Origin of the sequence: Citrobacter sp. RHBSTW-00524 (assembly GCF_013747755.1) — a bacterium.
GTDB lineage: Bacteria > Pseudomonadota > Gammaproteobacteria > Enterobacterales > Enterobacteriaceae > Citrobacter > Citrobacter braakii.
The window spans coordinates 2,129,592-2,187,262 of record NZ_CP056421.1 but is presented as its reverse complement, the minus strand read 5'-3'; the positions used below and the strand labels follow the sequence as shown (position 1 = coordinate 2,187,262).

The window sequence follows — 57,671 nt, the reverse complement described above, 5'->3', positions numbered from 1 at the left end:
AAAGCGATGAGCCGCTCAGCGACGGTCAGCTCAAACGTATCGACACCCTGATGCGTAACCTGATGCCATGGCGTAAAGGGCCGTACTCGTTGTACGGCGTAAATATAGATACCGAGTGGCGCTCGGACTGGAAATGGGATCGCGTTCTGCCGCACTTGTCTGACCTCACCGGGCGCACCATTCTTGATGTCGGCTGCGGGAGTGGATATCACATGTGGCGCATGATTGGCGCGGGGGCGCATCTGGCAGTTGGTATCGATCCTACCCAACTGTTTCTGTGCCAGTTTGAGGCAGTACGTAAACTGCTGGGCAATGACCAGCGCGCTCACCTGCTGCCGCTGGGTATTGAGCAGCTTCCGGCGCTCAACGCCTTTGATACCGTATTCTCCATGGGAGTGCTTTATCACCGCCGTTCACCGCTGGAACACCTGTGGCAGTTGAAGGATCAGTTGGTGAAAGATGGCGAACTGGTACTGGAAACGCTGGTCGTCGAAGGTGATGAAAATACCGTACTGGTACCGGGCGATCGCTACGCGCAGATGCGTAACGTTTACTTTATTCCTTCTGCGCTGGCGTTAAAAAACTGGCTGGAAAAATGTGGGTTTGTTGATGTGCGCATCGCTGATGTCTGCGTCACCACCACCGAAGAGCAGCGCCGCACCGAGTGGATGATAACCGAATCACTGGCCGACTTCCTCGACCCGAACGATCACAGCAAAACGGTGGAAGGCTACCCGGCCCCATTACGCGCGGTATTGATTGCACGTAAGCCGTAATCATTTTTGCCTGATAGCACTCTTTCTGCAAAATAGTTCAACTTGCAGCAAGGCAGACAGCTCCGTTGCGGCTTGAAATATGCAGGATAAAAAAAGGCCCCTGTTGAAATTGCAGGGGCCTGGTACGAGCAAGCATCATATTGGGCGACATGATGCAACGGTAAAAATCAGCTGGCCTGGTGGTGTGCAATGATTGCTTTCATTTCCGCAACCGCCGCCCCGTCTACCGCATAGCGTGAATACTCATCCGCCTGTGGATCCGAAGACATCGACAACCCCGAATTGCGATAACGCATGGGGGAAGCCAACCATACTCCGGCAGAACTGTGGACTTCCTGCACTCCAGCATCAAGGAACAGGGACAAATTCGAGGCGCGAACCCCCGCTCCGGCCATAATGATTGGAGCATCCCCCTGCGCAATAAGTTCCATAATTTTTGTTAAACCTTGCGCCGCATCTGATTTTTGCCCGGAAGTCAGCACTCTGGCGATGCCCAAATCAGCTAATTTTTTTAGCGCATTGAGTGGGTTAGCGCACATGTCAAAGGCCCGATGAAAAGTGACGTGCAGCGGTCCCGCCGCGATCATTATTTTCTCCATGCGCGGCATATCGACATCACCCTCTGCATCTAAAATGCCGGTTACCAACCCTGAGAACCCCAGATCTCTTACCATCGCAATATCATCCAGCATTGCAGCGAATTCACCGTCGGTGTAACAAAAGTCGCCCCCGCGCGGGCGAATAATGGGATTGACCGGAATCGAGATATGCTGGCGAACCAAACGCAAGACCCCCAGGGACGGCGTTAAGCCCCCCTCTTTGGGCGCCGAGCAAAGCTCAATGCGATCCGCGCCGTTTTGCTGCGCCATGCGCGCGCACTCCATGCTGTAACAGCAGATTTCCAGTAATGCCATACTCACTCCTGACGTTCGCTTGCCACAATGGCTTCAATCGACCATGGATGGAATTTTATCGTCACGCTGCCATCGCTGACCGCCAGCGTTGGATTCGGTAAACGCTCGCGCTCGCCTTTTGGCGAACTGGTTTTTACAAATATACCCGGCTGGCTCAGCCCGTGATCTGAAAGCAGCGCCAGCGCTCGTGCATTCAGCGTCTCCACCTCACCCGGCAGAACAATTTCAACATGCTCCCAGCCTTCATGCGGATAACGCTTTTCGCCCGGCCACGGCAGTTCTACGATAGTAAATTGCCAGTGTTGCACACAAACTGGCTCATCGAGCTTGAACAAGCAAATCGGTCGGCCATTGATGATATTTTCTGACAGCAATTCGCCGCACTGTTCAAACCCACGACGCCAGCGCTCTGCGGTGGTATTTTGATGACAACGCAGAGAAATGTGATCGGCTTCAAGCGATGAGACATCCAGCCCAAGGCGAGTGGAAAGATCCGTTAACGCCTGAATGAAATGCGGTAAATCTGCGGAAATATCATGCAGTTCTGCAACTGTTTGCCAGTTCGCCATAATGAAAGCTCATATCCATATTCAAAGCCGCTAATTTACCCTGTTGCGCAGCCCCAACCAACTGCTGATTTTCTTAAGCGCAATATGAATAATTATACATAATGACAATGTTTATATTTCAGGCTGCTGGCGATACTCGCAATGCTGACGGCAACGGGCATTTGCAGTATACTCCCGCCCTTAATTCTTAAACTGGTGCGGTGCATTTTAAGCCGCTTCATAAATGTAAGGTATTCCGGTGAATATTCAGGCTCTTCTCTCAGAAAAAGTCAGTCAGGCCATGATTGCTGCAGGCGCGCCTGCAGATTGCGAACCGCAGGTTCGTCAGTCAGCAAAAGTACAGTTCGGCGACTATCAGGCTAACGGCATGATGGCTGTCGCTAAAAAACTGGGTATGGCGCCGCGACAACTGGCTGAGCAGGTGCTGACTCATTTGGATCTCAACGGGATCGCCAGCAAAGTTGAAATTGCAGGCCCGGGCTTTATCAATATTTTTCTCGATCCGGCATTTCTGGCGCAGCACGTTCAGCAGGCGCTGGCTTCCGATCGTCTGGGCGTCACCCAACCTGCTAAACAAACCGTTGTGGTTGATTACTCCGCACCTAACGTAGCGAAAGAGATGCACGTTGGTCACCTGCGTTCCACCATCATCGGTGATGCTGCGGTGCGTACGCTGGAGTTCCTCGGTCACAATGTTATCCGCGCCAACCACGTCGGCGACTGGGGTACTCAGTTCGGTATGCTCATCGCATGGCTGGAAAAACAGCAGCAGGAAAATGCTGGCGAGATGGCGCTGGCTGACCTTGAAGGTTTCTACCGTGATGCGAAAAAACATTACGACGAAGATGAAGCCTTCGCGGAACGTGCCCGGAGTTATGTCGTGAAGCTGCAAGGTGGCGACGAGTACTTCCGTGAGATGTGGCGCAAACTGGTCGACATCACCATGTCGCAAAACCAGTTAACCTACGATCGCCTGAACGTCACCCTGACCCGTGACGACGTCATGGGTGAAAGCCTGTACAACCCGATGCTGCCTGGCATCGTGGCCGATCTCAAAGCTAAAGGCCTGGCTGTTGAAAGCGAAGGCGCTACCGTCGTATTCCTTGATGAGTATAAGAACAAGGAAGGTGAACCGATGGGCGTAATCATTCAGAAGAAAGATGGCGGCTATCTCTACACCACGACCGACATCGCCTGCGCCAAGTACCGTTATGAAACGCTGCATGCCGACCGCGTACTTTATTACATCGACTCCCGGCAGCATCAGCACTTAATGCAGGCCTGGACCATCGTGCGTAAAGCCGGTTATGTGCCGGACTCTGTGCCGCTGGAACACCACATGTTCGGTATGATGCTGGGTAAAGACGGCAAGCCGTTCAAAACCCGTGCGGGTGGCACGGTTAAACTGGCCGATCTGCTGGATGAAGCGCTGGAACGCGCACGCCGTCTGGTAGCGGAAAAGAACCCGGACATGCCTGCCGACGAGCTGGAAAAACTGGCTAATGCGGTCGGTATCGGCGCGGTGAAATATGCCGATCTGTCCAAAAACCGTACCACCGACTACATCTTCGACTGGGACAATATGCTGGCGTTCGAAGGGAACACTGCGCCGTATATGCAGTACGCCTACACCCGTGTACTGTCCGTGTTCCGTAAAGCCGATATCGACGAAAGCGCGCTGGCAAATGCGCAGGTGATTATCAGTGAAGATCGCGAGGCTCAGCTGGCTGCGCGTCTGCTGCAGTTTGAAGAAACGCTGACTGTTGTTGCACGTGAAGGTACGCCGCACGTGATGTGTGCTTACCTGTACGACGTTGCCGGTCTGTTCTCCGGCTTCTACGAGCACTGCCCAATCCTCAGCGCTGAAAACGAAGAGATTCGTAACAGCCGCCTGAAACTGGCACAGTTGACGGCGAAAACCCTGAAGCTGGGTCTGGATACTCTGGGTATCGAAACCGTAGAACGTATGTAAATCAGCTCACCTATCAGGCCTGACTCCGAAATTCGGACTCAGGCCTTTTTTATTTCTGTAACAGGCCATCTGTAACAACTCACAAGGAATGACACATTTCCGTAGAGATATGGAACATTTTTTGCCTGTCATCCCGTTTAAGCCTCCGTATCATGAGGCGGCGAATTAATCGGGTACGGGTCAATGACATTCAGAGATTTTGAGGCGGAGGAAAAACTCTTCCAGCGGCGTGTATTGGTGGCCTTTGGCCTGGTGGTCATCTGCTTTGGCATCCTGATTTACAATCTCTACAACTTACAAATCTGTCAGCACCAGTATTACACCACCCGCTCGAATGCAAACGACATCAAAATGCTGCCCGTGGCCCCGACGCGTGGCATGATTTACGATCGCAACGGCATCCCGCTGGTGCGCAACGTAACCTGGTACGACATTTCCGTTACGCCTTATAAAATCAGTGATATGAATGCCCTGATCAGGCAGCTCACGCCTATCATTGACCTCACTCCTGATGACATTGACCAGTTTCGCCATGCGCTGAAAGCCAGCAGCCGCTATCGCCCGGTCGTGCTAAAAAATGCGCTGACCGATGTGGAAATCGCCCGCTTCTCGGTTAACCAGTTTCATTTCAGCGGCGTCAATATCAATAGCTATGAAGACCGCCAGTACCCTTATGGCGCAGCGCTGGCGCATGTCCTTGGCTATGTGTCAAAAATCAATGACAACGACCTGAAAGCGCTGGATCAAAAAGGCCTGACAGAGAACTACGCCGCCGATCACAACATCGGTAAGCAGGGTATTGAGCACTACTATGAAAATGAACTGCATGGGAAAACCGGTTATCAGGAGGTCGAAGTTGATAACCACGGACGCATCGTACGCCTGATCAAAGATGTGCCGCCCGTTGCCGGAAAAGATATCCACCTGACGCTGGACCTCCATTTACAGCAATATATTGAGAGTCTGTTGGTGGGCCAGCGGGCCGCCGTTTTGGTTGAGGATCCGCATGACGGTTCCGTGCTGGCAATGGTTTCGAACCCCAGCTATGACCCCAATCCATTTGTTAAAGGTATCAGCTATCAGGACTATAACAAGCTGCTTCAGGATAAGGACCTGCCGTTAATCAACCGCGTCACGCAGGGGTTATATCCTCCCGCCTCCACGGTCAAACCGTATATGGCGATGTCAGCGTTACTGGACGGCGTGATCACGCCGCAGACCCGTTTCTTCGGCGCCCCCACCTGGACGCTCCCCGGCACGGAGCGACATTACCGTGACTGGAAAAAAACGGGCCACGGTATGCTGGATGTCACCAAAGCAATTGAAGAATCTGCCGACACATTCTTTTATCAGGTGGCATATATGATGGGGATTGACCGTATTAACAGCATGCTCAGCCAGTTTGGCTATGGCAAGCCGACCGGCATCGATCTTGGTGAGGAGTATAACGGCCTGCTCCCGAGCCGCGAATGGAAGCAGAAAGTGCATAAAAAAGCCTGGTATCAGGGAGATACCATTTCGGTTGGCATCGGTCAGGGATACTGGATTGCCACGCCGATCCAGATGGTTAAAGCCATGGTCGCGCTGATTAACAACGGCAAGGTTATCGCCCCTCACCTGCTACGTGATGAAGAGAGCGGAAAAGTCATCACGCCGTACCAGGCTCCCGAAGCACCGTCACAAATTGCCTCTGCTTCGTCCCCCTACTGGGGGCTGGTGCGTCAAGCGATGTTCGGCATGGCGAATGAGCCAAACGGTACCGGTTATAAGTTCTTTCACACCGCGCCTTACGGCATTGCAGCGAAAAGTGGCACATCACAGGTCTTTAGCCTGAAAGAAAATCAGACCTACGATGCGAAAATGATCCCCGTGCGTCTGCGCGACCACGTGTTCTATACCGCATTTGCGCCATATAAGAACCCGAAAGTCGCCATAGCGTTAATTCTGGAAAACGGCGGCAGCGATGGCGTCACCGCCGCACCAGTCATGCGTCAAATCATGGATCATCTGTTTGCTGCGCAGGGCGACGATGCTCAAGCGGGTCCGATAGCCGCAACGCCATCGGACACCGATATCAAAAATACTTACGCAAGTATTCGGTAAGGCACAGCATCGCCATCGCCTGACCGTAAGGCATGGAGGTCCGGGGGATGTTGCGGTAGAAATCGAGATTGTGGCCCATCCCGGTACCAAACGAGGTATGCAGCAATTCACCTTCCGGCGAAATATGTTGCACAATGCCTCTGATGGCTTTTTCGGCTACAGCCGCATAGTCTTGTCCGACATAGCGTTTACGTACCGCTTTGAGGATCCCATAGGCAAATCCGGCGGTTGCCGAGGCTTCAAGATACGACTGCGGGTCGTCCAGCAAGGTGTGCCACAGTCCGCTTTCATCCTGGCACTTCGCCAGCGCCGCGATTTGCGCGTTCAAAACCTGCACCAGATAGCGGTGCACTGCATTGTTTTCCGGCAAATCAAGTAATTCGAGGAAATCCGGGATAACTATAGTTAACCAGCTGTTGCCACGCGCCCAGCGAGCGTTGGCGAAGTTATGCTGTCCTTCATAGCTCCAGCCGTGGAACCACAGCCCCGTTTCTTTATCCATCAGGTTTTGCACGTGCAGCAGGAACTGATAGGTTGCCTCTTCAATATACTCGGGGCGGTTGAGCAACTTGCCAATCTTCGCCAGCGGTAAGACCGTCATCATCAACGTGTCATCCCACATCTGCTGGTGATTTTCTTCCGCCAGCGTAATGTGCTGCATACCGCCGAATTGGGTACGCGGCATATCATGCATTGCCCACTCAGCCCAGCTGTCGAGCCACGGCAGATACGCGGGATTACGCGTCTCTTCATAGCGATATGCAAGCGTTAAAAACGGTGCCATGGTGTTAACGTTTTTGGTCGTTGCACCTTCCGCAAAGCGATCGGCAAACCAGCTGTCGATAATATCGCGCATCGTGGCATCGCCGGTTTGCTGATAATACTGATACATCCCGTACAAGCCGATGCCGTGCGTCCACTCCCATCCCGCCCAGCCTTTGGTATCAATAACGCGTCCGTCATCCAGACGTAGCAAGAACTCGCCGGTCTCATCATGAATATTGACCAGGTTATGCGTCACCTTTTTGATCAACGCTTTTAATTCATCCCTGGCAATAAAATGTTCTGGCTGGCGCAACAATGGGCTGTGTTTAACCGGATAAACAATCATTTACTTAACCTCTGTCAATGTCGAATTCAATACAGCACCCTTTTCCAGTTTCGGTGCCGCTGGTTTATTACGATTCAGGTAACCAATATTGTTGTTACCCCAAAGTGATTCATAAGGCATGCCCGATAGCATCTCTACGGTCGCGCGTCCTTTAGCGGATAGTCCTTCCAACACGGGTTGCCCGGACTCACGCATTTTTGCTGTCTCTTCACGCAGGGTGCTGTGCGTTTGCAGGTTCAGTTTGAAGCGCAAGGAAACCAGGAAACCCAGCGCCAGAACAATCAGCGTTCCGCAGCTCAGAATTAACAGGATGGTATGACTGACCGCCGCGGGTTGTGCGCTCTGACCGGAGACAAAACCAGACAACTGCATCACAATCCCCACCAGCATCACCGCTCCCGCCTGCGACGCTTTACGCGTTAAAGTCATAATGCCGGCGAAGATCCCTTCCCGACGCTGACCGGTGATCACTTCGTCAACGTCGGCAATATAGGTGTAGATATTCCAGGGAACGTAGTTGATACCACCGCGTCCCAAACCCGCAACGGCGGAAACCAATAGCAACAGAGAATAAACATCGCTTAATCCGGCGTAATACAGCCCCGCATAGGAGAGTGAACTGAGGCCAAACAGGACGACCACCATGAGATAAGACGGCGCAGGTCCGAAACGGATGCACAATGGGATCATGGCGATAACGGCAATAAACTGGAAGATAGCCATCGTACCCAGCAGGTTTGACGCCATCGATGCTTCCTGCATCAGCACAAACACCACATAGTAAGTAAAGACGGCGTTAAAGACGTCCTGGGCAATATAGCCGCCAAGATACATTCCTAAATGCTGGCGAAAGATACGGATGCGCAGTGTTGAACTCAGTTCCACAAATAAACGGTTCATACTCTGACTCAAGGTCAGGCTTTTCTTCTCTTCTTCGGCTCGCAGCGCCGCCTCAGTCCACTCTTCCCGTGGGCGTTCCCAGGTAAAGAACCAGACGAAGGTCAGCATCATTGCGCACAGCACAGAAAACACCAGGCTGGCGTAGAAAAAAGAGACGGGGTTGTCCTTGCCAAACAGCGTCAGCAGAACGCCGGGTAAGAATGAGGCCAGAATGGCAGACATTTGCGCCATCGAAATGCGCGCGCCGGAGAATTTGGTTTTCTGTTTAAAGTCATCGGTCATTTCGGGTACCAGCGTTTCGTATGGCACCAGAATCATGGTGTAGACCACGTCAAAAATCAGATAGGTGAGCAGGTAGTACCAGAACCCCATATCACCCACCCACATTAGTGAGTAGCTAAAGACACAGGGTATCCCCAACAGAATAAAAAACTTGCGTCGCCCAAAGCGTTTGCCGAGCCAGGTGGAGCCAAAGTTATCGGTTAAAAAACCCATTAATGGGCTAACAACGGCATCCAACACCCTGGCGGTAGCGAAGATAAAGGTTGCTTCGATTGGCGTCAGGCCACAGAACGTCGTGTAAAAATAGAGTAGCCAGGCCGCGGTTAACGCCGTGGTGCCTGCGCCTAAAAAATCCCCCGAACCGTAGGCAAAATAGTTAACCAACCCAATTTTACGTGTATTCATTGCCGTTACCCCTGCACATTATTGGGAGGCCCCGCAATCCTCGCTTTGACATTGGGCCTCCTTACAGGGCCACAGTAAAAGCTAACAGCAAGTGAAACCTTTCTATTTTTGCCAGGGATATTCGTGAAATGGCAACAGCACAAAGAGTCCGGCAACGTATGTCACCTATTTTATAAAACAGCGTTTCTATTTAATCAAAGAGGCGGACTAGAATTGCGAAGCAGCCAGCAGTTTCTGCTGCTGGCCGGAATGAAGGGAGGCGTTAACGATAGTTCACAATCACCTGATTGCTCTGAACTTGCAAGGCGGGGATCAGGCGACCGCCACCGGGTACTTCCCAGACAAAATGCATCGGTTCGATGGCGGGAACATTATTGAATCCGTTGGTGGTCCCGCTTTGCCCGTCCAGCTCAACACAGCGGGACTGGGAACATAAACGTACCCGTAAACCCGCGGGCGTTGGGCCATTGAGCTCATAGCGCCAGGCCACCAGCGTCATCAACCCCGAGACCGGCTGGCTGGGCGTCAGAGGTGAAGACGAGGCTGACTGGCCGCGGTGATTTAAAGTAATCCCCATGCCGCTGGCCTGCCAGGCGCCTTCTCCGGCAGCCTGCGCTACCAGAGGAAAAAACAACAACCACAGTAATTTACGCATTACTTACCTCCAATAGTCGCCGTCATACGGATATGGCGGTTGTCAGACAGCTCCATGTTCGATAACACCACCAGTTGCGGAATGCTGCGACGTAAAAAGCGTGCCAGTAACGGACGCAACGCGTGGTTAACCAGCAAGACCGGCGGCGCACCCAACATTTCCTGACGGGAAAGCGCTTCCTGAGTCTGGGCCAGCAATCGGTCTGCAAGACCTGGCTCCAGACCGCCGCCGCCCTGCAGCGCCTGCAGAAGCAAACGTTCGAGCGGGGTATCAAGGCCGATAACCTGAACCTCTTCATTACCCGGGAACCACTGCTGAGTGATGGCGCGTCCCAACGCAACACGTACCACCGCGGTAAGCTCATGCGGATCGTTTTGCAGCGGTGCATGTTCAGCCAGCGTTTCGAGAATGGTGCGCATATCGCGAATCGGTACTTTCTCATCCAGTAAGTTCTGCAGTACTTTATGCAGCGTAGTGAGCGTCACGACGCCCGGGACCAAGTCTTCTGTCAGTTTTGGCATCTCCTGCGAGACGCGGTCCAGTAGCTGTTGCGCCTCCTGACGGCCAAACAGCTCAGCAGCGAACTGCCCAATCAGGTGATTAAGGTGCGTGGCGACAACGGTACTGGCTTCAACAACCGTAAAGCCCTGAATCTGCGCCTGTTCCTTCAATGCGCTTTCAATCCAGATAGCGTCCAGACCGAAAGCCGGATCGACCGTTTTCTCGCCCGGCAGTGACCCGGCGGCAGTACCAGGGTTAATGGCCAGCCAGCGTCCCGGATAGGCGTCACCGCTGCCAATTTCCACCCCTTTCATCAAAATACGATAGCGGGCCGGCTGCAGATCCATATTGTCGCGGATATGTACCACCGGCGGCAGAAAACCCATATCCTGGGCAAATTTCTTACGAATACTGCGAATTCGCCCCAGCAACTCGCCATCTTGCTGAAAGTCCACCATTGGGATCAGGCGGTAGCCTACCTCCATCCCCAGGGAATCCTCCAGCTGTACGTCATTCCATGTTGCTTCCACCACGGAGTTGTTTTCCGGCATTTTCACCGGCTGCGGCTCATCGGGAGCTTTTTGCTCACGACCACGCATCCACCAGGCCAGACCCAGTAACGCGGCGGTAAACATCAAAAACACCAGGTTCGGCATCCCCGGAACCAGACCCAAAAGACCAAGCACCGCCGCACTAAGCAGCATGACACTAGGATTACTGAACAGTTGGGTCACCATCTGTTCGCCTACATCCTGGTCGGTACTCACGCGGGTCACGATAACCCCCGCCGCGGTGGAGATTACCAGCGCAGGAATTTGCGCCACCAGCCCGTCACCGATGGTCAGCAGGGTATAACTTTCCGCTGCGCTACCCATGCTCATACCATGCTGCAACACCCCGACTAACAGACCGCCGACCACGTTGATCACCATGATCAAAATACCGGCGATGGCATCTCCACGTACGAATTTACTCGCACCGTCCATAGAGCCGTAGAAATCCGCTTCCTGCGTCACCTCCGAGCGCCGTTTTTTGGCTTCATCTTCGCCAATCAGACCCGCATTCAAATCCGCATCAATCGCCATTTGCTTGCCGGGCATACCATCCAGCACGAAGCGCGCGCCAACCTCGGCGATACGTCCGGCACCTTTGGTGATAACCATAAAGTTGATAATGACGAGAATAACGAAGACCACGATACCGATCGCAAAGTTACCGCCCACCAGGAAGTGACCAAAAGCTTCAACCACCTTTCCCGCCGCCGCCGCGCCGGTATGTCCTTCCATTAAAATGATACGCGTCGACGCAACGTTCAGGGCGAGGCGTAATAATGTGGTAAACAGCAAAATCGTCGGGAATGCGGCAAACTCCAGCGTACGCTGGGTGAACATCGCCACCAGCAGCACCATGATCGACAGCGCAATGTTAAACGTGAACAGCAAATCGAGGACGAAAGCCGGCAACGGCAACACCATCATCGACAGGATCAGCAGGATAAGGATCGGTCCGGCAAGGATTTGCAGTTGCGTGGATTTCAGGTTGCTGGGCAAACGCAACATCGCGACCAGATTAGCCATCAGTATTCTTCTCGTTCATGAAATCCAGTGCTTCAGGCACCGGAAGGTTTTCAGGTTGTGGTGGACGCTTGCCGCCGGCGAGACGCCAGCGTTTTAGCTGCCATACCCATGCCAGCACTTCGGCAACGGCGGCATATAATTGACCCGGTATTTGTTGACCAATCTCAGCATGACGGTATAGCGCACGCGCCAGCGGCGGCGCTTCTAACGTAGGGACTCGATGTTCAGCGCCAATCTCACGAATGCGCAGCGCCACCAGCCCCGCGCCTTTGGCAACAACTTTCGGCGCGCTCATTTTGTTCTCGTCATACTTCAACGCCACCGAATAGTGCGTGGGGTTGGTAACAATCACGTCCGCTTTCGGCACATCCGCCATCATGCGACGCTGCGCGGCCGCGCGCTGCATTTGGCGTATTTTGCCCTTAACGTGCGGGTCGCCTTCGCTTTGCTTAAATTCGTCACGAATATCCTGACGCGACATGCGCAGCTTTTTCAGATGGCTGTAAATCTGGAAAAAAACGTCGAACCCCACCATCGGAATAACGCCAAGCACCACCAACAGCGCGCACATGCCAACTAAATCCAGAGCGTTGCCCATCGCCGTAATCGGCGACTCCGCCATCAAACGCATCATCGCCGGCCAGTTATGCCAGAGATAAAATCCGGCCACGCTCCCCACCAGCGTGGATTTCAGTATCGCTTTGAGCAGTTCCGCTCCGGTTTGCGCTGAAAACATGCGTTTAATGCCCGGCAACGGATTCAGCTTAGAAAACTTGGGCTGCAGAGATTTACCGCTGAAAATCAAGCCGCCAAGCATCACCGGGGAGATTAATGCCACCAGAACGACGCCGGTAATCAACGGTAACAGCGCAATCATCGCGTCTTTAATCAGCAGGATGATTTGGCTGAGGATCAGGTTAGGGTCATTGACCATACTGTGGTCAAAACGTAATCCGGCCGACAGCATACCGGCCAGTCTGCGGGCAAGCGACTCCCCGCCAATCCAGATAATGCACACGCCCACCAGCAAAATAAGCAGTGAGGTCAGCTCTTTGGATCGGGGGACTTGCCCTTCTTCCCGTGCTTTTTCAAGTCGGTGGGGTGTGGGGGCTTCTGTTTTGTCGTCGTCGCTTTCTTCTGCCACGGCATTACTCTCGTCGTCACGGTCACGAGTATTATCGCGACCGCAACCATTGCCAATGCGTCGAATAGCGAAACGAAAACAGAGGAATTCGAGCGTTCGTTTGTCACGACAGCGCGAACGCTGCCGTGACAACCACGCGGTTAGCGCTGCCAGATAACGCGATAATGGCCCGATCCCACCTGCGCGCTATAACCGCCGTCTACTGGCGCGAAGTCGAGGCCATCGGTATCGAGCAGCGTTTGTGCGCCATCAAGGATCACCATTGAGTGAGTATTCGGCGGAATATCTACCTCAAGGGTGATGGACTGTAAGCCATCGCGCGCCGGTTCCTGCATCCAGTGGACGGCAATATCACCATATACCGAGCCGTATCGCGCTTTCAGCCATGTCAGGCCACCGCCCGGAATAGGCCGCAGTACCGAAGATTTAAATCCCGGCGCGTGTTCTTCGGTATTTATTCCCGCCGCCACGCGATACAGCCATTCACCGATCGCCCCGTAGGCATAATGGTTGAAAGAGTTCATGTCCGGGCTCCACATTGTGCCATCCGGTTTCACGCCATCCCAGTGTTCCCAAATCGTCGTCGCCCCAGCTTTTACCTGATACAACCAGCTTGGGAAGTCCTCTTTCATCAGTAATTGCCACGCCGCGTCGGCCTGCCCGTTTTCGCTCAATGCGTGACAGAAATAGGGGGTGCCGACAAACCCCGTCACCAGATGACCGTCATTTTCCGCCAGCAGTTCCAGCAGCGTTTGCACGGTGCGCTCGCGGTGCGCGTCCGGCACTAACTGGAAGTAAAGCGCCAGAATATGCGCCGTTTGCGTGCGCGCCGCCAGCCGCCCGGTGGCGGTAAAAAACTCATTGCGGAAGCTTTCGACAATCGCGGTATGCAGCGCCTGATAATGAGTGTGGTCAACGTCATTTCCCAGTGCTTTGGCTGATTTCGCCAGCAACAGCGTGGACAACGCATAGTAGGCCATGCAGGTCAGTTCATTCGGCGTTGCGCCAAAATAGCTACCCTCTTTGGCATCCAGCGCAACCCAATCGCCAAACTGCAGTTTCCACGACCACTGGTTCTCAACAGCGTTGTCATGCATAAACTCCACCCAGGCTTTCATACTGCCGTACTGGCGGGCCAGCGTCTGTTTATCGCCATACATCAGGTACAGCGTCCACGGGTTAATCACCGCCGCATCGGCCCAGGCGGCGGCGGAATGGGTGCGCCCGTGGGATAAAAAGCGGTCGTTGTCGCATTTGCCGGTGAGGATATCGGGGATGACGTGCGGCACACCGCCCTCCGGCGTTTGGTCATGCTGAAGATCGGTCAGCCATTTGGCAAAAAAAGTGCGCGTCTGCATCAGATAACTGGCGGTGCGGCAGAAAATTTGCGCATCGCCCGTCCATCCCAGACGTTCATCGCGCTGCGGGCAGTCGGTTGGGATATCGACGAAATTGCCCTTAAGCCCCCACATGATGTTGTGATGCAGTTGGTTGAGATCCGCGTTTGAGGTTTCAATGTGACCCGTCGGCGTCATCGCGGAATGCAGCACGACCGCGACAAAGTCATCCCGCGTCGGCGTGCCAGGCCAACGTTCAATCAGCACATAACGGAAACCCTGAAAGGTAAAATGCGGGTGAAAACATTCTTCACCCTCGCCGCGTAAGGTGTAATCAATGCACTGTTTGGCGGTGCGCAGGTTCGCCAGATAAACATTGCCTTCGGCATCCAGCACTTCAAAATGGCGCAGCACCACGCGCTCACCTGCCGCACCGCGCACCCGAAACTCCACCCAGCCGCTGAGGTTCTGGCCAAAATCAAGCACCGTCTCGCCTTTTGGCGTCGTGATGATTGAGCACGGCGCAAGCCGTTCTATTTCTTGTACCGGGCAGGCCGTTTGCGGTTGCAGCACCGAAGTCTCTGCCGCAAGCGTCGTCACCGCGCGCCAATGCCCGGCGCTAAACGCAGGCTCGCTCCAGCCGCGCTGCTCCCGACGTGCGTCATACACTTCACCATCATAAATTTCAGCAAACAAAATCGCGTCATCGCAGCCCTGCCAGTGTGCATCCGTGGCGATTATCCGCTGGCTACCATCGCGGAGCGTCACCACCATATGGCAAATAAACCCCGTCTGCTGGCCGTAATAGTTGCGATAGCGGTTGAAGCTCATATCCCCTTTATACCAACCCGCTCCCACCATCGCGCCAATCACGTTTTCGCCTTCTCGCAGGTGCTCGGTCACATCCCAGGTTTGATACAACAGATGGTGGTGGTAGCTCGTCCAGCCGGGCGATAACTCATCACGCCCGACTTTTTCGCCGTTGATCCACAGTTGATACAACCCCAGCGCGCTGGCATGTACCACCGCCGAAACAATGTCATCACCGTCGGGCAAACTGAACGCATGGCGCAACAACGTGCCTTTTGAGTTGTCTTTATCCTGCGGCGTTTCAGCCGAGATAAACACCCCTTGCCACGCTCGCGCTGGCAGGCCGGTAATAAACGTTGCCGCCGGGCTCCAGCCGCTCTCTTCACCGTGGTTGTCGGTAATATGCACCCGCACAAAATAGCGCGTCGAGTGCTGGCAGGCGACGTCGGGCAATTCGATATTACTGGAGCGGTCATCGTGCATTTCGCCGCTGTCAAACAGGCATTGGGCAAAATCTTCTTGCGCCGACAGCTGCAAACGCCAGCTACGCTGCTGTACATCGCGCAAGGAACTGGTGATTATCCAGCCGAAAACCGGCAGCGTTTCGCAGCCCGTCAGCGTGGTTTCATAGTTGAGCGTAATCTTTTCTACTGCCAACATAATTTTTCCCTCAGTGGCTCATATTCAGGCTTTGGCCCGCAAAGTATCGTGCGATGCCTGTCCGTTATCAGGCGTCGCCACCATTTCTGTTTCTGCATTAAATTCATTACGTTGCTTGCCGTGGAAGCACAGCCAGCCGATAACCATGCCTATCGCCACAATCGCCGTCAGCAGGCAATAAAGAACCACCGGCCCCGCGCTCAACAGCACAGGAGTGACGAACGCCAACAAGCCGCAGGTCAGACGGGCGACACCGACAATCACTCCTTGCGCGGTGGCGCGTAGCATGGTGGGGAATGACTCTTGCGCCCACACTTTCATGATGCCTTCGAAGGCAAATCCTGTGCCGATATTGGTAAACAGCAGGCAGCAGAACCAGGAGAGTGGCGAGAAATTAAACAGTACCGGCACGAAATAACCACCGGACATCATCACCGCGCCAAAAATAAAGAATGGAACCCGTTTTGAGGTATCAACGACGCGCATAAACATCAACCCAGACGCCACGCTCACTGGCAGAATCAACAGCCCCCACAGCGAGTGCGTGCTGACCGAAATGCCCACCACATTTACCGCTACATAAGCCCCAAACTGCCCGCCGGTATTGGCCGCCAGATTGGTGAAGGTATAAAAGATACACAGCGAGATAAACGGCCACAGGTATTTGCCTTCGAGCAGATCGCGCCAGCCGGTTTTCTGCGCCCGCACGGTGGCGATGCCACGACGCAGTTCATCCTTTGCCGCCAACCACAGCGGCGACTCAGGGATAGACCAACGCAGGATCATCAGCACAACCGCCACCAGCCCAACGTGCATATACATGATTTGCGCGCCAATCAGCCCCCAGTCGCCGACGATAGCGGAGATCCCCATCGTGGCGCCAATTCCCACCAGCCAGAGTAAATTGGACAAGCCGATAATCTTGCCGCGGTTTTCATCGTTCGCCGCTTCGGAGATAGTCGCCAGTGAGACAGGTAAATCAGCCCCTGTCGCCAGCCCCACCAAGAGTGTGCCCAGCACCAGGAACGGGAAGTTCAAACCAAAGGCCAGCGCCAGCGTGCCGATAAAAATCATCGCCATCGTAATAATAAAAACATTACGACGACCAATACGGTCTCCAAGACGACCGCCACCAAAAGCCCCAGCGGCAATACTCAGCGTTAATAATCCAGATAAAATGCCAATTTGTAGTGCAGTAATACCCATTGTTTTTTGATAAATGACTAAGGCTGTACCACTGGAAACAATAGCCGCCGAATCAATATATGATGCCATTCCAGACACCACCCCAATATACCAGGGGTTAGGTGTTTTATTTTTTGACATAACGATTCCCTTAAATTTACAGACAGTAAGGCGAGAAATAAGCGTATGGCCTACCCCCGTCATGATGGATAGTAGTAATAATTTTTTATTGTTATTAACCTAACAATTAAATCGCTATTAAAACTCGTGAATGAAGTTCACGTTCATGGCTTGGAGGATAATGAAAATACCGTCGATACGATTCAGTCAACCTGATCGCATTCATAAAACCACAACGTGCCGCAATTTCACTGATGGTTTTATCCGTAGTGCGCAGTAATTCTTGAGCTTTTAATACACGATACAACATCTGGAATTTAACCGGAGTATAACCGGTCACTCGCTTAATTAAGCGATACATCGTGCGCCTGGCGACACCGTTATCATCACTCAACACATTCCAGTCCAAATGACGCAAGCTACTGGTCTTGAGCATACGGATCAGGTTGGCTCGCCCTCGCTCATCAGGGCTAAGCGCCTCAGTTTGGCGGTCGCACTGGCAAAGCGTGTTGATGATGTTCAGCAAAGCGACTTCACACAATGAAAAATAGAGCACGTCATAGTTACTCTCGTTACGTGAGATTATCTCCTGGCTCAATACCTCAATACGCGCCAGCGCTCCCTGAGTTAGCGCCAGCGCGGTAGGCTGTAGAAGTTTTTCTTTTATACAATCGAGCAAATTATCAATGTGCTGTAAAAAATGAAAACTGCGCGGGCGACGAATCAATATATTAATAACCGACAGATTATTAGTTGAAACATAACTATGGGTATCGTTAGCGGTCACTAAAAAAAAGTCACCCTGGCAGATAAAACGAACCAGGTCATTAATAATATGAAACCCGCTACCGCTACGGACAATCACCAGTTCATCAAAATCATGCCCGTGCACACCTTCCATTAATTGGTTATTCATCGAAAAAAGACAAAACGCATGTTGCTCTGAATGAAAAAAATCATTCTCACGTAAAATTCGCATATCTCCCCCGCCGCTATTCGAGTAAAAACACTCGGGATATCGATAAATAACCTACTGACATAATATATTGCCTTGCACTGATAACCATTTAACTGCAATTATTATGACAAGTCTATATATCGCACTGTCACTCAGGCGTAACCTGCTGTGACCTCAGCATCATTTCGGCAAATAACCGCCAAGTTATGGCATAAAAAAGAGGATATACGCCGTGCAGATGAACCCACGTCATCCTGGCATTCAACCGGGTACGAATCATAGTGCAGGGCACATTGTGCCGACTGGCGGCCCAATAACCCTGCGGGATCCACAAAAGTGCAGCGCTCGGGATGCAGCGTTCGAACCCGTTCTGGCAACGTCACCGTAAAAATGGATAGTAAATAAAGAGAACGATAGGTATCTGTAGGCCGGATAACGCGCAAACCGTTATCGGTTAGAATGCCCGGCGGCGAGCGCCTGCCGGGCCAGCAAATAAAAACGCTACGGATCAGAACCCGAGGCTATCCAGCAGGTCGTCAACCTGATCCTGACTTGCCACCACGCCAGCTTTTGAGGTGTCAACCTGCGGGCCGTTAAGCAAGCTTTCGTTTTCACGTTTCGGACGAGCGCCCTGCTCTGGAATGTTTTCCAGCAGAACCATCAGCAGCTGACGTTCTATCTCCTGGATAACATCCATCATGCGCTTGATGACCTGACCGGTGAGGTCCTGGAAATCCTGCGCCATCATGATGTCCAGCAGTTGAGCGTTAGTAAAGCTGGTATGCCCTGGCACATCACCCAGGAACTGGCGGGTATCGGTGACCAGTTCACGGGCGTCAGACAGCTCGATCGGATTTTCGAACCATTCATCCCAGCGTTTGGTCAGGTCTTTGGCCCCTTTTTCCATCGCGTCCTGGTGCGGCTGCGAAGCTTCCACACTGTTCAACGCGCGCTCTGCCGCCTGTGCGGTCATCTGCACAACGTAATCGAGACGATCGCGGGCATCGGGAATCGCTTCTGCCGCTTCGGCAATGGCCTGATCCAGCCCCAGTTCACGCAGGCTGTCGCGCAGCATTCGGGTCAAACTGCCGATGCGCGCGATGATGTCCCCGGCTGAATGTTCGTCAGCAGGTTTAATTTGTGGTTGCATCATCATTATCACACCCTCACATGCCCAGTTTCTCAAAGATTTTATTGAGTTTCTCTTCTAGCGTCGCCGCCGTGAACGGTTTCACGACATAACCACTGGCGCCAGCCTGTGCCGCCGCAATGATATTCTCTTTCTTCGCTTCCGCCGTAACCATCAGCACCGGCAGGGCGGACATTCCGCCATCAGCACGAATGGTTTTCAGCAGTTCCAGGCCATCCATGTTCGGCATATTCCAGTCGGAAATGACAAAACCAAATCCCCCAGCCTGCAGCTTATTCAGCGCGTCCACGCCGTCTTCGGCCTCTTCAACATTGTTGAAACCCAGTTCTTTGAGAAGGTTACGCACGATGCGACGCATGGTGGAAAAGTCATCCACAACCAAAAACTTAAGCTCTTTATCCGCCATAAAAAATAAACTCCTGATTCAAATACGTATTGCCTGTCCGGCACTGATTTTCGCCAGCATTTGCTGGCTTACCTGGCTAAGATCGACCACTTCGCTTACGCCACCCATATTGATGGCCTCGCGCGGCATGCCGAACACCACACAACTTGCTTCGTTTTGCGCAATGGTCCAGGCACCCGCCTGGTTCATCGCTAACATTCCGGCGGCGCCATCGTTGCCCATACCCGTCAGGATCACTCCCACAGCATTACGCCCCGCATGTTTTGCCACCGAATGGAACAGCACATCCACTGAAGGTCGATGCCGGTTAACCGGTGGACCATCATGAATTTTGATCTGGTAGTTCGCCCCGCTGCGCGCCAGTTCCATATGCTTGTCACCAGGGGCGATATACGCATGCCCTGGAAGCACGCGCTCCCCGTCCTCAGCCTCTTTCACGGTGATCTGACACAGTTTGTTCAGACGCTCGGCGAATGAGCGGGTAAATCCTGGCGGCATATGCTGGGTAATAAGAATACCGGGACTTGAAAGCGGCAATGGCTGGAGTACATGGCGAATTGCCTCTGTTCCTCCGGTTGAGGCGCCAATCGCCAGCAGTTTTTCAGAACTGAGTAACGGCCCCGCTTTCAAGGTCACCTGTGCCGTCATGGGTTTGTGGGCCGCCAGTTTTGCCCGCGACGCGGTGCGGATCTTCTCAGCGATCATTTCGCTGTAGGCCAACATCCCTTCACGGATCCCCAACTGTGGTTTGGTGACAAAATCAATCGCCCCCAACTCCAGCGCCCGCAGCGTGACCTCAGAACCTTTACCGGTCAGCGAAGAGACCATAACCACTGGCATCGGACGCAGACGCATCAGTTTCTCAAGAAAGTCGAGGCCGTCCATGCGCGGCATTTCCACATCCAGCGTCAGGACGTCGGGATTGAATTTTTTGATTAAATCCCGGGCAACCAACGGATCCGGCGCCGTCGCCACCATTTCCATATCACTGTGGCTGTTAATAATTTCGGTCATGATTTGACGCATCAGTGCAGAATCATCAACCGATAAAACCCTGATTTTACTCATGCTTTATCCTTACCTGGCGCATGCGCATACACCGTCTGTCCACGCAAGCTAAACTCGCGCACGAGGTTGCTAAAGTTTTCTGAATGACCTGCAAACAGCAGCCCATCTGGTTTAAGAAGTGGAACAAAACGGTGCAAAATGTCCTGCTGCGTCGTTTTATCAAAATAGATCATCACGTTACGGCAAAATATGGCATCGAAGGGGCCTGGCACGTTGTACTGCTTATCCAGTAAATTCACGCTGGAAAATTCAACATGCCCCGCCAGTTCCTGCCGAACGCGTACCAGTCCTTCATGCGGTCCGGTGCCACGCATGAAATAACGCTGTAGCTGCTGCGGTGACAGCGTCTTTAGCTCATCAAGGCGGTAGATGCCGCTTCTGGCTTTTTCCAGCACTTCGGTATCAATGTCGCTGGCAAAAACACGCCAGCGGCCCGGAGCCATACCTAAGGTATCGGCGAGCGTAATCGCAATGCTGTACGGCTCTTCTCCGGTTGACGCCGCCGCGCTCCAGACACGGTATTCACCGCTGCGCCGACGAGCATGATCTGACAGCACTGGAAAATGATGCCCTTCGCGAAAAAACGCGGTCAGATTGGTAGTCAGGGAGTTAATAAAAGCCTGCCACTCAGCACTGTTCTGGTTAGCTTCCAGCATGCTGAGATAGCGACCAAAGTCATCCAGTCCCAGGGTTCGCAGACGGCGGACCAGGCGGTTATAAACCATGTCCCGCTTATGGTCGGCCAGCACGATCCCCGCACGCTGGTAGATTAATTGACATATCCGACGAAAATGCGCGTCAGACAGCGCGAGGCGCTGTGTCATCTGTAACAATAATGACGTTTGCCCAGGGGGCAGAGATGATGTCATAGCGCCTTCTCAATCACATTCAGGATACAACGGGCACAACCTGTGGCTGCGCCAATTCTTGTTTTGCTACGGTTTGCTCTTCAAGCTTAAAAAATGCGACACAGGCAGAAAGATTATCGGCCTGCATGGCAAGTTGTCCGGTGGCGGATGCGGCTTCTTCCACCAGCCCGGCGTTTTGCTGCGTCACGGAGTCCATCTGGCTGACGGCCTGCGCCACCTGCTCGATGCCTCTGCGCTGTTCATCAGAAGCAGAAGCAATTTCGCCCATGATGTCGTTAACCCGGGTAACCGAGCTGACAATTTCCGTCATGGTGCGCGCTGCCATATCAACCAACTGCGAGCCCTGATGCACTCGGGTGACAGATTCCTCAATGAGCCCCTTAATTTCTTTCGCCGCCTGTGCGCTACGGCTTGCCAGATTGCGCACTTCGCCCGCAACCACGGCAAAACCACGCCCCTGCTCACCCGCGCGAGCGGCCTCAACCGCAGCATTCAGCGCGAGGATATTGGTCTGAAAGGCAATGCTGTCAATCACGCCGATGATGTCGCCAATTTTCTGCGAGCTCGCGGAAATCTCATGCATTGTGCTGGCGACCCGGGAGGTCTGTTCGCCGCCTTTATGCGCTGTATCTGCCGCACTTTTGGCAATTCCTGACGCCTGGCGCGCGTTATCCGCATTCTGTCCTACGGTTGCGGTCAGTTGTTCCATGCTGGCTGCCGTTTGCGCCAGCGCGGCCGCCTGCTGTTCAGTGCGCGAAGACAAATCGTTATTGCCCATCGCGATTTCTGAAATACCGCTATGCATGGCTGAGCTGCCCTGGCGTACTTCGCTTACCGTTTCACGCAGTGCCTGCTGCATCTTCTTCAGACTGGCAAAAATGGCTGAGATCTCATTGCGCCCATAAACCGCTACCGGCCGGGCCAGATTACCCGCGGCAATGCTGTCGAAATGACTGCCCACGATAGCCAGCGGCTGGACAATCATCTTGCGCGACCAGTACAGCGCACCGCTGGTGAGCAGTGCCGCCAGTACCACCATGGTGGCGAAAATCACCCCCGACATATGGTAATTTCGCTGGCTCTGCTCTCCTGCCGTTTGCAACACGCGATCGATGTTGCTCTGCCACGCATTCACATTTGCATCAAAAGCATCCTGAGCAGCCTGCACCGGCGCGGTCAGAAAATCTGACAACTGATTGTTTTCAAGCCAGGTGGCCTGATGCGCAAGAGCGCTGTGCCATTGGCTGAAGCTTTTCTCCGTTGCGCCAAACAGCGCCTTCCCTTGTGCCGTCGTATCCGATGACGCCATAAAGCGTTTAAACATCAATTCAGACTGCGCCAGGCTATCACGTGCGAGGGTCATCAGCGTGTTGATATCCTCTGGCGGATAGCTCAGGGCGGTCAGCGTCCCTGCCTTATTAAGGGCCGTACTGGCCTGTAATAACACAGCGCGGGTTTGGGCCAGCGCAGCGCGTTGCTGATTACTTCGTTCGACCTGATTCAGGTTCTGAAAACCGTCCCGAAATGCCCAGAAGGACAAGCCATTACTGCCAATCTGCAAAACACCGCAGAGGATTAAAATCAAAAACAGCGTGGTCGAAATTCGAATACGATTAAACATCAACGCTCCCATTGGGCGGCACTGGCCGCGGTTTAACTATCAGTCAAAATGTTTCCCAATTCGTATCTTGTTCATTGTTCTGGCGCGGATAGGATGCGGCCGCCGTTGCAGGTAATCGTGTATCGCGCGGCTTAGCCGACGCCGGACGTGACGCAAGGCGGAAAGTCGACACCGACTGCGTCAGGCGGCTGGCCTGTTCTTCAAGAGCAGCGGCAGCGGCAGCCGATTCCTGTACCAACGAGGCGTTCTGCTGCGTAACGCGATCCATCTCGGATACCGCGAGCGCCACCTGATCAATCCCCCGGCTTTGCTCGTCGGAGGCCGAGGCAATCTCGCCCATAATGTCGGTCACCCGCGTTACGGCATTTACGATGTCGTTCATCGTTTCGCCTGCGCTTTCTACCAATACGGACCCGGTATCCACTCGGGAAACCGAATCCTCAATCAACGCTTTGATCTCTTTCGCTGCCTGCGCACTGCGACTTGCCAGATTACGCACTTCGCCCGCCACCACGGCAAAGCCACGGCCTTGTTCACCGGCACGCGCCGCTTCAACCGCCGCGTTCAGTGCGAGAATGTTGGTCTGGAAAGCAATACCATCAATAACGCTGATGATGTCGGCGATTTTCTTCGAGCTATCGGCGATTTCGTGCATGGTGTTCACCACGCTATCAACCACTTTGCCGCCATGCTGTGCGGTATCGGAGGCGCTTTTCGCCAGTTGCGAGGCCTGACGCGCGTTGTCCGCATTTTGCTTCACGGTTGCGGTCAACTGTTCCATGCTGGCTGCGGTCTCTTCCAGCGCAGAGGCCTGCTGTTCAGTACGAGATGAAAGGTCGGTGTTCCCGCTGGCAATTTCGCTGGTCCCGGAATAAATCGCATCAGAACCTTCACGCACCAGGGTGACGGTTTCCGTCAGCGAGCGCTGCATATGATCAACCGTACTGGCCAGCTCGCCGATTTCATTACGACCGCTGACGGCCAGGGTCGCGGTCAGGTTACCGCTGGCGATTTCCCGAATATGGGCAATGACGCGAGACAGAGGATTAAGCAGGGTATGGCGGATGCCGTACCACACCACCACCAGAATCAGCACCAGCACTACGGCCAGCACGCCAAGCTGCCATTGGGCGAAATGGTAATCCCGCGCACTTTTATCGAATGCCTGAGCGTAAAGCTTTTCGCTAACGCTGGCGTACTTGCCCAGCGCCTCACCGAGCGCGTTTTGCATTCCCTGAGTCGGTTGCGCGAAATAGGCATCCATATTGCCGTTCTCCAGAAACTGAACCAGTTCTGTTAAGGCCGCATGGTACTGCTGATATTTCTCCTCAACGTTGCCGCTGGCTTCTGCCATCTCGGGTAACGGTGTGATGTTTTTAAATTTTGCGTAATGTGTTTCGGCCTGCGCCAACGATGCTTTCGCATTCTTCAGCAGATCGTTTTTCGCGCTGCTTTGCTGGTTGGACGCGTCCATCATCATGCGTGCAGAAGAACGGCTTAAATTGATACGTGTTTGCAGCATCAGATCCCATGTTGAGGTGAGTTCACTTTGCTGCTGTCGAAGATCGTTAGAAATAACAAAACTTTGCTGATTCTGCTGCAATGAAGAAAACAACAGACCACCGGAAACAAGCTGTAGCAGTGCGAAAACCCCCAGCACCATCATCAGCATTGTGACAACGCGGATACGGTTAAACATAAGGCACCTTCCTGAAAACGAGTTATCAACGTTATCGGCAGTCGCTGAGATAACTTTACGTTTGCGAAAAGGAAATCCTGAAGGGACGTGAAGCCTCGCGGAAGGAGGGGAAGACGGGTGTACGGCAACCACAAATCATTCACATAAAAACGTCACAATTATCATGTGAATAACATTCAAATTTATCTGTGGGCGCGGTCATATTGGATGAAATAGTCATTATTTCGTGACCAGGATCACAAATACATATCCTCTGCACCACAACAAAATGGATAAAAAATTAAAAAAAGTTGTATCAGCTGGCGCTTTAATTCAATTTATATGATGAATACTTAGTTACCAATTAATAAATATAAAAAATGAGTAACCGAACAATAAATGTTAAATCCTTACTGAGGGCTTTTTAGTGGCAAATGCAAACAAACTCACGTTGTTTATCGTGATCTTCATGTTGGCGGGGATCCTGTCAGGGGCGGTGATCCACTCTTATGCCGCCCCCGGCGTAGTGTCCGCCTGGGCCGATAATATTACGCTTCTCACCGACATCTTTTTGCGCCTGATTAAAATGGTGATCGCACCTTTAGTATTCAGCACCCTGACCGTCGGTATTATGCGCTTGGGGGAAACGTCCACCATCGGGCGCGTAGGCGGCAAAGCGATGATCTGGTTTATCAGCTCTTCCATACTGTCTATTCTGGTCGGTCTGTTTGTGGTTTCTCTTGAGCAACCCGGCAGCGGGCTGAACCTGGCGATCCCGCTGGAAGCCACTGATACCGGCCTGGCCGTGAGCGGCATGAGCCTGAAAGGTTTCCTGACTCACACCATCCCAACCAGCATAGCCGAGGCGATGGCCAACAATGAGATCCTGCAAATTGTGGTGTTCTCGATGTTCTTCGGTATTGGTGGCGCATCCCTTGGTGAGAAGTTCAATGCCCCGCTGGTTGCCGCGCTGGATGTGGTCTCCCACATTATGCTTAAGGTGACTGGCTACGTGATGTACGTTGCGCCGCTGGCCATTTTCGCCGCCATTTCCTCCATTATCTCCACCCAGGGTTTGGGGATCCTGCTTAACTATGCGTCGTTCATCGGCGGCTACTATGTGGCTATTTTGCTGACCTGCCTGGTTCTGCTGGCGGTCGGTTATGTCATGCTGAAAAAAGAGGTTTTTCGTCTGGTAAGCATGCTGAAAGATCCGGTTCTGGTCGCATTTACTACCAGCAGCTCGGAAGCCGCCTATCCGAAAACGCTGGAGCAATTAACCAAATTTGGTTGCTCGCCCAACATCGTGTCATTTGTATTGCCTATCGGTTATTCATTTAACCTGGTCGGCTCGATGGTTTACTGTTCATTTGCCTCGATGTTTATCGCGCAGTCCTATAACATTCACCTCTCCTTTGCAGAAATCACCGTCCTGATGCTGACGCTGATGCTGGCGTCAAAAGGGATTGCCGGCGTGCCGCGTTCTGCGCTGGTGGTGCTGGCAGCAACCATTCCGAGCTTTAATATTCCGGTTGCCGGGATTCTGCTACTGATGGGTATTGACCACTTCCTGGATATGGGACGTTCAGCAATCAACGTATTAGGTAACGGGATTGCAACGGCGATGCTGGCACAAGATGAGGGTTTACTGGAAGAAGAACCGGAGCTGGTTGAGCGGGAAGCGTAAGGGGAAATCTGCCGGATGTGCTACGCGTATCCGGCCTACAACAGCAATCATTGTAGGCCGGATACGATATGGCGGTTACGCGACGTGACTGGCGGCAATATCCAGCAGCGCCATTTCTTCGCTATTGAGCAGCTTCTCAATGTTAACCAGGATCAGCATCCGGTCACCCAGAGCCCCCAGTCCCGTCAGGTATTCCGTCGACAGCGTTACGGCAAATTCCGGTGCCGGACGGATTTGATCCGTTGTCAGCGACAGCACATCCGAGACGCCATCGACCACAATCCCGACCACCCGCTGGCCCAGATTCAGCACAATCACCACGGTGTTTTCGTTGTAATCCACATCGCTCTGGCTAAACTTCACGCGCAGGTCAACAATCGGCACAATCACACCGCGCAGATTGGTGACACCTTTGATAAACGCAGGCGTGTTAGCAATACGCGTCACCTGATCGTACCCACGGATTTCCTGCACTTTCAGGATATCGATACCGTACTCTTCATCCCCCAGTGTGAACACGAGGAATTCCTGACCTGACGGTTCGCCGGCCAGTTTAGTTACATTACTCATACCGGTCATATTATTCCCTTCTCACTCAATCAGGCGGCTGTGATCGCCACACGTTGTTCGCGGTTTAATCCCTGCAATGCAGAGACATCGACAATCAGCGCGACGCTGCCGTCGCCGAGGATCGTTGCTGCAGAAATACCTGGCACTTTGCGGTAGTTGCTTTCCAGGTTTTTGACGACCACCTGGTGTTGACCAATTAACTGATCGACCAGCAGCGCGTAGCGACGCCCTGCACTTTGCAAAATCACCACAATACCTTGAGTCGCTTCGGTTTTTGCGCCTTCAACCTCAAAGACTTTCCACAGCTCAACCAGCGGTAAATATTCGCCACGCACTTCCAGCACGCGCTCTCCTCCGGCCAGCGGATGGAGATCTTCTTCGCGCGGTTGCAGTGATTCCATAACGGCATTCAGCGGCAGAATAAAGACTTCGTCGGCCACGCGCACGGACATGCCGTCGAGGATCGCCAGCGTCAGCGGCAGCAGAATTCGGATAGTCGTCCCCTGTCCCTGTTTGGACTGGATCTCAACATGGCCCCCCATCTCCTGGATATTTCGCTTCACCACATCCATACCCACGCCGCGGCCAGAGACATCCGTCACCTGTTCAGCGGTCGAGAAGCCCGGGGCGAAGATCAGCATACCGACTTCGTCATCGCTCATGTTTTCGTGGATCGGCATCCCCTGGGAGATAGCTTTGGCGAGGATTCGTTCACGGTTCAGACCGGCGCCATCATCGGTGACTTCAATACAGATATTCCCGCCCTGGTGCTCCGCGGAAAGCGTCAGATTACCGATTGGGCTTTTCCCGGCTTCAAGGCGTTTTTCCGGCAGTTCAATACCGTGATCGAGGCTGTTACGCACCAGGTGCGTCAACGGATCGATGATGCGTTCAATCAGGCTCTTGTCGAGTTCGGTTGAGCTTCCCACCTGTGTCAGTTCGACCTGTTTACCCAGCTTACCGGCCAGGTCGCGCACCAGACGCGGAAAACGGCTGAACACGTACTCCATGGGCATCATACGAATCGACATCACCGACTCTTGCAAGTCGCGGGCGTTACGTTGTAACTGACCCATACTGGTGATGAGATCGCCATGATTGACGGGATCCAGTTCGTTAGAACGTTGTGCCAGCATAGACTGGGTGATGACCAACTCACCGACCAGGTTAATGAGCTGATCGACCTTCTCAACCGCTACGCGGATGCTGGTCGACTCGCTGGCACGGGCGGGTTTGTCGCGTTCCGCGCGTCCGTTTGGCGCTTCGCTGGCGGCGGCTTTCGCCGCTGGCGCAACCGCAACCGGCTGCGGCTTCGCGACAACGGCTACCGTTTCTGCTTCAGCTTCAGCTTCAGCTTCAGCTTCAGTTTCAACGGCTGCGGGCGCTGCGCTGACGGTTTCGAATTCAATCTGATCAGCTTCAATCACAAAGCACAGCACCGCGATGATGTCATCTTCCGCGAGGTTGCCATCAAGCGTTGCTGACAACGTGTCGCTCCCTTTCACCACATCGGTTAAGGTCGCCAGGTTCCCCAGCTCCTCTTCCAGTAAATCCACTTCATTGGCTTTCAGGCGCGTGAGAATAATGCGTTTCTTGCTCTCTTCGCTTGCGGACTCAGGCTGTGCAACCGCCTCTTCCTGCATTGCAGCGCTGTCAACAACGCTCAGTTTTGCGGTGTTGACGACTGCCGGTGCGGTTTCACCTTTCGCTTCGAGCGCTAACTGTCGTAACGCATTACAAATGTACTCAAAGCTGGCGGCATCCGGCTCCTCTGAGTTTTTATAGGCGTCGAGCTGTTCCTGCATAATATCTTTCGTTTCCAAAAACAGGTTGATAATGTCGGCATTGAGCTGCATCTCGCCACGCCGCGCTTCATCCAGCAGGTTTTCCATCAGATGGGTCGTTTCCTGCAAAATGGTAAAGCCGAAGGTGCCCGCCCCGCCTTTTATCGAGTGCGCAGCACGAAAAATTGCATTCAGCTGTTCGGAATCCGGGGCTTCAGGAACCAAATCAAGCAGGTGTTGCTCCATGTCAGCCAACAGTTCGTCAGCTTCATCAAAAAATGTTTGATAAAAATCGCTTATATCCATGCTCACGCTATCACCTCGGATTGGCTGGTGGCGATGTGGGAACGCTTGCCGGCGGGAGTTCCGCTGGCTGTTGTAAGACACTTACCGGCTCATTCTGGCTTTCAGCGTTTTCATGCAAAATGGCCTCTTCCGCCTGCTTATTGAGAACCAGCAGGCTAATACGGCGGTTGATAGCGTCTTCAGGACCGCGATCGCTCAGACGCATCGTGGCGGCCATACCTACCACACGTAATACTTTTCCATCATCCAGACCGCCGCTAACCAGTTCGCGACGCGACGCGTTAGCGCGATCGGCGGACAACTCCCAGTTGCTATACCCTTTTTCACCATTGGCGTAAGGGTAATCATCCGTATGGCCGGAAAGGCTGATTCGATTAGGAATGCCGTTAAGCACTGGCGCTATGGCTCGCAGGATATCGCGCATATACGGTTCCACCTCAGCGCTACCGGTTTTAAACATCGGGCGATTCTGACTGTCGATAATCTGTATCCGCAGCCCTTCCTGAACTAAATCAATTTTCAAATGCGGGCGCAGCGCACGCAGTTTGGGGTCAGATTCAATCAACTGATCGAGATCGCCGCGAAGTTTGCTCAAGCGGCTTTGTTCCATGCGTTTTCTCAGATCATCGATATTCGGCTGCTTGTTCACCTCTCCCTGCTGCTGGGTGTAATCATCCCCGCCGCCTGGAATGGGACTTTGGCTATTCGAAATACGATTTCCCCCGGTTACCGCAGTAGCCAGCGGCGTACGGAAATATTCGGCAATCTGGATCAATTCTTTAGGGCTAGAGATGGAAATGAGCCACATCACCAGAAAGAAGGCCATCATCGCGGTCATAAAATCGGCGTAGGCGATTTTCCACGAACCATGCGCCCCACCACCGTGACCTTTATGCTTGCGTCGCTTTACAACGATAATGGGATGGGCCTGATTTTTCATGCGTCCTCGGTCGTCTGCTGCGCAGTTGGATTTCTCACCGCACGAACATGCTCTTCCAGTTCGATAAACGATGGACGTTCGCTGGAATACAGAGTCTTACGACCAAATTCGACGGCAATTGGCGGCGCGTAACCATTCAGATTGGAGAGCAGAGTTATCTTCACACACTGCATCATTTTGGTGGTTTCAGCGCTTTTCTGGCGCAGAACGCTGGCAAGCGGAGAAATAAATCCATAGGCCAGTAAAATACCGAGGAATGTCCCTACCATGGCATGTGCAATCAGCGAACCCAGTTCAGCCGCCGGACGATCGGCAGAAGCCAGCGCATGGACAACCCCCATGACCGCCGCCACGATCCCGAACGCCGGTAATGAATCCCCCACCATCGCCAGACTGTTGGCCGGGACTTCGGCCTCACTTTCGTGAGTCTCAATCTCTTCATCCATCAGCGCTTCAATTTCAAACGTGTTCATGTTGCCGCTGATGATCAGACGCAGATAATCGACAATGAAATCAAGCATCACGGCATCAGCAAGAATGCGCGGATAGCTGGCGAAAATTTCACTCTCTTTGGGGTTTTCGATATCGCGTTCAAGCGAGAACATGCCCTGCTGACGTGACTTGGCCATCAGGCGATACAACAGCGCCAGCAGATCCATATACATCGCTTTGGTGTATTTTGAACGACGAAAAAGCATCGGGATGGCTTTCATCGTCCCCTTAATGGCTTTCCCGTTATTGCCGACGATGAATGCCCCAATACCCGCGCCACCGATAATCACCAGCTCAGCCGGTTGATAGAGTGCCCCAAGGTGTCCGCCGGTCATCATGTAACCGCCGAAAACTGTACCAATAACAACCAGGTAACCTAATAAGATAAGCACGACATCATCCTTTCGCAATTGACTATGACAGGATGCGCAGTCGGGCAGTTAACTCGAGGTCAGGACAAAAAAAAGCAGCGGTAATCGCTTACCGCTGCTGGAGTGTTTGTCCACACCGTATCAGTTAAACAGCCTGTTCGATCTGTTCATCCAGCAGTTGTGGAATAATATCGGCAGCATTCTGGGAAAGTTTACGTCTTTTTACGGCGCGTGATGGCGGTTGGCATAAACTGCAGGCAAAGCTGCCTGCGGGTTGGTGAGCGTGGGTAATAAAATTCCCACCGCAGCAATTGCATCGGGACAACTCCAGCAATCCGCTGTCGACAAAACGCACCAACGTCTATGCGCGAGTTAACGCCAGCAGTGGCCCTTCTTCTGGCTGCGGGCACTGCTCAAGATATAAACGATACGCTTTGATCACGGCATCCACGCCGCTGCACAAACCAGTTTTGAGCAGGAATTGCCATGCGTTGCAAAACATCGAAGCATGAATGTTTTGTTCCCACGTCATAAACCAGTCGGTGGAGAAAGGCAGCATCCCTTTTGGCGGAGGGCTGCCGCGTAATTCTTTATACAGCTTGATAAGTCGGCCACGGCTTAATTGCGTTTCGCTTTCCAGCATTTGCAAACGGGCGCCCAATGTGATTAATTCCATCGCTAGCTGGATATCACGCGCTTCCTGAACAATGCTTTTTTCGCTCATCATCAAGCCCTTTTCTTGCGCGCTGCTTCATCGATGTCACTTAACAGTCGCGTTGAAAGCATGATACCGGTATGAATTTGCTGAAGATCGTCAACGCGGGAGTCTTGCGTCAGGCGAGTAACGGTCTGGTGATCGTCGAAACGGAAATGACAGACCAGTTGGTTTGTTTCAGCCAGTTTGACCATTTGTGGAAGTGTTAATGTTGCCAACGTGTCCGCCATTTCTTCGCTGATACCAAGGCGAAACATCGCAGATGCTTTGTCCTGAACGATCAAACGCTGTGCAAGCAATAAATATGACAAATTGATGTCATAGATGTGTTTCAGCAACTCGGATGTATGCATTATTTGCATCCATAATAACCAACATTGTTTTCATGCGGTGAAACCGCACCCCGTGATGTCGCCGGGAAGGCCCGGTAAAAAAAAGCAAAAGGTCAAATACATAGCAGCGTGACGGCACTTACGCGTTGTCTAAACATTCCCTTTTCAGAAAGCCGCGCCCCTTACAAGCTCACATCAATTCTTACAAATGTCTAAGATTTTTCCTAATTCGACGCAACTCTACCCGCCGCCCGTTACACATACAACGTAGCTATGCTGCGAATTTGAAGAATATGTGACATAGATCACATAAACCAGCTAAACACTTAACATAAATCCATCAGCACAGCTTTTACTTTGCTTATTTTTTAATCTCAAGTTCGCCATTTCAATTCCTGACATACGAATATTCTTGCAATAAAAGCGAATAGTATTTTGTTCATAAACGTTAATATCACCTTGTGAAATAGCGAGCTTGATCACATATTTAATGTAAAACACTATTTTAATTAAATCCTTTATAAACAATGACTTAAACATTAAGGGTGATTAATTAATACCGGGTAGTGATAACCCGTTAAATGTTAACTTATGTTAATTTTTAATTAACACATTGTTTTCATTAGCGGTGAGTTTTACTTAAGTAAGCTGAACGTATTTACAAGTTATATGACGCAATTATTCTATTTATAAGAATAATTAATGAATAACCATGATGACATTCACACTATCCAGGAAGGAAACGTTGCAGTATGGAGTAAGCCGAGCAATGCTGAGAAACCCTCTCATAATTCTTGAAAAAAGGAGCGAGTTATGAGCTATACACACATTCTTGTGGCCGTTGCCGCCACCCCTGAAAGCCAGCAGTTGTTAGCCAAGGCGGTTTCAATCGCTCGCCCTGTCAACGCTCGTATTAGCCTGATAACCCTGGTCTCAGACCCTGAACTGTATAATCAGTTTGCAGCACCTATGTTGGAGGACCTGCGTGAAGTGATGCAAGAGGAGACTCAGGATTTTATCGACAAGCTCAGCAAAGAGGCACAGTACCCCATTGAGCATACCTTTATTACCTATGGGGCACTGAATGAACATATTCTGGATGTATGCCGTAAACACGCGGTCGATCTGGTCATTTATGGCAACCATAACCACAGCTTCTTTTCGCGCGCGTCCTGCTCAGCAAAAAGCGTGATCGGTGCCAGCCACGTGGATGTTCTGCTGGTTCCACTGGCTGGAGATTGACCTGCGTTTTCTGAGCGTTACGCCAGTTTAGTGCAGGGAGAAACGTTGTCTGGCAATGGCTGTTTACTCTGACGTGGGATGACTTTTTCCAGATCGCAAATGAACCTCGCCTGCCAGTTGTCGATATCGTTTTTAATGATAGTTTCGAGCATCTCAGCGTGGCGGGAGATACGCTCAGCAAGCGGCATCGTCAGAGCCTGGTTTAATGCGCCAGCCACTTCGTCGCGGTCATAAGGATTAACAATAAGCGCGGCAGTTAGCTCATTCGCGGCCCCGGCAAATTGCGATAACACCAGCACGCCGGGGTTGGCGGGATCCTGCGCGGCCACGAATTCTTTCGCAACCAGGTTCATACCATCTCGCAGCGGCGTCACCAGCCCTACATCAGAGTAGCGGAAGATTTTCATCAGCAATTTACGATCAAAGTACTGATTCAGATAATAGAGCGGCGTCCAGCCCAACTGCCCATATTTACCGTTAATCCTCCCCGCTTCAGTCTCCAGTTGGTGCCGAATATCCTGGTAGGCCTGCACCTCTTCACGCGAAGTTGGCGCTATCTGGGTGTAGCGAATTTTACCATGGTGCTGCGGATAGTGTTCCAGCAGAGCCTCATAGGCCTGAAAGCGCTCCGGCAAACCTTTAGAATAATCCAGACGCTCAACGGAGAAGATATTCTGCACATTTTTAAGTTCTGCTTTCAGTTGCGCCAGCTTCGGCGGCAAAGGGCCGGAAGCCTGACGGGCGATCTCATCCGGCTCAATACCGATGGGATAGACCTGGGTACGAAACGCTTTTCCCCATGCGCGGTGGTGCTGCTCGCTCTGAGTGGTTACCTGAGTCTGGGCTGCCAGACAATCCAGAAAAGCCTGACGATCGTTTTCAGTCTGGAAACCGAGTAAATCAAAATCACACATCTGCTCAAGTAGCATCTGATGTGGGGGTAAGGCATTAAAGATTTCCGGCGTCGGAAAAGGGATATGCAGGAAAAAACCGATACGGTTATTCACGCCGCGTTTACGCAGCTCGCTGGCAAACGGCAACAGATGGTAATCATGAACCCAGATTATGTCGTCATCGCTGAGCAGCGGCAGCAGTTTATCTACCAGCAAGGCATTCACCCGCTGATAGCCCTCCCATGCAGGACGCTGAAACTGCACCAAATCGAGGCGATAGTGAAATGCAGGCCATAAAACCGCATTAGAAAACTGGCAGTAATACTCTTCGTAATCCTGTTCACTCAAATTAAACGAAGCCCAGGTAATATTGCCACGCGTGACTTTTTTTAATGGTTTGTCCTCATTACCCGTGTCGCCACTCCAGCCAAACCACAGGCCACCAGCAGCCTTCAACGCGCCCAGCACGCCGACGGCAAGCCCACCTGCGCTCCCTTTGTCATCGGGTGAGGCGATACGATTAGATACTACGACTAAACGACTCATAGCCACCTCTTCTGTTATTCGTTGCTTTCGATTCTTGCTGCGAAGAGTTAATTTGTTCCAGCCAGTGCCAGACATCACTCACGCCATCCAGACGCCATGTCGCCTGCGTCGCTCCATTCCCCACCTTCACGGAAATGCCCCCTGCGCGATTAACCACGCCAAATCCTGTTTCGTCCGTCAGATCGTCACCAAAAAAAACGGGGATCCGTCCGGCAAAAGGTGCTTCCTGCATAAATGCGGCAATTGCGTCGCCTTTGTTCGTCCCCTTTGGTTTTATCTCCACAACGCATTTTCCGTGCTGTAAAGCCAACTGCGGCCATCTGTGCGTGATGCGCTCAGCCAGATTAATTAGCGCCGCTTCATGTTCCGGGGCCTGGCGATAGTGCAGTGCGAACGCCATCCCTTTTGCTTCAAGCGTTGTACCCGGCATCGTCGCCAAGGCGGTACTTAATAGCTCTTCTGCTTCGCGTTCTATTGCCGCAGCCAGGCGCACTATATGAGTTTGACCATTGATGTCACGGCGCTCTGCCCCATGCACTCCGGCGAGCGGAAAACGAAAGGGAGTGGTAAGCGCGTCAAGCTCAACCATCGAGCGCCCTGAAATCAATGCCAGCGCACCCGCATTATGCGTCGCCAACTGATGTAATAACTGCAGGATTGTCTGAGGGACAACGACCTGGTCTGGATAGGGTTTGATCTCAGCCAGCGTCCCATCGAGATCAAAAAAATAAGCACAGCTTGCAGATTGTTCAGGGGGTAAGATCAGTGATGCTGTCACCCGGTTATCCTCCTCATCATGGTCTGTACGCCGCGCGGATCGCGCCGTATATATGATGTATGACGGATATAAGTATAGACAGTGTGACCATGCTCGCCATTTGGAAAAACAATCGCCAGCCGGGTAGCGGCTGGCGATGAGCTAAAGCTAGACTAAAAAGTTGGGGTTAAAATCATCAAACAGTACGCTTCGCTTTTTGCTTGTAACGGTCGAAGATCACCGCCGCCAGCAGGATCAGACCACGTACGACATACTGTGCGAACGGAGAGATGTTCAGCAGGTTCATTGCATTCTCAACCGTTCCCAGAATCAACACCCCGGCTACCACATATGAGATTTTTCCGATGCCGCCTTTAAGCGAAACGCCCCCTAACACGCACGCGGAAATCACGATCAGCTCATAGCCGATTGAGGTCATTGGCTGGCCGCTGGTCATACGTGATGCGAGGATAATCCCGGCGATGGCGGATACCAGCCCGGACAGAATAAAGATAATAATTTTGGTACGAACGACCGGAACCCCAGCCAAACGTGCCGCCTCTTCATTCCCCCCAATGGCCAGCGTGTTACGACCAAACGTGGTTTTATTGAGCAGTAAGCCAAAAACGATGAAACAGACGACCGTGATCCAGATAGGTGCCGGCAGACCAAACCAGTTGGCGTAGCCGAGAGTGAAGAAGCGCTCGTCTTCAATCCCTACCGCCTTACCGTCGGAAATAATGTAGGCCAGACCACGCACAATCTGCATCGTCGCAAGGGTCGTGATTAGGGCGTTAATTTTCAGCCGCGCAATCACGAACCCATTCACCAGACCACATAGAATACCGAGCAGTAGCCCGGCAGCCACGCCAATCCACAGGCTTTCGGTCATATTAATGACCACGGCTGTAGTGACCCCGGCGCAGGCAATCACGGAGGCAACGGACAGGTCGAAGTCACCGGATGCCAGGCAAAACAGCATCCCACACGCGACCATACCCGACATCGATACCGCCAGCCCCAGCCCCTTCATGTTGATGAAAGTGGCAAAGTTAGGCACAAAGAGGGAACAAACCAGGAACAGCGCGGCGAACACGACCAGCATCCCGTATTGATCCCAAATGCGACCAAGATTTAGCGCCGACTTTGCAGCACCTGAACCCGATGTTGAAACGGAAGACATCATTCTCTCCTTATTCAGGCTACAGCCTGGCTAACTTTTGGCATAGCAAGGCTTAACGCCTGGCGCTCATCCGCCTGTTCATGAAGTAACTCACCGGCAATTTCGCCTTCTCTCATCACCACAATACGGTCGGCGACACCGAGCACTTCTGGCAGATCGCTGGAAGCAAACAGCACGGCCACGCCGCGCGCCGCGAGGGCATAAATCACGTTATAAATTTCATGCTTGGCGCCCACATCAATACCGCGTGTAGGTTCGTCCAGCAAAATCACTTTCATCTCTTCCGATAACCAACGGCCGAGAATAGCCTTCTGTTGATTACCGCCGGAGAGGTTCATAATCAGTTGCTCCGCGCCCGGCGTTTTAATATTGAGTGAGCGAATATGGTGATCGGCATTGGTCTCTTCCCAGCCGTTGTTGATCACGCATCCGCCCAGAACATGTTTACGACGGGCACTGATGTTGATGTTGTTACGTACCGAATGGACCGGAATGATCCCTTCAGCCTTGCGATCCTCCGGGCACAGCATCATCCCCGCTTCAATGGCGTGGCTCGGTTTACGGATATCAATAGGCTGTTCATCGATAAACACCTGGCCTGCCGTGATACGCGTGCCGCCAAACAGACCTTTCATTAATTCGCTACGTCCGGCGCCCACCAGTCCAAACAATCCGACAATTTCACCACTGCGCACCGATAAACTGATCGGGGTACGCACGCCAGGGGCTTTGACGTCATGCAAACGCAGGCGCTCTGCACCATAAGGTCTGGATTTCCAGCCATAAATATCACCGAGGTCGCGCCCGACCATCGCCTGCACCAGCGCGTCGTGATCGACCTGCTGCATATCCGTGAACGTTTTGACGTAATGACCATCTTTAAACACGGTGATAGCATCGCTAAGGGCAAAGATCTCCTCCATACGGTGCGAAACGTACAGGATGATGCGCCCTTCGTTGCGTAGCTCACGGATGACGCGAAACAGATTCTCAATCTCGCGCGCTGAAAGGGAGCTGGTCGGTTCATCAAACGCGATAATTTTGGCGTTGCGCGCCAGCGCTTTCGCAATCTCCACCATCTGCCATTGCCCAATGGAGAGGTATTTCAACGGCGTATCGGGATCGATATCCATGCCCAGATGCTTGAGCTGAAGCCCCGCTTCATAGTTCAGCAGCGAGCGGTTCACAATCCCGCCTTTGTGCGGCATCTGTCCTAAATAAATATTCTCGGCAACGGTCATTTCCGGGACGAGATGCAGCTCCTGGTAAATAATGGCAACACCGGCGTTCAGCGCGGCATTGGTGTCCGCAAACGAAGCCTCTTGTCCACGGATCGCCAAAGATCCCGTCGTTGGCGCATAGTTGCCGCTGAGAATTTTTAATAGTGTTGATTTCCCGGCACCATTTTCGCCCATCAGCGCATGCACCTGACCGGCATAGCAGTCGAAACTGATATCCGTGAGCGCTTTAACGCCGGGGAACGTTTTGCCAATGCCGCGAAATGAGAGATACGGGGTAGACTGTTGCATAACGTCTCCGTGAGTCAGATCTTTATGCCGGATGCGGCTTTGCCTTATCCGGCCTACTGAGTACGCAATTCGTAGGCCGGATAAGACGCGTGGCGTCGCATCCGGCATTTGTGTTACTTACCGCCTAAGCCTTTCTTCGCCAGTTCTTCTTTAAAGTTATCGCGGGTAATCAGCACCACATCCGTCACTTCAGTAAACGCCGGTGGCTCTGCACCTTTCGTTACCCAGTTGTAGAGCATCTCACTTGATTTGTAGCCGTGAACGTCCGGGCTTGGCAGGAGTGAACCGTAGAACCCGGTCGCTTCGCCTTTGGAAAGTTCGCTCACGGCATCAACGCCGTTGATGCCGATACCAATCACATTCGGCGCTTTGAAGCCCTGCCCTTCGGTCGCACGTACGCCGCCCAGCACGGTGTTGTCGTTCATGCCAACAATCAGCCAGTGTTTGACTTCAGGGTGCTGAACCAGCATGGAGTTAGCGGCATCGAATGCCCCGGGGATATCATTCGATTTTGTGGGGACCTGGTAGATCTGTTTTTCCGGGAAGCCTGCGGCTTTAAGCGCTTCCATTGAACCCGATGTACGGCGACGCGCGGTATCGAGTTCATTCGCGGTAATGGCCATTACGGCTGTGGATTTCACATCCCAACCGCGCTTTTGCATCTCCTTATACAGCTCCTGGCCCTGGCGCTCACCAATTTTGGTTGCAGCCATCATCACCAGCGGCACGGTATCCATCGGCTTACCTTTGGCGTTAGCAAACTGGTCGTCGACGGCAATGACTTTCATATCGTAGCCACGCGCCTTGGCCATAATGGCAGGCCCGAGTTTGGGGTCCGGCGTACAAATCACAAACCCTTTTGCGCCACTTGCAGCCAGGCTGTCGATGGCGTTAAGGGTCTTCTCACCATCCGGGACGGCAATTTTAATCACCTCAAAGCCAAGGTCTTTACCGGCTTTATCGGCAAATTTCCATTCAGTCTGGAACCACGGTTCTTCCGGTTGTTTGACCAGGAAACCGAGCTTCATGGATTCAGCGATAGCGGATTGTGACATAATGGCAGCCAGACCGATGGCAGCCAGCGCTTTAGTGAATTTGTGCATGGTTAACTCCAGCTTTAACGTTCTTTTATGTAGGGTAAAATCAGACGATTTTTTGTAATTCGGACGTAAAACAAGGCATTACCTTTTAGTGATAAGATCAATGCCAGTGCTGAGAGTAGTTTTAGCGGGAAATTGATTCTCCATAAGAGAGCGGCATCACACCACAGAATTACAGTAATTGCGTACATAAATTCAGCGGGAAATGACATAAAAAAACGCGGTTTTGTCGACGGGAAAAAAGAGGGATAGCAGATTAATCCATAACATCAGCCAACGAATCCTTGTTCCCGAATACCGAAGCATTCGGGAACATGATTACCATCGGTAATAAATGTGGTCAGCGTGATCGCGAACCGGAATGTCATCTCCCAGCAGGCGCGCCGCAAGCGTCAACGCAAAATCGAAAATATGCCCTAATCCTTTGCCGCTAATCAGATTGCCATCTTCAACAACCGGCGCATCGATATATTCCCCTTCCGTGACGTTTTGCCACAGATCTCCTGAGCAAACATAGCGACGTCCCTTCAGCAGACCATTGCCGCCCAACACGCGCGCGGCCGCAGAACATACCGGGCAAATGAGCTTTCCTGCCTGATCATGACGAGATACAAACTGGATGACCGCCTCACTGGCGGCAAGATTAACGCTGCCCTGCGGCCCGCCTGGCAATACGACGGCATCGTAGAGATATGTCTGGCGCGCGGCCAGCGTGCTATCCATCACCATCGGTACGTCATGATAACTCACCACCGCACGTGACTCTGCGCAGGCCAGGGTTTCGACTTCGATATTCAGGCGACGCAGAATATCCAGGGTAACAATCGCCTCCGCCTCTTCAAAACCGGGTGCCAGCAGCACCGCAACCTTCTTCATATGTAACTCCTTGCTTAATCCACATAAACGAAACAATTAATGACGACCAGTGCAGACTGTTAAATTTCTCAATTTGATTAAAACTGATCTGGCGCAAAAAATTAGCCATCAGATAATTTGTACTAATCCATCCCGATCGTGAAATTGCCTTTCAACTTGGGCAGATAATCATCAGATGCCAGACAATACCTTATTGTGGAATTTAATTTTTTGATATGAAACACCATTTCATTATCATAAAAATCATTTAATAACATAAATTTCAACCTCTTACATTCATGTCATCTATATGCCAAAACAGCAGAAGCATGAATACTGTTATGACAATATGTAAAAAAACATAAATACGCAGATTTAAGGATTTTCTTATACCAGGGCAAGCGTTATGCTGAATCTCGATCGGAGCGAATATAATTCGTGATCACTAAAGGACCGGCGGAACGGATTTATTCTGCTAACAGTTTTAATTGTACGTAGAGGTGAAGTGCAGCGGCAGCCCGCTGTACTGGCGTGAGTAACGTACATCCCCCTTTCTGGAAATAAGGATATTGATATGGCTGCAGTTGGAATTGTTCATAAACTCAATACACAAATGAATCTCGAGTTCTACGCCTCGAATCTTTACCTGCATCTCAGCGAATGGTGCTACGAGCATAGCCTGACAGGTACAGCCACGTTTCTACGCACGCAGGCGCAAGGTAACGTGACTCAAATGATGCGTATGTTCAATTTTATGAAAAGTGCCGGGGCTAATCCCATCGTCAAGGCCATGGATGTGCCGGGTGATGAACTGAGTTCCCTTGAAGAATTGTTTCAGAAAACGTTGGATGAATATCAGCAGCGTTCGAGTAAGCTCTCGCGTTTAACCAATGAAGCTGAAGCATTAAACGATGCGTCAACCATTGATTTTCTTCACGATCTGGAAAAAGAGCAGCAGCAGGATGGCGTGCTGTTACAGACGATTCTTGATGAAGTCCGCAGCGCCAAACGCGCGGGGTTGTGCATGGCGCAAACCGATAAGCACTTGCTCAACGTCGTTAACTACCAGCATCACTAATCTTCAGTTTTCATCGCGTTAATGCCGGATAGCGATGCTGCGCACCTTATCCGGTCAACCTCTGATTTTCCCTGGCACGCGCCTCCCATTCTGCGAGGCGCAAAAAAACCTTTCTAAAACCTGAAACAACGGTTTATTTTAGTGGGATTCGTTCTGCGGCGTGAATTTCAACTCGATCAAGGCAACCGCTTTTTGTATTGCGCGCATAGTGACCGGATCGGCCCCTGCAGGATGGCTGGAAAAATCGATGTTTTTCAGTTGGCTGGACATTTTTTCCCGAACTTCTACCGGGGCAATAACATCAAGAACATCCAGAATTTGCTTGATAACCAGCTGACAGGCAACAACGTCCGAGAGCAGTTCCTGATCGGCATTCAATGTTTGGGACATAGTGAGCTCCTTATAGAAAGGTCGTCATAGTACCTATTCAGCGATCGAAACGATAGCCGCGCACACATTACAAATGCGCTGAAAATAAAAAAGATCCAGTCAGTTTCTTTTGAGATGGCAAGCACAACATGAGTGAACAGTTAGCGGTTGAGAACCAACGCGGTCTTTCCCCGGCAGCATTACTTGTTGCCGGGGCTTTCTTTATGGAATTTATTGACGGCACGGTGATTGCCACAGCCCTACCCGACATGGCCAAAAGCTTTGGCGTACAGGCGGTAGACCTGAACATTGGTATCAGCGCCTACTTGATTACCCTCGCGGTGCTTATCCCCGCCAGCGGCTGGATTGCGGATCGCTTCGGCGCCCGAAAAGTGTTTACCCTGGCGCTGGCGATTTTTACTCTCGCTTCGGTTTTATGCGGTTTGTCCGAAAGCCTTGAGAGCTTTGTAGCAATGCGAATTTTACAGGGTGTGGGTGGCGCGCTAATGGTTCCTGTTGGCCGTCTCGCGGTACTGCGCACCACGCCTAAACATCAGTTGATCACCGCCATAGCGACCCTGACCTGGCCCGCGTTAGTCGCGCCTATCATCGGGCCACCGCTTGGAGGATTCATTACCAGCTATGCTAACTGGCGTTGGATCTTCTTTATTAACGTACCGCTAGGAATTTTGGCGATCGCGCTGGCGCTACGTTTTATCCCGGATATTCATGACGACGAGCGCCGTCCATTTGATATAGCGGGTTTTATCGCGACCTCAGTTGCGATGGTTAGCCTGGTGTATGCCATGGAGTTACTGGGAACCCAGCAGCCGCAGGGCTGGCTAACCGCCGGGCTGCTGGCGCTAGGAACCGTGACCTTTCTGTTTGCCCTGCATCATTTTCGTCACACTACCTGGCCGATGATTCGTCTTGATGCCATGAGCGTCCCTACTTTTCGCGTCACCCTGTACGGCGGGTCACTATTTCGTGCCTCTATTAGCGCTGTACCATTTCTGCTGCCGTTAATGTTCCAGGTCGGTTTTGGCATGAACGCTTTTCACGCGGGTTCGCTGGTTCTGGCGGTGTTTGTGGGCAATCTGACGATAAAACCTGCCACCACGCCGTTGATACGCTGGCTGGGCTTTAAGAAACTGCTGTTAATCAACGGTGCGTTAAACGTCCTGGCGCTGTTGGCCTGTGCATTAATTACGCCGCAGACCCCGGTGTGGGTTATTTTGTTGGCGTTGTATCTGGGCGGCGTGTTCCGCTCAATTCAGTTTACCGGCATCAGCACGCTTGCCTTTGCGGACGTCCCCGGGCCACAAATGAGCTACGCCAATACGCTGTTCAGTACGGCAACACAATTAGCGGTAGGCTTGGGCATTTCATTGGCCGCTATCGGGATCCGTATCGGCGATGAGGTGAGTGAATGGCTGGCGTTAGGCAATATTCCGGGGATCAGTTTCCGGCTGGCCTTTGTCGCTATTGCGATTATTTGTCTGGTAGGTATGGTTGATACGCTGCGGCTTGCCCATGATGCTGGAAGCGCGGTATCTAGCAAGAACAAATAGCCCGGCAGGCGAACACCGCCGGGCCAACAGGTTTTAACCAACTATCTCGCGTACAAACGCTTCGATCGCTTTGTCCTGGCAGTTTTCAAAGAAGCACTGCTGGAAGCGCGGACCAGATACGGCGGTTTTTACCAGTTCAGGATCGATAGCGCGCAGAGTGTCCAGATAGTTTTCTTTTACCACCGCCGCTTTCACCTGGTTCAGAATACCCGCGTTACGCACCTGCGGCTCTTTACGCTCTGGTGGATACCCTTCGCCGTTACGACCAGTGAATGCTTTTTCAAACATATAGCGCACATTCAGCTCAGCACCCCAGCCAAAACTTTTGGCGAATGCCAGAGAAAGCGCATTCCCGTTGTTGATCTGAGAGAACAAGAATGCGTCTGCCGGATCGAGACAGTAACCGCACACCACGCCCGGATGAATATTCAGTGACATCATTGCCCCCTGACCCGTACCGCAACCCGTAACCACAAAATCCACGGCTTTGGAATTGAGCAGGATGCTGGCCATAATCCCTAAATGGATGTAGGTCAGATGATGGTCATTTTCGTCGCTCATCCCGACGTTATACACTGGAAAACCTTTCTCATCCGCAACGGCTTTAAGCTCGTTATGAATGATGGCATTTTTGCTTGCCTGGCTGTTTTCCATCATCAATGCAATTTTCATTCTGTAATCTCCTGAATGCGCTGCGGAGGCCCGCTGAAAGTCATAACATTCAGGCCACATTACTATTTTGCAAACTCACTTTCAAATTTAATGAAATTTTGTTTTATAAAATAATGAGGTGCTCACATTTTTTCTGAGACAGCTCAGAATAGCCTCAATAAAATGACGTCGTTGCGATTAATCGCAGGTGATCTTCAGGCTATTCAAGCCATTGATGCGCCACCACATATGCCATGATAGCCTATCTCCGAACTTTCAGAGCGATCACATGAAGACCTTTATCCTTGCCCTTTTGCCGCTCGTGCTGACAGGATGCACTATTACTAAACAGGCGCAGGTCAGCGAAGCCAGTGCCATCACCGGCGTCGTTCGCCTGACCTACAACCAGGCCATGCTACAAACGGCGCGTACCGATGATTACGTGACCCAAGGCACAGCCACCAAAGAGTGTCAGCGCCTGGGTTATGCCAACGCAATGGCGTTTGGTCAGCCGGTATCAACCTGTAGCGTATATGCCGGTTCTCTGTGTTTAAATACCAAAATCACGCTCGCCTGGCAGTGTCACGGCGTTGCGGTATCCCAATCGCCTGCCTTCAATTATTAATATTTTCGACCAGCACATTATTGCTGGTCTTCTGCCTTTTCATTATTTATATTCTCCGCTTAATAGCGTTAATGCGTTTTATTCCCATTCGCATTTTTAATAAATAAATTTATTATTTTACCTTTTGCAAATAATTAAATAACAAATTATAGTGACGCCACGCTAATATATAATAACGTTTGTGGAGCACAACCATGCTGAAAACAGAAATGATCGACCAACTGAATGAGCAAATGAACCTTGAATTATATTCATCTCTGCTCTACCAACAGATGAGCGCGTGGTGCAGCTATCACAGCTTTGAAGGTGCCGCCGCGTTCCTGCGCCGTCACGCCCAGGAAGAGATGACGCATATGCAGCGTCTGTTTGACTACCTGACCGATACCGGCAGCTTGCCGTGTATTAACACCGTTCCTTCCCCCTTTGCTGAATATGCGTCTCTGGACGAACTGTTCCGTGTTACTTACGAACACGAGCAGTTGATCACCCAGAAAATTAATGAGCTGGCACACGCGGCAATGACCCACCAGGATTATCCGACGTTTAATTTCCTGCAATGGTATGTTGCCGAGCAGCATGAAGAAGAAAAATTATTTAAATCTGTCATTGATAAGTTATCGCTGGCAGGGAAAAGTGGCGAAGGTCTTTATTTCATCGATAAAGAACTGGCTACGCTTGATACACAGAATTAATGTTGTGGGGTAATGAAGGCAACCCGCCATCATTACCCGCTAAAATCAGTGACGGCAGATCTTGCTTTCGTGCGTAGAGAAGCCGTCTTCTTTTGCAATAAACTTTCCCTTCGCCGCTAAAAACGCCACCAGCTCAGCTGCCGACATATCCGCCGCAGAACAGGTGTGAAAACGAGCCTGCTCGCCAAACCGTGCCGTAATCGCCGCTTCAAGGCTGGCATGTGAATACTGCTCGCCAGATTCAATCATCATGTTGAGCACTTCGTGACCGTGAATAGATTCCATACTACCTCCTCAATAAAGTCCGTAGCCTAATGTGAACGGCACGGCCTTGCTTTGCGCTAACGCAGGTTTACCCGCAGATAAATATCATTTGTGATACATCTTAATACGCCAAACATCGTAAAGATTAATGTACATTCATTGTAACGGTGATTTGACGAAAATAGCGTTTTGCCTTAACCTGCGCCGCAGATATAACCGTTGATTATCTCTGGGACAGAGGAAAGCGTGAAAAACAGAACCCTGGGTAGTATTTTTATCGTGGCGGGAACCACGATTGGTGCCGGTATGTTGGCAATGCCGCTGGCCGCGGCAGGCGTGGGGTTTAGCGTCACGCTGGTATTGTTAGTGAGTCTTTGGGCGCTAATGTGCTACACCGCGCTGTTGCTGCTTGAAGTGTATCAACACGTACCGGCAGACACCGGGTTGGGTACGCTGGCAAAACGTTATCTTGGTCGTTACGGACAATGGGTAACGGGCTTTAGCATGATGTTTTTAATGTACGCGCTGACGGCGGCGTATATCAGTGGCGCTGGTGAGTTGCTGGCTTCCAGCATCAGCGACTGGACCGGGACAACGCTCTCCCTGACAACAGGCGTACTGCTGTTCACCTTTGTTGCCGGTGGCGTGGTTTGCGTTGGCACATCTTTGGTCGATCTGTTCAACCGTCTGTTGTTCAGTGCCAAGATAATCTTCCTGGTGGTGATGCTGGCCCTGTTAATGCCGCATATCCATAAAGTAAACCTGCTTACGTTACCGCTTCAGCAGGGGCTGGCACTGTCTGCAATCCCGGTTATCTTCACTTCGTTCGGTTTTCACGGCAGCGTCCCCAGTATCGTCAGCTATATGAACGGTAACATCCGTAAACTGCGTTGGGTGTTTATCACCGGTAGCGCCATTCCGCTAGTCGCCTATATCTTCTGGCAACTGGCCACGCTTGGCAGTATTAACTCCTCAACGTTCATGGGGCTGTTAGCCAACCACGCTGGTTTAAACGGTTTATTACAAGCATTACGTGAAGTCGTGGCTTCGCCGCACGTCGAACTGGCGGTGCATCTGTTTGCCGACCTTGCGCTGGCAACCTCTTTCCTCGGCGTCGCATTGGGATTATTTGACTACCTGGCCGACCTCTTCCAGCGCCGCAATACCGTAGCAGGAAGAATGCAAACCGGCGTGGTGACCTTCCTGCCGCCGCTGGCATTCGCGCTGTTCTATCCGCGTGGTTTCGTCATGGCCCTGGGGTATGCGGGCGTTGCCCTGGCGGTGCTGGCGCTGCTCATTCCCTCGATGCTGGCATGGCAGAGCAGAAAACAGAATCCACAGGCTAAATATCGCGTGGCAGGGGGTGCTCCGGCGCTGGCGCTGGTATTTTTGTGCGGCATTGTGGTGATAGCCGTACAGTTTTCTATTGCAGCAGGATTACTACCGGAAGTGGGTTAAAACAAAAGGGGCTTAACGCCCCTTTTTCTTAATGCAAACAGCACTGCTTATATTTTTTGCCGCTACCGCACGGACAAGGGTCATTGCGCCCTACCTTGGCATCCACTTTGACCGGTACTTTAATCGGCGTTTCCTGAGGATGCGCCATCCAGTAAGCATGCAGATCCAGCGCCGCCAGGCGGATGGCATCCACGCTCTCTTCGAACGCTTCTGGCGTCATTTTCTCAACGACCGCAAAGTTTTCTTCCGTACCGTGCAGCGCAATAGCCTCGAGCGCTGGTTTTAACGAGTCTGGTAACGCGGACCAGTCCGACAGCGCGACGCCGCGCATATAACCAAAACACCACTCTTCAACGATGGTCAGTTCATGCTCGTCAATTTCACGCAAACCAAACAGCGGCTCAAACTGCTCAGGATATTCATCCAGGCGATCGGCCGTATCCGCCATATGTTGAAACGCCAGGTTCATGAAACGCGTCATTTCTTTTTCGGAGGACCAGCGAGGAACATACTGCGCGCCGCCCCAAATAGCGACCAGCCACTGCTCCGGTTCAATTTCATACGGTGAACTCAGTACCGCCGTCAGTAAACCATCCAGTTCTGACACATCCAGAATAGCCTTATCTGTATTGTACTTAGTCAGTACATCATCCAGCCATTCCAGTTCGCTCTCGTTTAATGGTCCCGTTTTCATAACGCTTTTCCTTAGTCAAAAAATCTTGCCTGTGATCATCCTACATGGCTGGAGGGATAACAGATATAAATGGGCATTTGCGGCTTACAGCAGCCGCCTGTTCAGGTTAACAGGAAAAGAGGGGAATTCCGGTAGTTAACGCACAAAAGAGAACACTAAGCCGCCGGGCATCATACCGGGAAAACACAATAAAACCACCCGCAGGTGGTTTACTGTTGTTCAATACGGTTGAGCGTTGCGGTATAGCCCGTTTTCGCTACTGCGTTAAGTAGAGTATCGGTTGGGAAACCTTCTGGCACGATGGCTTCTGCCTGCCGGGTTTTGAGAGAGGATTTTGCTTTAATCACGCCGTCAGTTTCACGTAGCGCCTGATTGACCGAAATAACGCATAACGAGCAGGTCATATTTTGTATATCCAGCACCACTTTTTGATTGGCCGCCTGAGCCCACAGCGGCAACAGCAAGCATGCAACTAACGCGAAGATCTTCATTCAAATACCTCATAAAACCAGGCAACAAGCGTTGGGTAAAATAGCACCGGCAAAATCAATGCCAGCGCGCACCAGTAGAAAACGCGCGCTTGCTTCAGAGTTAACCACCCGGAGCACCACAATCGTTTGGAAAAATAGAGCCGCCAGAAGACACGCAGTAATAATCCCAGGGACAGCAGTACCAGAGGAGTTCGCAAAAACTCAAACCGGGTGAAAACGGCGAAGCTCGCCGCCGAAATACCAAACAGCAGGTAAAGTAGCGGTCCAACACAGCATAAGCCAGCGGTGACGGCGGCCGCAGCAGCCGTCAACAGGGTAATCCCCGCACCTTTAGCGTTGTTCTGTGGCGACATAGCTGTAGGAGAACGCTTTAGGATCATAAAAATTGATCGGGTCGCCATCGACTTCAGCGTAAGGATAACCAAAGTTATTCATGGCCCCCTGCTCCGTTGCCGGATACAACTCGAAATCACGCCCGTAGTTGAATCCAACCCAGTTCATTTCCCAGTTACCAAACAGGTAAGCGTTAACCGCCTGGACATCGGCATCCTGATGCGTTTTTTTCTCTGCCAGACGCATTTTGGTCACGTCAGCAGGATCGCACGGTAACCAACCGTAACCTGCCAGATAGAACTCAGCACGGCAGTGTTGACCGCCGCTCACATTGGCAACGCCTGCACTGTCGGCTGTGCCAAAAGCACTTTTCGAGTAACGTTCGAGCTTATTGGCCTTGCCCAGACGGATGCCAAACAGTTCGCGCGCCGGAATACCGCTGGCCCGCGCCAGAGCAACAAAAACGGAGCTCATGTCGGTGCATTTTCCTTTGAGCTTACCGCTTTTTAATATCTCCGCCACATCCCCCGTGCCGCAGCCAATAACGTCGTTGTCACGCTCCATATGGCTGCTGACCCATTCGTAAATCAGGCGCGCTTTTTTCAGCGGATCCTGCTCATTACCGGTGATTTTACGCGCGGTTTCCAGGACCAATCCATCAACTGGGGTATGTGCCGTCGGCAACAGATACGGTTTTACATCCAGCGGATAAATAATCTGCTCAGGTGCCTGCCAGTTTTTCAGCGCGTCCTGCTTCAGCGGTTCCCAGTCGGCGGTTTCAATGTCGATATCAACGTTAACCAACAATTCACCCTGCGAGTCAGCCCAGGTGGCAAACAGTGTTTTCGCGCCGTAGGTATTATTGGTGGTGACGTACGCCTGCTTATAGTTTCCGCTAAAGGCAAGCGCTGTCATTTGTTGAAACGCGGTATCCACCGGTAGCGGGATCCACAGTTTCACCACGCCGCTCGATCCCTTAGGAGGATTAAGTTTATACGTTTGAGATAAGACAAAGCGTCGACGAGCTATTGGCGCAACGGATGGCTCAGCGGCACGTACCGTCTGGCTAATGACTGCAGGGCCGACTAATCCGGCGGCGGAAAGGAGAACGCTATTTTTGAGAAACTGACGACGTTGCATTGCTGTCTGTCCAGATTGTAAGAGTTGAGCTACGGCTAAAGGGGAAACCGTACGCGATCATCACAGCAGACAGAGGCTGGCATAAAAAGGCGAGTCGATGGAGATTATTCATCAATAACAGACCTGTTAACTGTGAATGAAGTGAGAAACTGCAAGGTCGCTATTAAGCCATTTACAGCCAAAAAAGTACAGCAGCGGAGATACGTTCAGACTATATACACAGTCGTTGCCAGTTTGCGGGCTAACCCTCTTGCCCCCTCGCGCATGACCGTATTGTGATTCCAGCGAAATACAGGTGCTGCAAGCGGGGCGAGATAATTCATCCAGCGGATCGTGGTACGCACATTCCAGTCATATCTGACAATAGTCGCTGTACCATTGGCAGTAAAAGACCATACCCCTCGCCCTTCCACCGCGCCGCTGGCTTGTCCTTCGAGCAATGTGCAAGGCCGTATTTTCAACACATTGATATCAAAGGTTAAGCGATAAGGAAGCGCCCCTTTCCAGGTATAACGATGCAACGCCCCAATACCCCGTAAATCCCCTTTCCTTATCTCAACGATGCGTTCCAGACTTCCCCACCATTCAGGCCACCTGTCCGGATGGGAAAAAACATCCCATACCTCCTGAATTGAAGCCTCAACCCGCCAGACTGTGGAAAACTGATAGTCAGCCATAGTGCAGGCTCCCTCAAGGCGTGAAAAAATTGACGGGGAAACGGGTGTTAATAACCATAGCATCCAGAAGAACAGTTTCTAATCGCTGCCCATCTGGCGCATAGCTGATCACTTTGGCAGGGAGTCCATGATAGTTATCCAGCCAGATGTCGTAGCGGTGAACGCAACTCGCGGAGAAAATGAGACGCGCATAACCGCCCCCTGTATCGGTACTATCTGCAAACTGGAGTCATCAGCTGTCGACTGTTTTTATTATAGTTCTTAATTGCGCGGCACTCCTCTCCCGGCCCCTCAGACTCCGTACAGACAACAGGCTTAAATTGTTCATTTTCTATTCAGATGAGATGAAGGTATAAGACTATACTTTAATAGCCATACTTTTAATGGGTATTAATCATGAAACTGCCATCGGTATTGTCATGCGCCGTCCTCGTATTGCTGCTGGCGTCATCGTCCGCCGCAGCCAGCGCGTTACAAAACCAGGCCGCAAGAGAGCAAGAGTTAAGCGCGGCACTTCTTGCAGGAAATGGCGTCATCATCATTGGCGGGACGGATGATTTCGCTTTCACATTCAGGGCACGTAACCGAATCCACAGACATTTGGCGATTCAGGATGGCATAGGCGATCCCATCATGATGAATGGTTTTCAGGACCACAACTATAATCCCGCCCGGGATGGCTTTATCAACAACCCAGCCCGGGGAAGGTTTATGTTTAATGCACCGATTCGTCGATAGATTGATTGGCAATGGGGAGTGTGTAGCGGGCGGCTTAACGTATCTGGCTGGCTTACTTGACGCAAAATATCTATGGTTCGTCAAAAGCCGGCACAAAAAAACCACCCGTAGGTGGTTTCGCGACACTGCTTATTGCTTTGATTGTTCTATGAGGGTTATCAGCCAAGAGCAGACCCCGGTATGAAGTTAAACAGGCTCCCGATAATATTAAGCGGAAAGATTACTTAACCCGCTTCCCTGTTTCGTCAATGACCTTTTCGCCATCCTCTTTGGTAAAAGAGCCTTTCTGACCTTCAGGTAAAATATCCAGCACAATTTCTGAGGGACGACAAAGACGCGTGCCAAGCGGCGTCACTACAATCGGCCGATTAATCAGGATCGGATGCTGAATCATAAAATCGATCAACTGCTCATCAGAAAACTTATCTTCATCAAGACCCAGCTGCTCATAAGGTTCAACGTTCTTACGCAGCAATGCGCGTACTGAAATGCCCATATCTGAAATCAGTTTGGTCAGTTCATCACGAGTCGGGGGCGTATCGAGATAATAAATAATAGTTGGTTCGTTACCGCTGTTACGGATCATTTCCAACGTGTTACGTGAGGTGCCACAGGCCGGGTTGTGATAGATGGTAATGTTGCTCATATCAGTATCTCATTACAAAGTGACAGAGAGCCGCCACGCCAGCGCGGCCAGAGTGACGAACAGCACGGGCAGAGTCATGATAATGCCAGTGCGGAAGTAATATCCCCAGGTGATGGTCATATTTTTCTGTGCCAACACATGAAGCCACAGCAGAGTTGCCAGACTGCCTATCGGGGTGATTTTAGGACCTAAATCGCAGCCAATCACATTGGCATAAATCATCGCCTCTTTGACGACGCCGGTCGCAGCACTCCCGTCAATGGACAATGCGCCAATCAGCACCGTCGGCATATTGTTCATCACAGACGACAGGAAGGCAGTCAGGAAGCCGGTACCGAACGTGGCAGCCCATAAACCTTTGTCTGCCAGCATATTGAGTACAGCAGAAAGATACTCGGTGAGTCCTGCATTACGCAGGCCGTAGACGACCATATACATACCCAGCGAGAAAATCACGATCTGCCAGGGCGCCCCGCGCAGCACTTTCCCGGTATTAATGGCGTGGCCACGCTTGGCTACTACGAACAGCACCGCAGCCCCAACTGCTGCTATCGCGCTTACAGGGATCCCCAGCGGCTCCAGAACAAAGAAACCGACCAGCAGGAACAGCAGAACAATCCAGCCCGCCCTGAACGTCGCCGGATCTTTAATCGCACTGGCAGGCATCTTGAGCAGTGAAACATCATAACTGGCTGGGATGTCACGGCGGAAGAAGAGATGGAGCATGACCAGCGTGGCAGCAATGGCCGCCAGGTTCACAGGGACCATCACGGAGGCATACTGTGTAAAGCCCAGGCCGAAGAAATCCGCCGAGACAATATTGACCAGGTTAGAGACAATCAGCGGCAGGCTGGCAGTATCTGCGATAAATCCTGCAGCCATGACAAAGGCCAGCGTCGTCGCCTGGCTGAACCCCAGGGCGAGCAGCATCGCAATCACAATCGGCGTCAGTATCAGTGCAGCACCGTCGTTAGCAAACAGCGCAGCAACAGCAGCGCCAAGCAGTATTATCCAGGTAAACAGCAGGCGACCACGCCCGTTACCCCAGCGGGAGACATGCAGCGCGGCCCATTCAAAGAAACCGGACTCATCGAGCAGCAGGCTGATGATAATCACCGCGATGAATGCCGCTGTTGCGTTCCAGACGATATTCCAGACTACGGGAATATCATCAATGTGGATGACCCCCGTCCCCAGTGCCAGTAAGGCTCCGATACTTGCGCTCCAGCCAATGCTGAGACCTCTGGGCTGCCAGATGACCAGGACCAGCGTCAGTATAAAAATACTCCCTGCCAAAAGCATTTTAGATTCCTTTATATATGAATATGTGAATATGTGAATATGAAAAATTCTCTCAACAGGATGTGCAGGCTGATTTTTTCAGCCATTCACCCACATCTTTCCTCAGACACTGCCAGGACGTCGTGATCGTCTCAGCGGCCCACGCTGGCATGTGGGGAGACAGACGGTAGTGAATCCATTTGCCTTCCCGGCGGTCAAGCACCAGCTCTGCTTCACGCAGAATAGCCATGTGGCGAGAAATTTTAGGCTGTGATTCAGAGGTCGCCGCGCATATATCGCACACGCACAGTTCGCCGGATTCCCGGAGAAGCATAACAATGGCGAGACGGGTTTCATCCGACAGGATTTTAAAAAGCTGAACTGGCTGTAGCATTTTTTACTCCGTTCCCTTTAGAATACATATATGATAAATCATATGTGTTTATTTTGAAATCACAGAACTTCCCGAAGGAGTAAAAAATGGAACACTTTCCTGCACTGAATGCTGATTGCTTCGATCAGCAGATTGCTGAACGCCTGCAGCTCCAGGAGCCGCCACGCATACTGATCCTGTATGGCTCGGTAAGAGAGCGTTCTTACAGTCGCTTTGCCGCAGAAGAAGCGGGACGCCTGCTGACGGCAATGGGGGCGGAAGTAAGACTGTTTAATCCCTCAGGTTTACCCCTGCCGGATGATGCCCCAGATACGCACCCAAAAGTCACCGAGCTGCGCGAGCTGGTCAGATGGTGTGATGGGATGGTGTGGAGTTCCCCAGAGCGGCATGGGGCAATGAGTGCGGTGATGAAGGCACAGATCGACTGGATCCCCTTAAGCGAAGGGGCCGTTCGCCCTTCACAGGGAAAAACACTGGCGGTGATGCAGGTCTGCGGCGGGTCGCAGTCTTTTAACGCCGTGAACCAGATGCGTATCCTTGGGCGCTGGATGAGGATGTTCACGATCCCTAACCAGTCCTCAGTAGCCAAAGCCTGGCAAGAATTCGATGAGAGCGGGCGAATGAAACCTTCGTCCTGGTATGATCGTATCGTCGATGTCGCCGAGGAGTTGTTTAAAATCACGCTGCTGCTCAAGGGGCAAACCGATTACCTTGCCGATCGCTACAGTGAACGAAAAGAGAGTCATCAGGAGCTTTCATCCCGCGTCAATCAGGCGAAAATATAACGTCCTTTCTTTCTGAGCTCAAACTCAAAAACGTCCGCTTTTTGCTGTGCGTTCAATGCTGGATGCAACAATGTTAATTCTTTGCTGGCTGTGAACCGATAAGCCAGCTCCTTTTGGAAAATACTGTCTGAGCAATCTTTTCGTATTTTCATTAGAACCACGCAGCCAGGGAGATTGAGGATTACAGAAATAAATTTGGGAAGCCGCCCTTATCATCAGGCTCTTTGCGATACCTTTTCTTTATATTTACATATCCAAAACATCATAAAGTTAAGATTTTTTGGACAAATTAGGGTATGGTTGAAGTTCATCCACTCAAGGAAAAGCCTATGTCAGAACGTAAAGACTCTAAATCACGCCGCAACTATCTTGTCAAATGCACCTGTCCAAACTGTACCCAACAATCTGAACACAGTTTTTCAAGAGTTCAAAAAGGTTCTCTTTTAATCTGTCCTCATTGCAATAAAGTATTCCAGACAAACCAAAAAGAAGCAGCCTGAATCCGTTTTAGACCCTATTTCTGGAACAGAATCACCACATCTGTATTTTAAGATTTATCAAGCTACAGATAATAGAAAACCCGCTGGCTGCGGGTTTAGTATTTTCATATTTAAAAATAAAAAATATGGTGATATCTGGGAAAAGCTATCTTCTTGCGTATGTTGTCGTGCAAAGCAAGTGGTTAGACTTTTCGTGCAGCGAACCTACACGTACTCACAATGGTCAGCATACTTTCTCATGCAAAAGAGAGATGAAATATGCTGACCGTTGCCCTGAATGCCGGATCAGTAACATTTCATCTCTACTGACCCAACAATACATCCATTGCTTCTGTCAGTATGTCTACTCAGGCTTTAGCCTTCTTCGTTATCGCATACAGACAATAAAGGATTTACTCTGTAATAACTACATTGCCAGCAACCGGACCTTTAGTACCATTCTCAATGGAGTATGAGACTTTTTGCCCTTCAAACAAGGTGCGGAAATTATCGCTCTGGATAGCAGAAAAATGTACAAATAAATCTTTACTACCGTCAACAGGAGAAATAAAACCGAATCCCTTATCGGCATTAAACCATTTTACTAAACCATTCATCTTTTTTGACATTTTGTATTCCTTAATTTGGCCTTCCGGCGAACATGGTTTTATTACAGAAACTACTTAGTGCTTAGTGGGGAGACTCAAAGAAGGGATAAATATAAAACACCTGAAATGAGAACTGCTTTAGTAAACTACTTTGTATTTTGTCTGTTCTTCAAACCGACGCGACCATTAACGCACGGGCGTATATAATAATCAATGTTTATTTTAGCTATCCAGATCTCACGATAGCTGAAAAATATTTCTGGCATTATCCAGGGGTATGTGTATAGTGCAACACGTTATTAGCTTTAAGGAATTTTTTTGTCTCGTAAAATGACAGGAATTGTCAAAGCCTTTGACTGCAAGAGCGGTAAAGGCCTTATCTCCCCCTCCGATGGTCGCAAAGATGTACAGCTTCACATTTCAGCCTTAAGTCTCCGTGACTCAGAAGTACTCATCCCCGGATTACGCGTTGAGTTTTGTCGAATAAATGGTCTTCGAGGCCCCTCGGCTGCGAACGTTTATCTCTCATGACCTGTAGCCGCCCCTCCTGACTTCTGGAATCATAAAAGAGAATTTCAAAACAGGGAGAGTTTCATATGTATCAGAAAATCTATCTCAACGACTGGCTGACGGGCCTTAAGAGCTCATGCTGCACGCTGATAGTAACTCTGCTTGTTTTCATCTAACCTGTTAGTTCACCGCATACTGATGGTGCAAATAGACCGGTAAGAGTTGCAATAGCGTTGGCGTATCTATGTTACGCCCGTCAGGGTGATATGCTTGCGTTACACCCCAAATGCCTGTGATGCACAAAGGATGAAAGCCAGGGGATTTCTGATCTTGAAGGTTCGCTGAGCGAGAAGCGAGAAATTTCAGGCACAAAAAAACCACCCGTAGGTGGTTTCACGACACTGCTTATTGCTTTGATTATTCTGTTCTTTCCCATGGTACCCGGAGTGGGACTTGAACCCACACAGCGCGAACGCCGAGGGATTTTAAATTCTACGTAGGATCAATGAGTTACATAGCAGTGCATTGCGAAACTTTGCTGACGTTGAATGGTCGTCTTTGCAACCACTGGCAGAAAATGGATAGCCGTAGATTGCGTTGAGCACAGAAACAGCACAGGGTAATCGTCTACCTGGTCCTGTAAAGGAGGTTGTTGCCACACAAGCTAAAGCGCTTGACCTGCCCCCAGTATTCGGTACAACTGTCAGTTAGTAATATCTGTTCTGTGAACCGCTCTCTGAATGTGATCCATTCATAATCAGCGCTACCTTTAGAGGTTGAATACCCAGCCCCTGGTAAACATAACGTTCCAGGGGGTACTTTGCGATGAAGGATATTTTTACAGCGTAAATTCGTTTCCGGGTCCAGTGCCCAGGTTATTTACTATATAAGCATCTATTCTCTGATCATTAAATCGCCAGCAGTCAATGGCAAGATCCATCAGCAGGCGTTGCCTTGATGTGATGTTTTCCGCGGACCAGTCTTGATATTCATATCCATATTTCAGCTTAAAGCGATTTAATGCAGTGTTATCACCAATTGAGTACTGGGAGTGGAGTAATCGAGTCATGATGATTTCAGAGTTTAAATATTCTGTTTGTTTTTTCAAAAACCAGTCTTCACTCAAATCATTGCAGTTATTGACGGACTGGTTAATTGTACCCTCTAATAATGTTACATTACCAATCTTGTAGAGATAACTTGTTCGATTTGCATCAGAGAACTCCCCGTTTTCAGGGGCGTTTCGTACCGTCTGAGGAAGAATATGCTCAATTTGCATCTGCTGAATAGCCTGCTGGCTCTTTTCCGGAAAACCGCAAAGATGGCGGATATGATTCTCTAATCTACCCAATACATAACGTTGGCGATACTGAGGCGTAAAATTATAGTCATTAATAATTGAGAATCGTTCTTTAAATTCATCTAAACGCTCCACAACAAAAGGTATAAGTGTTGCTGAAACAACATTTGCAACCTCTGCTTTCGTTTTCACATCCCGAAGCTTTACAGCCCATTGAGTAAAGCGTTGCTCATATGTCTTCGATTGAATAGCCATTGTATTTGTAAAGAATAAAAAGCTCTCAAGTTGAGCACCTAAGAAATCCATTACATCATCAGAACAACTAATGTCCAATGCCATTAGTAAAACCAAATGCTGACGTGAGCGATATTTATTAATATATCCAATGTTACTTACGTTTGGAAAACGGATATTTTCACGCCAGTAGGCTGCTTCATTTGTTGCATTGACCAGGTTAGCGTATCGTTCTGATAATTTTTCCAATTCTTTGACGAGGACCATAGGGCGTGTCTTATACTGCAACGACAGTTCCCCCTCAGCTGAAATGATCCATTTATATATATCATCTTCACGCAAAATCCCGTGATGATATCGTGCCATCAGAAAGTAACGTAAAAAACGAAGCGGGTTATCACTTTCGCCGCAAGACTCAAGGTTATTAGTGATGGATTTCCATGTTGTCTTTATTGCCGAAAACTGTTCTTCTTTTATCTGACTGAAAATCAAATTTTTAACAAGATCCATAGCATTAAGGCTGGCACCACGCTGATTGATCGTTTCGAAGATCTTTAATGCGCTACTTAAGTTCTCTGAT

At 51.2% G+C, this 57,671-nt stretch carries 54 protein-coding genes and 3 pseudogenes (2 of these 57 cut by a window edge); 14 read left to right on the top strand and 43 right to left on the bottom strand.

The window, feature by feature from the left end:
- On the top strand, positions 1-776 hold the 3' portion of the coding sequence (gene cmoB, locus HV229_RS10465; RefSeq protein WP_016153420.1) for a tRNA 5-methoxyuridine(34)/uridine 5-oxyacetic acid(34) synthase CmoB. It extends 193 nt beyond the left edge of the window; 776 of the gene's 969 nt are visible here — the last part of the coding sequence; the start codon falls outside the window, past its left edge; the stop codon is at positions 774-776.
- A 167-nt stretch (positions 777-943) separates the two neighbouring features.
- Here cmoB and cutC read toward each other — a convergent pair whose 3' ends face one another.
- Together cutC and HV229_RS10455 are read right to left on the bottom strand one after the other, a co-directional pair.
- Complete coding sequence (gene cutC, locus HV229_RS10460; RefSeq protein WP_181547505.1) at positions 944-1,690, bottom strand: copper homeostasis protein CutC; 747 nt, start codon at positions 1,688-1,690, stop codon at positions 944-946.
- Between the two features lie 2 nt (positions 1,691-1,692).
- Entirely contained in the window at positions 1,693-2,259 is a 567-nt protein-coding gene (locus HV229_RS10455) for a VOC family protein (protein ID WP_047502136.1), read from the bottom strand.
- Between the two features lie 238 nt (positions 2,260-2,497).
- Here HV229_RS10455 and argS point away from each other — a divergent pair, with 238 nt between their 5' ends.
- Positions 2,498-4,231, top strand: a complete 1,734-nt coding sequence (gene argS, locus HV229_RS10450; protein WP_016153423.1) for an arginine--tRNA ligase — start codon at positions 2,498-2,500, stop codon at positions 4,229-4,231.
- A gap of 183 nt (positions 4,232-4,414) precedes the next feature.
- Entirely contained in the window at positions 4,415-6,334 is a 1,920-nt protein-coding gene (mrdA, locus tag HV229_RS10445; RefSeq protein ID WP_080858821.1) for a penicillin-binding protein 2, read from the top strand.
- Here the strand turns inward: mrdA and HV229_RS10440 are convergent.
- The 14 genes from HV229_RS10440 to tar all read right to left on the bottom strand — a co-directional run bounded on the left by HV229_RS10440 (position 6,306) and on the right by tar (position 24,792).
- Positions 6,306-7,445 carry a glycoside hydrolase family 105 protein gene (locus tag HV229_RS10440; protein WP_131379505.1) on the bottom strand — a complete coding sequence of 380 codons (1,140 nt, stop codon included), beginning with the start codon at positions 7,443-7,445 and terminating at the stop codon, positions 6,306-6,308. The two genes, mrdA and HV229_RS10440, sit on opposite strands and share 29 nt — an antisense overlap.
- Complete coding sequence (locus HV229_RS10435; RefSeq protein ID WP_181547503.1) at positions 7,446-9,032, bottom strand: MFS transporter; 1,587 nt, start codon at positions 9,030-9,032, stop codon at positions 7,446-7,448.
- 262 nt (positions 9,033-9,294) lie between these two features.
- Positions 9,295-9,687: a flagellar protein FlhE gene (gene flhe, locus HV229_RS10430; protein ID WP_016153427.1), complete on the bottom strand. Its 393-nt coding sequence runs from the start codon at positions 9,685-9,687 to the stop codon at positions 9,295-9,297.
- Positions 9,687-11,765, bottom strand: a complete 2,079-nt coding sequence (flhA, locus tag HV229_RS10425; protein ID WP_016153428.1) for a flagellar biosynthesis protein FlhA — start codon at positions 11,763-11,765, stop codon at positions 9,687-9,689. The genes flhe and flhA overlap by 1 nt, the downstream gene beginning before the upstream one ends.
- Complete coding sequence (gene flhB / locus HV229_RS10420; protein WP_016153429.1) at positions 11,758-12,909, bottom strand: flagellar biosynthesis protein FlhB; 1,152 nt, start codon at positions 12,907-12,909, stop codon at positions 11,758-11,760. Before flhB ends, flhA begins: the two co-directional genes overlap by 8 nt.
- Before the next feature lie 140 nt (positions 12,910-13,049).
- A complete protein-coding gene (locus tag HV229_RS10415; protein ID WP_181547502.1) occupies positions 13,050-15,716 on the bottom strand; it encodes an alpha-L-rhamnosidase in 2,667 nt (888 codons plus the stop codon).
- Between the two features lie 24 nt (positions 15,717-15,740).
- On the bottom strand, positions 15,741-16,991 hold the full coding sequence (locus HV229_RS10410; protein ID WP_230675900.1) for an MFS transporter: 1,251 nt from the start codon (positions 16,989-16,991) through the stop codon (positions 15,741-15,743).
- A 157-nt stretch (positions 16,992-17,148) separates the two neighbouring features.
- Positions 17,149-18,000, bottom strand: coding sequence for a helix-turn-helix domain-containing protein (locus tag HV229_RS10405; protein ID WP_016153432.1), 852 nt, complete (start codon positions 17,998-18,000; stop codon positions 17,149-17,151).
- A 487-nt stretch (positions 18,001-18,487) separates the two neighbouring features.
- A complete protein-coding gene (gene cheZ, locus HV229_RS10400) occupies positions 18,488-19,132 on the bottom strand; it encodes a protein phosphatase CheZ (protein WP_029139578.1) in 645 nt (214 codons plus the stop codon).
- Between the two features lie 13 nt (positions 19,133-19,145).
- Positions 19,146-19,535, bottom strand: coding sequence for a chemotaxis response regulator CheY (gene cheY, locus HV229_RS10395; RefSeq protein ID WP_016153434.1), 390 nt, complete (start codon positions 19,533-19,535; stop codon positions 19,146-19,148).
- Positions 19,536-19,553: 18 nt separating this feature from the next.
- Positions 19,554-20,603 (bottom strand): chemotaxis response regulator protein-glutamate methylesterase, encoded by a 1,050-nt coding sequence (locus tag HV229_RS10390; RefSeq protein ID WP_016153435.1) that lies wholly within the window; start codon positions 20,601-20,603, stop codon positions 19,554-19,556.
- The gene (cheR, locus tag HV229_RS10385) at positions 20,600-21,472 is read right to left on the bottom strand and encodes a protein-glutamate O-methyltransferase CheR (RefSeq protein ID WP_016153436.1); all 873 of its coding nucleotides are present in this window, start codon (positions 21,470-21,472) and stop codon (positions 20,600-20,602) included. The genes HV229_RS10390 and cheR overlap by 4 nt, the downstream gene beginning before the upstream one ends.
- Positions 21,473-21,491: 19 nt before the next feature.
- The gene (gene tap / locus HV229_RS10380; protein ID WP_181547500.1) at positions 21,492-23,093 is read right to left on the bottom strand and encodes a methyl-accepting chemotaxis protein IV; all 1,602 of its coding nucleotides are present in this window, start codon (positions 23,091-23,093) and stop codon (positions 21,492-21,494) included.
- Between the two features lie 43 nt (positions 23,094-23,136).
- Entirely contained in the window at positions 23,137-24,792 is a 1,656-nt protein-coding gene (gene tar / locus HV229_RS10375; RefSeq protein WP_046275660.1) for a methyl-accepting chemotaxis protein II, read from the bottom strand.
- A 406-nt stretch (positions 24,793-25,198) separates the two neighbouring features.
- On the opposite strand from tar, the gene HV229_RS10370 reads away from it, so the two are divergent.
- On the top strand, positions 25,199-26,458 hold the full coding sequence (locus HV229_RS10370; protein WP_181547498.1) for a dicarboxylate/amino acid:cation symporter: 1,260 nt from the start codon (positions 25,199-25,201) through the stop codon (positions 26,456-26,458).
- 75 nt (positions 26,459-26,533) lie between these two features.
- Here the strand turns inward: HV229_RS10370 and cheW are convergent, their stop codons facing one another.
- The 6 genes and pseudogenes from cheW to flhD form a co-directional block, all read right to left on the bottom strand.
- Positions 26,534-27,037: a chemotaxis protein CheW gene (gene cheW / locus HV229_RS10365; protein WP_003034638.1), complete on the bottom strand. Its 504-nt coding sequence runs from the start codon at positions 27,035-27,037 to the stop codon at positions 26,534-26,536.
- Positions 27,038-27,057: 20 nt separating this feature from the next.
- On the bottom strand, positions 27,058-29,124 hold the full coding sequence (cheA, locus tag HV229_RS10360; RefSeq protein ID WP_049040537.1) for a chemotaxis protein CheA: 2,067 nt from the start codon (positions 29,122-29,124) through the stop codon (positions 27,058-27,060).
- 4 nt (positions 29,125-29,128) lie between these two features.
- On the bottom strand, positions 29,129-30,058 hold the full coding sequence (gene motB, locus HV229_RS10355; RefSeq protein ID WP_016153441.1) for a flagellar motor protein MotB: 930 nt from the start codon (positions 30,056-30,058) through the stop codon (positions 29,129-29,131).
- Entirely contained in the window at positions 30,055-30,942 is an 888-nt protein-coding gene (motA, locus tag HV229_RS10350; RefSeq protein ID WP_016153442.1) for a flagellar motor stator protein MotA, read from the bottom strand. The genes motB and motA overlap by 4 nt, the downstream gene beginning before the upstream one ends.
- Positions 30,943-31,066: 124 nt before the next feature.
- A pseudogene (flhC, locus tag HV229_RS10345) lies at positions 31,067-31,645 on the bottom strand (flagellar transcriptional regulator FlhC).
- Between the two features lie 2 nt (positions 31,646-31,647).
- Entirely contained in the window at positions 31,648-31,989 is a 342-nt protein-coding gene (gene flhD / locus HV229_RS10340; protein ID WP_016153444.1) for a flagellar transcriptional regulator FlhD, read from the bottom strand.
- A gap of 792 nt (positions 31,990-32,781) precedes the next feature.
- On the opposite strand from flhD, the gene uspC reads away from it, so the two are divergent.
- On the top strand, positions 32,782-33,210 hold the full coding sequence (gene uspC, locus HV229_RS10335) for a universal stress protein UspC (RefSeq protein ID WP_016153445.1): 429 nt from the start codon (positions 32,782-32,784) through the stop codon (positions 33,208-33,210).
- Between the two features lie 17 nt (positions 33,211-33,227).
- On the opposite strand, the gene otsA is transcribed toward uspC, so the two are convergent.
- From otsA to HV229_RS10305, 6 genes are all read right to left on the bottom strand, one after another.
- A complete protein-coding gene (gene otsA / locus HV229_RS10330) occupies positions 33,228-34,649 on the bottom strand; it encodes an alpha,alpha-trehalose-phosphate synthase (protein ID WP_047358311.1) in 1,422 nt (473 codons plus the stop codon).
- Positions 34,624-35,427, bottom strand: coding sequence for a trehalose-phosphatase (gene otsB, locus HV229_RS10325; protein WP_181547496.1), 804 nt, complete (start codon positions 35,425-35,427; stop codon positions 34,624-34,626). The genes otsA and otsB overlap by 26 nt, the downstream gene beginning before the upstream one ends.
- A 175-nt stretch (positions 35,428-35,602) precedes the next feature.
- On the bottom strand, positions 35,603-36,589 hold the full coding sequence (gene araH / locus HV229_RS10320; RefSeq protein WP_016153448.1) for an L-arabinose ABC transporter permease AraH: 987 nt from the start codon (positions 36,587-36,589) through the stop codon (positions 35,603-35,605).
- A 14-nt stretch (positions 36,590-36,603) separates the two neighbouring features.
- Positions 36,604-38,118 carry an arabinose ABC transporter ATP-binding protein AraG gene (gene araG, locus HV229_RS10315; protein ID WP_181547494.1) on the bottom strand — a complete coding sequence of 505 codons (1,515 nt, stop codon included), beginning with the start codon at positions 38,116-38,118 and terminating at the stop codon, positions 36,604-36,606.
- 113 nt (positions 38,119-38,231) lie between these two features.
- Entirely contained in the window at positions 38,232-39,221 is a 990-nt protein-coding gene (locus HV229_RS10310; protein ID WP_003034602.1) for an arabinose ABC transporter substrate-binding protein, read from the bottom strand.
- A gap of 315 nt (positions 39,222-39,536) precedes the next feature.
- A complete protein-coding gene (locus tag HV229_RS10305; RefSeq protein WP_053389501.1) occupies positions 39,537-40,094 on the bottom strand; it encodes a DJ-1/PfpI family protein in 558 nt (185 codons plus the stop codon).
- Between the two features lie 553 nt (positions 40,095-40,647).
- Here HV229_RS10305 and HV229_RS10300 point away from each other — a divergent pair.
- Entirely contained in the window at positions 40,648-41,151 is a 504-nt protein-coding gene (locus tag HV229_RS10300) for a non-heme ferritin-like protein (protein ID WP_181547491.1), read from the top strand.
- Positions 41,152-41,289: 138 nt separating this feature from the next.
- Here the strand turns inward: HV229_RS10300 and HV229_RS10295 are convergent, their stop codons facing one another.
- Entirely contained in the window at positions 41,290-41,541 is a 252-nt protein-coding gene (locus tag HV229_RS10295; protein ID WP_016153452.1) for a DUF2766 family protein, read from the bottom strand.
- Between the two features lie 128 nt (positions 41,542-41,669).
- On the opposite strand from HV229_RS10295, the gene HV229_RS10290 reads away from it, so the two are divergent.
- A complete protein-coding gene (locus HV229_RS10290; protein ID WP_181547489.1) occupies positions 41,670-43,091 on the top strand; it encodes an MFS transporter in 1,422 nt (473 codons plus the stop codon).
- A gap of 33 nt (positions 43,092-43,124) precedes the next feature.
- On the opposite strand, the gene HV229_RS10285 is transcribed toward HV229_RS10290, so the two are convergent.
- On the bottom strand, positions 43,125-43,763 hold the full coding sequence (locus tag HV229_RS10285; RefSeq protein WP_181547474.1) for an RpiB/LacA/LacB family sugar-phosphate isomerase: 639 nt from the start codon (positions 43,761-43,763) through the stop codon (positions 43,125-43,127).
- A gap of 268 nt (positions 43,764-44,031) precedes the next feature.
- Between HV229_RS10285 and HV229_RS10280 the strand changes: the two genes are divergently transcribed.
- A complete protein-coding gene (locus HV229_RS10280; RefSeq protein WP_016153455.1) occupies positions 44,032-44,367 on the top strand; it encodes a YecR-like lipofamily protein in 336 nt (111 codons plus the stop codon).
- 194 nt (positions 44,368-44,561) lie between these two features.
- Entirely contained in the window at positions 44,562-45,059 is a 498-nt protein-coding gene (ftnA, locus tag HV229_RS10275; protein ID WP_016153456.1) for a non-heme ferritin, read from the top strand.
- Positions 45,060-45,104: 45 nt separating this feature from the next.
- Here ftnA and HV229_RS10270 read toward each other — a convergent pair whose 3' ends face one another.
- The gene (locus HV229_RS10270; RefSeq protein WP_019077055.1) at positions 45,105-45,344 is read right to left on the bottom strand and encodes a YecH family metal-binding protein; all 240 of its coding nucleotides are present in this window, start codon (positions 45,342-45,344) and stop codon (positions 45,105-45,107) included.
- Between the two features lie 225 nt (positions 45,345-45,569).
- On the opposite strand from HV229_RS10270, the gene tyrP reads away from it, so the two are divergent.
- Entirely contained in the window at positions 45,570-46,781 is a 1,212-nt protein-coding gene (gene tyrP, locus HV229_RS10265) for a tyrosine transporter TyrP (RefSeq protein WP_181547472.1), read from the top strand.
- Positions 46,782-46,809: 28 nt separating this feature from the next.
- Here the strand turns inward: tyrP and HV229_RS10260 are convergent, their stop codons facing one another.
- From HV229_RS10260 to HV229_RS26505, 6 genes and pseudogenes are all read right to left on the bottom strand, one after another.
- The gene (locus HV229_RS10260) at positions 46,810-47,475 is read right to left on the bottom strand and encodes a YecA family protein (RefSeq protein ID WP_016153459.1); all 666 of its coding nucleotides are present in this window, start codon (positions 47,473-47,475) and stop codon (positions 46,810-46,812) included.
- Between the two features lie 209 nt (positions 47,476-47,684).
- Positions 47,685-47,966: a heavy metal-associated domain-containing protein gene (locus HV229_RS10255; protein ID WP_016153460.1), complete on the bottom strand. Its 282-nt coding sequence runs from the start codon at positions 47,964-47,966 to the stop codon at positions 47,685-47,687.
- On the bottom strand, positions 47,963-48,319 hold the full coding sequence (locus tag HV229_RS10250) for a mercuric transporter MerT family protein (RefSeq protein WP_046275653.1): 357 nt from the start codon (positions 48,317-48,319) through the stop codon (positions 47,963-47,965). The genes HV229_RS10255 and HV229_RS10250 overlap by 4 nt, the downstream gene beginning before the upstream one ends.
- Positions 48,297-49,439 carry a transglutaminase domain-containing protein gene (locus HV229_RS10245; protein WP_029139580.1) on the bottom strand — a complete coding sequence of 381 codons (1,143 nt, stop codon included), beginning with the start codon at positions 49,437-49,439 and terminating at the stop codon, positions 48,297-48,299. Before HV229_RS10245 ends, HV229_RS10250 begins: the two co-directional genes overlap by 23 nt.
- Positions 49,440-49,645: 206 nt before the next feature.
- Entirely contained in the window at positions 49,646-50,116 is a 471-nt protein-coding gene (locus HV229_RS10240; protein WP_080858831.1) for an SRPBCC family protein, read from the bottom strand.
- A 13-nt stretch (positions 50,117-50,129) separates the two neighbouring features.
- Positions 50,130-50,279 (bottom strand): annotated as a pseudogene (locus HV229_RS26505) (DUF1571 domain-containing protein); the annotation flags it as partial.
- Between the two features lie 233 nt (positions 50,280-50,512).
- On the opposite strand from HV229_RS26505, the gene HV229_RS10235 reads away from it, so the two are divergent.
- Complete coding sequence (locus HV229_RS10235; protein ID WP_080858832.1) at positions 50,513-50,854, top strand: hypothetical protein; 342 nt, start codon at positions 50,513-50,515, stop codon at positions 50,852-50,854.
- A gap of 220 nt (positions 50,855-51,074) precedes the next feature.
- Here the strand turns inward: HV229_RS10235 and arsC are convergent, their stop codons facing one another.
- From arsC to HV229_RS10220, 3 genes are read right to left on the bottom strand one after another with little or no spacing between them, the layout of a single operon-like run.
- The gene (arsC, locus tag HV229_RS10230) at positions 51,075-51,500 is read right to left on the bottom strand and encodes a glutaredoxin-dependent arsenate reductase (protein ID WP_019077061.1); all 426 of its coding nucleotides are present in this window, start codon (positions 51,498-51,500) and stop codon (positions 51,075-51,077) included.
- 12 nt (positions 51,501-51,512) lie between these two features.
- A complete protein-coding gene (locus tag HV229_RS10225) occupies positions 51,513-52,802 on the bottom strand; it encodes an arsenic transporter (RefSeq protein ID WP_016156830.1) in 1,290 nt (429 codons plus the stop codon).
- A gap of 52 nt (positions 52,803-52,854) precedes the next feature.
- Complete coding sequence (locus tag HV229_RS10220) at positions 52,855-53,175, bottom strand: transcriptional regulator (RefSeq protein ID WP_016153468.1); 321 nt, start codon at positions 53,173-53,175, stop codon at positions 52,855-52,857.
- Positions 53,176-53,261: 86 nt separating this feature from the next.
- Here HV229_RS10220 and arsH point away from each other — a divergent pair, with 86 nt between their 5' ends.
- The gene (gene arsH / locus HV229_RS10215) at positions 53,262-53,960 is read left to right on the top strand and encodes an arsenical resistance protein ArsH (RefSeq protein ID WP_181547470.1); all 699 of its coding nucleotides are present in this window, start codon (positions 53,262-53,264) and stop codon (positions 53,958-53,960) included.
- Positions 53,961-53,984: 24 nt separating this feature from the next.
- Here arsH and HV229_RS10210 read toward each other — a convergent pair.
- Positions 53,985-54,155, bottom strand: a pseudogene (locus HV229_RS10210) (IS30 family transposase); the annotation flags it as partial.
- A 134-nt stretch (positions 54,156-54,289) separates the two neighbouring features.
- On the opposite strand from HV229_RS10210, the gene HV229_RS10205 reads away from it, so the two are divergent.
- Positions 54,290-54,460 (top strand): YnfU family zinc-binding protein, encoded by a 171-nt coding sequence (locus HV229_RS10205; protein WP_162835200.1) that lies wholly within the window; start codon positions 54,290-54,292, stop codon positions 54,458-54,460.
- 392 nt (positions 54,461-54,852) lie between these two features.
- Here HV229_RS10205 and cspA read toward each other — a convergent pair whose 3' ends face one another.
- On the bottom strand, positions 54,853-55,068 hold the full coding sequence (gene cspA, locus HV229_RS10200; RefSeq protein ID WP_016153470.1) for an RNA chaperone/antiterminator CspA: 216 nt from the start codon (positions 55,066-55,068) through the stop codon (positions 54,853-54,855).
- Between the two features lie 297 nt (positions 55,069-55,365).
- Between cspA and cspH the strand changes: the two genes are divergently transcribed.
- Positions 55,366-55,578, top strand: a complete 213-nt coding sequence (cspH, locus tag HV229_RS10195; protein WP_049040548.1) for a cold shock-like protein CspH — start codon at positions 55,366-55,368, stop codon at positions 55,576-55,578.
- A gap of 817 nt (positions 55,579-56,395) precedes the next feature.
- Here cspH and HV229_RS26450 read toward each other — a convergent pair.
- Positions 56,396-57,671: the 3' portion of an HNH endonuclease family protein gene (locus tag HV229_RS26450; RefSeq protein ID WP_256435244.1), read on the bottom strand. 119 nt of this gene lie beyond the right edge of the window; the window shows 1,276 of its 1,395 coding nt (coding positions 120-1,395); its start codon lies beyond the right edge, outside the window; its stop codon occupies positions 56,396-56,398.

Coding starts and splice junctions, on each gene's coding strand:
- HV229_RS10405 (WP_016153432.1), bottom strand. CDS start 18,000: ATGCGAATTTTACGTGAGAATGATTTTTTTCATTCAGAGCAACATGCG.
- HV229_RS10440 (WP_131379505.1), bottom strand. CDS start 7,445: ATGATTGTTTATCCGGTTAAACACAGCCCATTGTTGCGCCAGCCAGAA.
- HV229_RS10300 (WP_181547491.1), top strand. CDS start 40,648: ATGGCTGCAGTTGGAATTGTTCATAAACTCAATACACAAATGAATCTC.
- cheR (WP_016153436.1), bottom strand. CDS start 21,472: ATGACATCATCTCTGCCCCCTGGGCAAACGTCATTATTGTTACAGATG.
- HV229_RS10260 (WP_016153459.1), bottom strand. CDS start 47,475: ATGAAAACGGGACCATTAAACGAGAGCGAACTGGAATGGCTGGATGAT.
- HV229_RS10310 (WP_003034602.1), bottom strand. CDS start 39,221: ATGCACAAATTCACTAAAGCGCTGGCTGCCATCGGTCTGGCTGCCATT.
- mrdA (WP_080858821.1), top strand. CDS start 4,415: ATGACATTCAGAGATTTTGAGGCGGAGGAAAAACTCTTCCAGCGGCGT.
- HV229_RS10220 (WP_016153468.1), bottom strand. CDS start 53,175: ATGCTACAGCCAGTTCAGCTTTTTAAAATCCTGTCGGATGAAACCCGT.
- ftnA (WP_016153456.1), top strand. CDS start 44,562: ATGCTGAAAACAGAAATGATCGACCAACTGAATGAGCAAATGAACCTT.
- HV229_RS10285 (WP_181547474.1), bottom strand. CDS start 43,763: ATGAAAATTGCATTGATGATGGAAAACAGCCAGGCAAGCAAAAATGCC.
- HV229_RS10280 (WP_016153455.1), top strand. CDS start 44,032: ATGAAGACCTTTATCCTTGCCCTTTTGCCGCTCGTGCTGACAGGATGC.
- HV229_RS10305 (WP_053389501.1), bottom strand. CDS start 40,094: ATGAAGAAGGTTGCGGTGCTGCTGGCACCCGGTTTTGAAGAGGCGGAG.
- HV229_RS10225 (WP_016156830.1), bottom strand. CDS start 52,802: ATGCTTTTGGCAGGGAGTATTTTTATACTGACGCTGGTCCTGGTCATC.
- uspC (WP_016153445.1), top strand. CDS start 32,782: ATGAGCTATACACACATTCTTGTGGCCGTTGCCGCCACCCCTGAAAGC.
- HV229_RS10415 (WP_181547502.1), bottom strand. CDS start 15,716: ATGTTGGCAGTAGAAAAGATTACGCTCAACTATGAAACCACGCTGACG.
- araH (WP_016153448.1), bottom strand. CDS start 36,589: ATGTCTTCCGTTTCAACATCGGGTTCAGGTGCTGCAAAGTCGGCGCTA.
- flhe (WP_016153427.1), bottom strand. CDS start 9,687: ATGCGTAAATTACTGTGGTTGTTGTTTTTTCCTCTGGTAGCGCAGGCT.
- cheW (WP_003034638.1), bottom strand. CDS start 27,037: ATGACCGGTATGAGTAATGTAACTAAACTGGCCGGCGAACCGTCAGGT.
- araG (WP_181547494.1), bottom strand. CDS start 38,118: ATGCAACAGTCTACCCCGTATCTCTCATTTCGCGGCATTGGCAAAACG.
- cheY (WP_016153434.1), bottom strand. CDS start 19,535: ATGGCGGATAAAGAGCTTAAGTTTTTGGTTGTGGATGACTTTTCCACC.
- tar (WP_046275660.1), bottom strand. CDS start 24,792: ATGTTTAACCGTATCCGCGTTGTCACAATGCTGATGATGGTGCTGGGG.
- flhA (WP_016153428.1), bottom strand. CDS start 11,765: ATGGCTAATCTGGTCGCGATGTTGCGTTTGCCCAGCAACCTGAAATCC.
- arsH (WP_181547470.1), top strand. CDS start 53,262: ATGGAACACTTTCCTGCACTGAATGCTGATTGCTTCGATCAGCAGATT.
- cspA (WP_016153470.1), bottom strand. CDS start 55,068: ATGTCAAAAAAGATGAATGGTTTAGTAAAATGGTTTAATGCCGATAAG.
- HV229_RS10435 (WP_181547503.1), bottom strand. CDS start 9,032: ATGAATACACGTAAAATTGGGTTGGTTAACTATTTTGCCTACGGTTCG.
- HV229_RS10240 (WP_080858831.1), bottom strand. CDS start 50,116: ATGGCTGACTATCAGTTTTCCACAGTCTGGCGGGTTGAGGCTTCAATT.
- HV229_RS10245 (WP_029139580.1), bottom strand. CDS start 49,439: ATGCAACGTCGTCAGTTTCTCAAAAATAGCGTTCTCCTTTCCGCCGCC.
- tap (WP_181547500.1), bottom strand. CDS start 23,093: ATGTTTAATCGTATTCGAATTTCGACCACGCTGTTTTTGATTTTAATC.
- cheZ (WP_029139578.1), bottom strand. CDS start 19,132: ATGATGCAACCACAAATTAAACCTGCTGACGAACATTCAGCCGGGGAC.
- HV229_RS10205 (WP_162835200.1), top strand. CDS start 54,290: ATGTCAGAACGTAAAGACTCTAAATCACGCCGCAACTATCTTGTCAAA.
- cutC (WP_181547505.1), bottom strand. CDS start 1,690: ATGGCATTACTGGAAATCTGCTGTTACAGCATGGAGTGCGCGCGCATG.
- HV229_RS10270 (WP_019077055.1), bottom strand. CDS start 45,344: ATGGAATCTATTCACGGTCACGAAGTGCTCAACATGATGATTGAATCT.
- flhD (WP_016153444.1), bottom strand. CDS start 31,989: ATGCATACATCCGAGTTGCTGAAACACATCTATGACATCAATTTGTCA.
- HV229_RS10410 (WP_230675900.1), bottom strand. CDS start 16,991: ATGGCATCATATATTGATTCGGCGGCTATTGTTTCCAGTGGTACAGCC.
- HV229_RS10255 (WP_016153460.1), bottom strand. CDS start 47,966: ATGAAGATCTTCGCGTTAGTTGCATGCTTGCTGTTGCCGCTGTGGGCT.
- arsC (WP_019077061.1), bottom strand. CDS start 51,500: ATGAGCAACATTACCATCTATCACAACCCGGCCTGTGGCACCTCACGT.
- otsA (WP_047358311.1), bottom strand. CDS start 34,649: ATGAGTCGTTTAGTCGTAGTATCTAATCGTATCGCCTCACCCGATGAC.
- HV229_RS10235 (WP_080858832.1), top strand. CDS start 50,513: ATGAAACTGCCATCGGTATTGTCATGCGCCGTCCTCGTATTGCTGCTG.
- HV229_RS10290 (WP_181547489.1), top strand. CDS start 41,670: ATGAGTGAACAGTTAGCGGTTGAGAACCAACGCGGTCTTTCCCCGGCA.
- HV229_RS10455 (WP_047502136.1), bottom strand. CDS start 2,259: ATGGCGAACTGGCAAACAGTTGCAGAACTGCATGATATTTCCGCAGAT.
- HV229_RS10250 (WP_046275653.1), bottom strand. CDS start 48,319: ATGTCGCCACAGAACAACGCTAAAGGTGCGGGGATTACCCTGTTGACG.
- HV229_RS10295 (WP_016153452.1), bottom strand. CDS start 41,541: ATGTCCCAAACATTGAATGCCGATCAGGAACTGCTCTCGGACGTTGTT.
- motB (WP_016153441.1), bottom strand. CDS start 30,058: ATGAAAAATCAGGCCCATCCCATTATCGTTGTAAAGCGACGCAAGCAT.
- HV229_RS10390 (WP_016153435.1), bottom strand. CDS start 20,603: ATGAGTAAAATCAGGGTTTTATCGGTTGATGATTCTGCACTGATGCGT.